54 protein-coding genes and 2 tRNA genes (1 of these 56 cut by a window edge) are annotated in these 56,089 nt (G+C 66.7%); 23 read left to right on the forward strand and 33 right to left on the reverse strand.

Annotated elements, in window-relative coordinates:
• Positions 1-198: 198 nt before the first annotated feature.
• The 8 genes from AC1DCJ_RS04960 to AC1DCJ_RS04995 form a co-directional block, all read right to left on the reverse strand.
• Positions 199-576 carry a Na+/H+ antiporter subunit G gene (locus tag AC1DCJ_RS04960; protein ID WP_038685775.1) on the reverse strand — a complete coding sequence of 126 codons (378 nt, stop codon included), beginning with the start codon at positions 574-576 and terminating at the stop codon, positions 199-201.
• Positions 573-857, reverse strand: a complete 285-nt coding sequence (locus tag AC1DCJ_RS04965; protein ID WP_038685776.1) for a K+/H+ antiporter subunit F — start codon at positions 855-857, stop codon at positions 573-575. Before AC1DCJ_RS04965 ends, AC1DCJ_RS04960 begins: the two co-directional genes overlap by 4 nt.
• On the reverse strand, positions 854-1,360 hold the full coding sequence (locus tag AC1DCJ_RS04970) for a Na+/H+ antiporter subunit E (protein ID WP_314403900.1): 507 nt from the start codon (positions 1,358-1,360) through the stop codon (positions 854-856). Before AC1DCJ_RS04970 ends, AC1DCJ_RS04965 begins: the two co-directional genes overlap by 4 nt.
• A complete protein-coding gene (locus tag AC1DCJ_RS04975) occupies positions 1,357-2,892 on the reverse strand; it encodes a monovalent cation/H+ antiporter subunit D (RefSeq protein ID WP_313245004.1) in 1,536 nt (511 codons plus the stop codon). The genes AC1DCJ_RS04970 and AC1DCJ_RS04975 overlap by 4 nt, the downstream gene beginning before the upstream one ends.
• Entirely contained in the window at positions 2,889-3,278 is a 390-nt protein-coding gene (locus AC1DCJ_RS04980) for a Na+/H+ antiporter subunit C (protein ID WP_141057816.1), read from the reverse strand. The genes AC1DCJ_RS04975 and AC1DCJ_RS04980 overlap by 4 nt, the downstream gene beginning before the upstream one ends.
• Positions 3,278-6,106, reverse strand: a complete 2,829-nt coding sequence (locus tag AC1DCJ_RS04985; protein ID WP_313245003.1) for a monovalent cation/H+ antiporter subunit A — start codon at positions 6,104-6,106, stop codon at positions 3,278-3,280. Before AC1DCJ_RS04985 ends, AC1DCJ_RS04980 begins: the two co-directional genes overlap by 1 nt.
• Before the next feature lie 426 nt (positions 6,107-6,532).
• Positions 6,533-7,015, reverse strand: coding sequence for an Mpo1 family 2-hydroxy fatty acid dioxygenase (locus AC1DCJ_RS04990; RefSeq protein WP_478070273.1), 483 nt, complete (start codon positions 7,013-7,015; stop codon positions 6,533-6,535).
• A 197-nt stretch (positions 7,016-7,212) separates the two neighbouring features.
• On the reverse strand, positions 7,213-8,139 hold the full coding sequence (locus tag AC1DCJ_RS04995) for a phosphoribosylaminoimidazolesuccinocarboxamide synthase (protein WP_038691715.1): 927 nt from the start codon (positions 8,137-8,139) through the stop codon (positions 7,213-7,215).
• A 142-nt stretch (positions 8,140-8,281) separates the two neighbouring features.
• Here AC1DCJ_RS04995 and AC1DCJ_RS05000 point away from each other — a divergent pair, with 142 nt between their 5' ends.
• The 6 genes from AC1DCJ_RS05000 to trpE all read left to right on the forward strand — a co-directional run bounded on the left by AC1DCJ_RS05000 (position 8,282) and on the right by trpE (position 13,560).
• Positions 8,282-8,611, forward strand: coding sequence for a J domain-containing protein (locus AC1DCJ_RS05000; RefSeq protein WP_313245000.1), 330 nt, complete (start codon positions 8,282-8,284; stop codon positions 8,609-8,611).
• A 43-nt stretch (positions 8,612-8,654) separates the two neighbouring features.
• Positions 8,655-9,332: a ribulose-phosphate 3-epimerase gene (gene rpe, locus AC1DCJ_RS05005; RefSeq protein ID WP_038685783.1), complete on the forward strand. Its 678-nt coding sequence runs from the start codon at positions 8,655-8,657 to the stop codon at positions 9,330-9,332.
• 3 nt (positions 9,333-9,335) lie between these two features.
• Positions 9,336-9,821, forward strand: a complete 486-nt coding sequence (locus AC1DCJ_RS05010; protein WP_478070274.1) for an N-acetyltransferase family protein — start codon at positions 9,336-9,338, stop codon at positions 9,819-9,821.
• 9 nt (positions 9,822-9,830) lie between these two features.
• Positions 9,831-10,424, forward strand: a complete 594-nt coding sequence (locus AC1DCJ_RS05015) for a hypothetical protein (RefSeq protein ID WP_478070275.1) — start codon at positions 9,831-9,833, stop codon at positions 10,422-10,424.
• A gap of 556 nt (positions 10,425-10,980) precedes the next feature.
• Positions 10,981-11,913 (forward strand): lipid kinase YegS, encoded by a 933-nt coding sequence (gene yegS, locus AC1DCJ_RS05020; protein ID WP_478070276.1) that lies wholly within the window; start codon positions 10,981-10,983, stop codon positions 11,911-11,913.
• Between the two features lie 171 nt (positions 11,914-12,084).
• Positions 12,085-13,560, forward strand: coding sequence for an anthranilate synthase component I (gene trpE / locus AC1DCJ_RS05025; RefSeq protein WP_478070277.1), 1,476 nt, complete (start codon positions 12,085-12,087; stop codon positions 13,558-13,560).
• Positions 13,561-13,669: 109 nt separating this feature from the next.
• On the opposite strand, the gene AC1DCJ_RS05030 is transcribed toward trpE, so the two are convergent.
• The 4 genes from AC1DCJ_RS05030 to AC1DCJ_RS05045 all read right to left on the reverse strand — a co-directional run bounded on the left by AC1DCJ_RS05030 (position 13,670) and on the right by AC1DCJ_RS05045 (position 15,772).
• Entirely contained in the window at positions 13,670-14,125 is a 456-nt protein-coding gene (locus tag AC1DCJ_RS05030; protein ID WP_478070278.1) for a hypothetical protein, read from the reverse strand.
• Positions 14,126-14,225: 100 nt separating this feature from the next.
• Positions 14,226-14,624 carry a hypothetical protein gene (locus tag AC1DCJ_RS05035; protein ID WP_141057807.1) on the reverse strand — a complete coding sequence of 133 codons (399 nt, stop codon included), beginning with the start codon at positions 14,622-14,624 and terminating at the stop codon, positions 14,226-14,228.
• A 254-nt stretch (positions 14,625-14,878) separates the two neighbouring features.
• Positions 14,879-15,484 carry a hypothetical protein gene (locus AC1DCJ_RS05040; RefSeq protein WP_478070279.1) on the reverse strand — a complete coding sequence of 202 codons (606 nt, stop codon included), beginning with the start codon at positions 15,482-15,484 and terminating at the stop codon, positions 14,879-14,881.
• Positions 15,485-15,517: 33 nt separating this feature from the next.
• On the reverse strand, positions 15,518-15,772 hold the full coding sequence (locus AC1DCJ_RS05045) for a PAAR domain-containing protein (protein WP_478070280.1): 255 nt from the start codon (positions 15,770-15,772) through the stop codon (positions 15,518-15,520).
• Between the two features lie 472 nt (positions 15,773-16,244).
• Here AC1DCJ_RS05045 and AC1DCJ_RS05050 point away from each other — a divergent pair, with 472 nt between their 5' ends.
• Positions 16,245-17,033: an SIMPL domain-containing protein gene (locus tag AC1DCJ_RS05050; protein ID WP_478070281.1), complete on the forward strand. Its 789-nt coding sequence runs from the start codon at positions 16,245-16,247 to the stop codon at positions 17,031-17,033.
• 103 nt (positions 17,034-17,136) lie between these two features.
• Here the strand turns inward: AC1DCJ_RS05050 and AC1DCJ_RS05055 are convergent, their stop codons facing one another.
• Genes AC1DCJ_RS05055 through AC1DCJ_RS05065 form a run of 3 tightly spaced genes read right to left on the reverse strand, consistent with a single transcriptional unit; the run spans position 17,137 to position 19,018 of the window.
• Positions 17,137-17,370 (reverse strand): hypothetical protein, encoded by a 234-nt coding sequence (locus AC1DCJ_RS05055; protein ID WP_478070282.1) that lies wholly within the window; start codon positions 17,368-17,370, stop codon positions 17,137-17,139.
• Between the two features lie 35 nt (positions 17,371-17,405).
• Positions 17,406-17,912 (reverse strand): hypothetical protein, encoded by a 507-nt coding sequence (locus AC1DCJ_RS05060; RefSeq protein WP_478070283.1) that lies wholly within the window; start codon positions 17,910-17,912, stop codon positions 17,406-17,408.
• Positions 17,897-19,018: a PAAR domain-containing protein gene (locus tag AC1DCJ_RS05065; RefSeq protein ID WP_478070284.1), complete on the reverse strand. Its 1,122-nt coding sequence runs from the start codon at positions 19,016-19,018 to the stop codon at positions 17,897-17,899. Before AC1DCJ_RS05065 ends, AC1DCJ_RS05060 begins: the two co-directional genes overlap by 16 nt.
• A 630-nt stretch (positions 19,019-19,648) precedes the next feature.
• Here AC1DCJ_RS05065 and AC1DCJ_RS05070 point away from each other — a divergent pair.
• The 5 genes from AC1DCJ_RS05070 (at position 19,649) to AC1DCJ_RS05090 (ending at position 23,670) form a co-directional block, all read left to right on the forward strand.
• Positions 19,649-20,437: an SIMPL domain-containing protein gene (locus tag AC1DCJ_RS05070; protein WP_141057804.1), complete on the forward strand. Its 789-nt coding sequence runs from the start codon at positions 19,649-19,651 to the stop codon at positions 20,435-20,437.
• Between the two features lie 2 nt (positions 20,438-20,439).
• A complete protein-coding gene (locus AC1DCJ_RS05075) occupies positions 20,440-21,018 on the forward strand; it encodes an anthranilate synthase component II (protein ID WP_137190606.1) in 579 nt (192 codons plus the stop codon).
• A 32-nt stretch (positions 21,019-21,050) separates the two neighbouring features.
• Positions 21,051-22,088, forward strand: a complete 1,038-nt coding sequence (trpD, locus tag AC1DCJ_RS05080; protein ID WP_478070285.1) for an anthranilate phosphoribosyltransferase — start codon at positions 21,051-21,053, stop codon at positions 22,086-22,088.
• A 65-nt stretch (positions 22,089-22,153) separates the two neighbouring features.
• Positions 22,154-22,957, forward strand: a complete 804-nt coding sequence (trpC, locus tag AC1DCJ_RS05085) for an indole-3-glycerol phosphate synthase TrpC (protein WP_141057802.1) — start codon at positions 22,154-22,156, stop codon at positions 22,955-22,957.
• The gene (locus AC1DCJ_RS05090; protein ID WP_137190605.1) at positions 22,954-23,670 is read left to right on the forward strand and encodes a haloacid dehalogenase-like hydrolase; all 717 of its coding nucleotides are present in this window, start codon (positions 22,954-22,956) and stop codon (positions 23,668-23,670) included. The genes trpC and AC1DCJ_RS05090 overlap by 4 nt, the downstream gene beginning before the upstream one ends.
• A 55-nt stretch (positions 23,671-23,725) precedes the next feature.
• Here AC1DCJ_RS05090 and AC1DCJ_RS05095 read toward each other — a convergent pair whose 3' ends face one another.
• Complete coding sequence (locus AC1DCJ_RS05095; protein WP_141057800.1) at positions 23,726-24,487, reverse strand: sulfite exporter TauE/SafE family protein; 762 nt, start codon at positions 24,485-24,487, stop codon at positions 23,726-23,728.
• A 204-nt stretch (positions 24,488-24,691) separates the two neighbouring features.
• A complete protein-coding gene (gene crp / locus AC1DCJ_RS05100) occupies positions 24,692-25,381 on the reverse strand; it encodes a cAMP-activated global transcriptional regulator CRP (RefSeq protein WP_038685793.1) in 690 nt (229 codons plus the stop codon).
• Positions 25,382-25,528: 147 nt separating this feature from the next.
• Here crp and speD point away from each other — a divergent pair, with 147 nt between their 5' ends.
• Positions 25,529-26,323 carry an adenosylmethionine decarboxylase gene (speD, locus tag AC1DCJ_RS05105; protein WP_025874620.1) on the forward strand — a complete coding sequence of 265 codons (795 nt, stop codon included), beginning with the start codon at positions 25,529-25,531 and terminating at the stop codon, positions 26,321-26,323.
• Positions 26,324-26,533: 210 nt separating this feature from the next.
• Here the strand turns inward: speD and coq7 are convergent, their stop codons facing one another.
• Positions 26,534-27,178 carry a 2-polyprenyl-3-methyl-6-methoxy-1,4-benzoquinone monooxygenase gene (gene coq7, locus AC1DCJ_RS05110; RefSeq protein WP_038685794.1) on the reverse strand — a complete coding sequence of 215 codons (645 nt, stop codon included), beginning with the start codon at positions 27,176-27,178 and terminating at the stop codon, positions 26,534-26,536.
• A gap of 183 nt (positions 27,179-27,361) precedes the next feature.
• On the opposite strand from coq7, the gene rplM reads away from it, so the two are divergent.
• Together rplM and rpsI are read left to right on the forward strand one after the other, a co-directional pair.
• Entirely contained in the window at positions 27,362-27,790 is a 429-nt protein-coding gene (rplM, locus tag AC1DCJ_RS05115) for a 50S ribosomal protein L13 (protein WP_038685795.1), read from the forward strand.
• Positions 27,791-27,792: 2 nt separating this feature from the next.
• Positions 27,793-28,185, forward strand: coding sequence for a 30S ribosomal protein S9 (gene rpsI / locus AC1DCJ_RS05120; protein WP_017354549.1), 393 nt, complete (start codon positions 27,793-27,795; stop codon positions 28,183-28,185).
• Positions 28,186-29,069: 884 nt separating this feature from the next.
• Here rpsI and AC1DCJ_RS05125 read toward each other — a convergent pair.
• Together AC1DCJ_RS05125 and AC1DCJ_RS05130 are read right to left on the reverse strand one after the other, a co-directional pair.
• Positions 29,070-29,144, reverse strand: a tRNA-Gln gene (locus AC1DCJ_RS05125).
• Between the two features lie 51 nt (positions 29,145-29,195).
• Positions 29,196-29,272: transfer RNA gene (locus tag AC1DCJ_RS05130), tRNA-Met, on the reverse strand.
• A 119-nt stretch (positions 29,273-29,391) separates the two neighbouring features.
• On the opposite strand from AC1DCJ_RS05130, the gene AC1DCJ_RS05135 reads away from it, so the two are divergent.
• The 3 genes from AC1DCJ_RS05135 to bfr all read left to right on the forward strand — a co-directional run bounded on the left by AC1DCJ_RS05135 (position 29,392) and on the right by bfr (position 31,018).
• On the forward strand, positions 29,392-30,015 hold the full coding sequence (locus AC1DCJ_RS05135) for an RNA pyrophosphohydrolase (RefSeq protein ID WP_038685796.1): 624 nt from the start codon (positions 29,392-29,394) through the stop codon (positions 30,013-30,015).
• 138 nt (positions 30,016-30,153) lie between these two features.
• Positions 30,154-30,363, forward strand: coding sequence for a (2Fe-2S)-binding protein (locus AC1DCJ_RS05140; protein WP_137190602.1), 210 nt, complete (start codon positions 30,154-30,156; stop codon positions 30,361-30,363).
• A 184-nt stretch (positions 30,364-30,547) separates the two neighbouring features.
• Positions 30,548-31,018 carry a bacterioferritin gene (gene bfr / locus AC1DCJ_RS05145; RefSeq protein WP_128096615.1) on the forward strand — a complete coding sequence of 157 codons (471 nt, stop codon included), beginning with the start codon at positions 30,548-30,550 and terminating at the stop codon, positions 31,016-31,018.
• Position 31,019: 1 nt separating this feature from the next.
• Here bfr and AC1DCJ_RS05150 read toward each other — a convergent pair whose 3' ends face one another.
• The 3 genes from AC1DCJ_RS05150 to AC1DCJ_RS05160 are packed head-to-tail and all read right to left on the reverse strand — an operon-like array spanning position 31,020 to position 35,878.
• The gene (locus AC1DCJ_RS05150; protein WP_448136654.1) at positions 31,020-33,341 is read right to left on the reverse strand and encodes a hybrid sensor histidine kinase/response regulator; all 2,322 of its coding nucleotides are present in this window, start codon (positions 33,339-33,341) and stop codon (positions 31,020-31,022) included.
• Positions 33,341-35,227 (reverse strand): EAL domain-containing protein, encoded by a 1,887-nt coding sequence (locus tag AC1DCJ_RS05155; protein ID WP_425533131.1) that lies wholly within the window; start codon positions 35,225-35,227, stop codon positions 33,341-33,343. Before AC1DCJ_RS05155 ends, AC1DCJ_RS05150 begins: the two co-directional genes overlap by 1 nt.
• Before the next feature lie 21 nt (positions 35,228-35,248).
• The gene (locus AC1DCJ_RS05160; protein WP_137190599.1) at positions 35,249-35,878 is read right to left on the reverse strand and encodes a DUF4126 domain-containing protein; all 630 of its coding nucleotides are present in this window, start codon (positions 35,876-35,878) and stop codon (positions 35,249-35,251) included.
• Between the two features lie 183 nt (positions 35,879-36,061).
• Here AC1DCJ_RS05160 and AC1DCJ_RS05165 point away from each other — a divergent pair, with 183 nt between their 5' ends.
• The 5 genes from AC1DCJ_RS05165 (at position 36,062) to ampE (ending at position 39,704) form a co-directional block, all read left to right on the forward strand.
• Positions 36,062-36,814 (forward strand): DUF6776 family protein, encoded by a 753-nt coding sequence (locus AC1DCJ_RS05165; protein WP_137190598.1) that lies wholly within the window; start codon positions 36,062-36,064, stop codon positions 36,812-36,814.
• A gap of 4 nt (positions 36,815-36,818) precedes the next feature.
• Positions 36,819-37,280 (forward strand): bactofilin family protein, encoded by a 462-nt coding sequence (locus tag AC1DCJ_RS05170; RefSeq protein ID WP_478070286.1) that lies wholly within the window; start codon positions 36,819-36,821, stop codon positions 37,278-37,280.
• A 47-nt stretch (positions 37,281-37,327) separates the two neighbouring features.
• Positions 37,328-37,717 carry an iron-sulfur cluster insertion protein ErpA gene (gene erpA, locus AC1DCJ_RS05175; RefSeq protein ID WP_038685803.1) on the forward strand — a complete coding sequence of 130 codons (390 nt, stop codon included), beginning with the start codon at positions 37,328-37,330 and terminating at the stop codon, positions 37,715-37,717.
• A gap of 73 nt (positions 37,718-37,790) precedes the next feature.
• Positions 37,791-38,696, forward strand: coding sequence for an NAD(+) diphosphatase (nudC, locus tag AC1DCJ_RS05180; RefSeq protein ID WP_137190596.1), 906 nt, complete (start codon positions 37,791-37,793; stop codon positions 38,694-38,696).
• A 114-nt stretch (positions 38,697-38,810) separates the two neighbouring features.
• A complete protein-coding gene (gene ampE / locus AC1DCJ_RS05185; protein ID WP_478070287.1) occupies positions 38,811-39,704 on the forward strand; it encodes a regulatory signaling modulator protein AmpE in 894 nt (297 codons plus the stop codon).
• Between the two features lie 69 nt (positions 39,705-39,773).
• Here ampE and AC1DCJ_RS05190 read toward each other — a convergent pair whose 3' ends face one another.
• The 10 genes from AC1DCJ_RS05190 to AC1DCJ_RS05235 all read right to left on the reverse strand — a co-directional run.
• Positions 39,774-40,193 (reverse strand): DUF2752 domain-containing protein, encoded by a 420-nt coding sequence (locus AC1DCJ_RS05190; RefSeq protein WP_478070288.1) that lies wholly within the window; start codon positions 40,191-40,193, stop codon positions 39,774-39,776.
• Positions 40,193-40,552, reverse strand: a complete 360-nt coding sequence (locus tag AC1DCJ_RS05195) for a CD225/dispanin family protein (RefSeq protein WP_137190593.1) — start codon at positions 40,550-40,552, stop codon at positions 40,193-40,195. The genes AC1DCJ_RS05190 and AC1DCJ_RS05195 overlap by 1 nt, the downstream gene beginning before the upstream one ends.
• Positions 40,553-40,622: 70 nt before the next feature.
• Positions 40,623-41,045 (reverse strand): DUF2752 domain-containing protein, encoded by a 423-nt coding sequence (locus AC1DCJ_RS05200; RefSeq protein ID WP_137190592.1) that lies wholly within the window; start codon positions 41,043-41,045, stop codon positions 40,623-40,625.
• Between the two features lie 64 nt (positions 41,046-41,109).
• Positions 41,110-41,388, reverse strand: coding sequence for a CD225/dispanin family protein (locus AC1DCJ_RS05205; protein ID WP_313244975.1), 279 nt, complete (start codon positions 41,386-41,388; stop codon positions 41,110-41,112).
• A gap of 214 nt (positions 41,389-41,602) precedes the next feature.
• Positions 41,603-43,492, reverse strand: coding sequence for an MFS transporter (locus AC1DCJ_RS05210; RefSeq protein WP_313244974.1), 1,890 nt, complete (start codon positions 43,490-43,492; stop codon positions 41,603-41,605).
• A gap of 164 nt (positions 43,493-43,656) precedes the next feature.
• Positions 43,657-45,834, reverse strand: a complete 2,178-nt coding sequence (gene yccS / locus AC1DCJ_RS05215; protein ID WP_141057790.1) for a YccS family putative transporter — start codon at positions 45,832-45,834, stop codon at positions 43,657-43,659.
• Positions 45,835-46,084: 250 nt separating this feature from the next.
• A complete protein-coding gene (locus AC1DCJ_RS05220) occupies positions 46,085-48,154 on the reverse strand; it encodes a TonB-dependent siderophore receptor (protein ID WP_478070289.1) in 2,070 nt (689 codons plus the stop codon).
• Between the two features lie 353 nt (positions 48,155-48,507).
• Complete coding sequence (locus tag AC1DCJ_RS05225) at positions 48,508-51,633, reverse strand: efflux RND transporter permease subunit (RefSeq protein ID WP_313244971.1); 3,126 nt, start codon at positions 51,631-51,633, stop codon at positions 48,508-48,510.
• Between the two features lie 34 nt (positions 51,634-51,667).
• Positions 51,668-54,898 (reverse strand): efflux RND transporter permease subunit, encoded by a 3,231-nt coding sequence (locus tag AC1DCJ_RS05230; RefSeq protein ID WP_478070290.1) that lies wholly within the window; start codon positions 54,896-54,898, stop codon positions 51,668-51,670.
• 88 nt (positions 54,899-54,986) lie between these two features.
• Positions 54,987-56,089, reverse strand: the 3' portion of a protein-coding gene (locus AC1DCJ_RS05235; RefSeq protein ID WP_038685813.1) for an efflux RND transporter periplasmic adaptor subunit. 142 nt of this gene lie beyond the right edge of the window; only the last 1,103 of its 1,245 coding nucleotides appear in the window; its start codon lies beyond the right edge, outside the window — the gene reads right to left on this strand; it ends in the stop codon at positions 54,987-54,989.

A 56,089-nucleotide genomic window follows, 5' to 3' on the forward strand; every position in this document is an offset into this window, starting at 1 on the left:
CGATGTGCGATGTGGGAGCAGCCGACCAACGGTCGGCTCTACCGGACGTGGATTGGGGCAGCCGACCAACGGTCGGCTCTACCGGACGTGGATTGGGGCAGCCGACCAACGGTCGGCTCTACCGGACGTGGATTGGGGCAGCCGACCAACGGTCGGCTCTACCGGACGTGGATTGGAGCAGCCGACCAACGGTCGGCTCTACCGGGTCTGTTCGCCTTCCGGGCGCGGGGGCGGCAGCTGTTCTTCCTTGGCGGTTTCATGGCCGGGCAGGCTGGGGCGCTTTTCCATCATCAGCGACAAGGCCGCCTTGGCCATCATGTGTGCGCTGATCGGGGCGGTGATGAACAGGAACACGGTGATCAGCAGCTCGCGCGGCTGCGGATCCTGGCCCAGGAAGATGTGGTAACACACCGATCCCACCAGTACGCAGCCCACGCCCAGCGTGCTGGCCTTGGTCGGGGCGTGCAGGCGCTTGAAGAAGGTCGACAGCTTCACCAGCCCCAACGCGCCCACCAGGATGAAGAAGCAGCCGAACAGCAGCAGGATCGACAGCACGATCTGGATGAAGGTGATCATTCCACGATGTCCCGGCGCAGCACGAACTTGCTCAGCACCACCGTGCTGCCGAAGCCGAGCATGGCGATGATCAGCGCCGCTTCGAAATACACCGCCGAGTTGAGGTACATGCCGAACAGCATCAGCTCGGCGATGGCCGTCACCGACAGCGTGTCCAGCGCCAGGATGCGGTCGGGCACGGTGGGGCCGCGCAGCAGGCGCCAGGTGGCCAGCAGCATGGCCAACCCGACCACATGCATGCACACCACCATGGTGGTCTGGATGAAGGTGTAACCGGTCATGGGAAAATCTCCATCAGCGGGGCTTCGTAGCGGTGCTTGATCTGCCGGATCAGCGCGTCCGGGTCGTCCAGGTGCAGCACGTGCACCAGCAGGTGGCGACGGTCGTCGGACAACGCGGCCGACACCGTGCCCGGGGTCAGCGTGATCATGCTGGTGAGCGCGGCGATGCCGTGGATGTTGGCGATGTCCAGCGGCAACCAGATGAAGCCGGGGTGGATGCGGCGTTCCGGGCCCAGTACCTGGATCGCCACGCGGATGTTGGACACCAGGATGTCCCACAGGGTCACACAGAGCAGCTTGGGAACCGGCTTGAGCGACCCGATGCGGGCGAACTCGCGGTCCAGGCGCGCGGCGAACAGCGGCACCACCAGGCCCAGCAGCATGCCCAGTACGAACTGGCCGAAGGTGAAGCTGTCGGACATCAGCAGCCAGAACGCCACCACCATCACGCTCAGCGACGGCGAGGGAATCAGGCGCTTGTACAGCGAGGGTCTGCGCGTCATGGCTGGCGGATCTCCGGCGTGGTGGCGCGCAGCTCGCCCACATACTCGGCGGGGTGCAGCAGCTGGGTGGCCATCGCATCGGTGTGCTGCATCAGCGGGCCGGCGAACAGGCTCATGGCAATGCCATACACCAGCAGCAGCGCGGCGGCGAACAGTTCCACCGTGCGGGTGGGGGCCTTGCGCGGCGGGGGCACGCCGTCTTCCTGTACCGGCACGCGCCAGAACAGGCGGATGCCGGCGCGGGTGATGCCCACGATCACCATCAGGCTGCTGCCCAGCACGGCGGTCCAGACCACGGCGGTGTACTGCGCGGGCATGCCAGCCAGCAAGGCGGCCTTGGCCAGGAAGCCGGACAGCGGCGGCAGACCGGCCACGGCCACCGCGCCGATCAGGAACAGCACGGCCGGGGTCTGCTTGCCGGGCATCGGCGCGATGATTTCCTTCTTGTCACTGGCCCCGCCACGACGGCGGCGGATCAGGTCGGCAATCAGGAAGAGCGCGGCGGCCACGAAGGTGCTGTGCGGCAGGTAGTACAGACCGGCGGAGAGCACCTCGGGCGTGCGCACCGCGAAGGCGATGAACAGCGTCGCGGCCGACACCACCACCAGGTAGGAGATCATCACCCGCAACCGCGCCGCCGCCAGCACGCCCAGCCCGCCCAGTACCAGCGTGGCCACGCCCGCCCACAGCAGCCAGTCGCTGCCGTACCCGGCCATCGGGCCGGCACCGTCGCCGAACCACAGCGAACTGACCCGCAGCACCGCGTACAGGCCCACCTTGGTCATGATCGCAAACAGCGCGGCCACCGCCGCCGGCGCACGCGCATAGGCTTCGGGCAGCCACAGGTACAGCGGCATCAGCGCGGCCTTGCTGCAGAACACCAGCAGCAACAAGCCCATGGTGGCCTTGACCAGCACCAGGTGCGTGGCCGGTACCTCGGCGATGCGCTGGGACAGCTCGGCCATGTTGAGCGAGCCCAGCGAGGCGTACAGCAGGCCAAGCGCGATCAGGAACAGGGTCGAGGCGGTGACGTTGAACACCACGTAGTGCAGGCCGATGCGCATGCGCAGGCCGCGGCCGCCGCTGAGCAGCAGGCCGTAGGAGGCAATCAGCATCACCTCGAAGAACACGAACAGGTTGAAGATGTCGCCGGTGAGGAAGGCGCCGTTGAGGCCCACCAGCTGGAACTGGAACAGCGCGTGGAAGTGCGGCGCGCGCCGGTCCCAGCCCGAGCACGCGTGCAGCAGGCACGGGATGGCCAGCAACAGCGTGGTCACCAGCATCCAGGCCGACAGCCGGTCGGCCACCAGCGCGATGCCCAGCCGCGACGGCCAGTCGCCCAGCAGGTACACCGCGATGCTGCCATCGGCGGTCTGCGCGAACAGCAGGGCCACCGCGGCGGCCAGCGCGGCCAGCGTGGTCCACGCCACCGTGCGCTGCACCTTGGGCCCATACCGGCGATGCTCGACGAACAGCGAGCAGGCGGCGCCGAACAACGGGATCAGGATGGGCAGGATCACCGCATGGTTCATGCGTCGCCCTCCCGGCCCGGCGCGGTATCGGCCGGCGCGGTGTCCTGCTCTTCCTCATGCGCGTCGACGTGGTCGCTGTGGTTGTCGCTGCGGCTGCGCATGGCCAGCACGATGCTCACCGCGGTCATCGCAAAGGCAATCACGATCGCGGTCAGTACCAGTGCCTGCGGCAACGGGTCGGTGTAGTTGCCCAGGTCGCTGTCGATGCCTTCGCGCAGCACCGGTGCCTTGCCCGACACCAGCCGGCCACCGGCGAAGATCAGCAGGTTGGTGGCATAGGACAGGAAGGTCATGCCCAGGATGACGTCGAAGGTACGCGCGCGCAGCAGCAGGTAGATGCCGATCGCGCTCAGCACGCCGATGGCGCTTGCCAGGGCCAGTTCCATCAGTGCATCTCCCCGGTTTTTGCCGAACGACGGTTGGGATCGATCTCGCCCTTGCGGGCATTGCGCGTACGCGACGGCTTGATGGTGCCCATCATCGACAGGATCAGCATCGCCCCGCCGAACACCACCAGGTACACGCCCGTATCGAAGCCGATGGCGCTGGCCAGCGGCACCTCGCCGATGAGCGGGATATGCAGGTCCAGGTGGCCGCTGGTCAGGAACGGCACCCCGAACAGCATCGACGCACTGCCGCTAACGATGGCGATCAGCAGGCCGGCACCGATGCAGCGGATGTAGTCGAAGCCGAACCGCGACTCCACCGAGGTGGTGCCCTGGATCACGTACTGGATCAGCAGCGGCACGGCCAGCACCAGGCCGGCGATGAAGCCGCCACCGGGGGCGTTGTGGCCGCGCAGGAACAGGAAGATCGACACGGTGAGCGTGAGCGGGAACATGATCTGCGCCAGATCGGCCGGCACCGGCAGCTTGATCGGCGGGCCCGGCATGATCTGCTCCGGTGCCATCCGCGAGCGCCGCAGCATGGCGTGCACCACCAGGGCGGCGATACCGAACACGGTGATCTCACCGAAGGTATCGAAGCCGCGGAAGTCCACCAGGATCACGTTGACCACGTTCTGCCCATACGCTTCGGGCAGGGCACGCGCGACCAGCTCGCCGGCCATGGTGTTGGGCGGCAGGGTCATGGCGGTATAGGCCGCGGCCGCCAGACCACCGCCGCCGATGATGGCGATCAGGGCATCGCGGCGTTTGCGCCAGCGCGAATGCTCCGGCGCCGATTGGGCGGGCAGGTAGTTCATGCCCAGCAGCATCAGCACCAGGGTGACCATCTCCACCAGCAGCTGGGTCAGCGCCAGGTCCGGGGCGGACAGGAACACGAAGGTGAGCGACACCATCAGGCCCACGCCACCCAGCACCAGCACCGCCAGCAGGCGTTGCCGGTACACGAACAGCGCACTGACCGCGCAGGCCATCATCACCAGCCACAGCGTCCAGCCGAGCAGCGGCAGCGGCTGCGGCGAGGGCCAGTTCGGCGAGCCGGGGTTGGCCACGAACGGGGCCAGTGCGACGATGATCGCCACCACCACCAGCGCCATCAGCATGCGCTGCAGGCTGCCGTTGGCCAGCGCCTGGGTGAGCCGGTGGGCGAAGCCGAACACCAGGTCCAGCTGCGTGTGGAAAATGTTGCGGCCGATCGCGCGGCTCACCACGGCATGCAGGTTGATCAACCGGCGCAGCCCGAAGTACAGCGCGATACCGCCAATGACACCGGCGATGCTCATCATCAGCGGCGTGTTGAAGCCATGCCACACCGACAGGCTGTAGGCCGGCATCGCCGGGCCCAGGATCGACGAGGCGGCCGCGTGCAGCACCGGGGCGATGGTGATGGCCGGGGCCACGCCGACGGCCACGCACACCACCACCAGGATCTCCACCGGCACCTTCATGAAGCGCGGCGGTTCGTGCGGCACCCGGTCCAGGTCGTGCGGGCCCTTGCCGAAGAACGTGTCGTGCACGAAGCGCAGGCTGTAGGCCACGCCGAACACGCCGGCCAGCAGCGCGGCGATGGACATCAGCACGCGCATCGTTTCCGGGCCGCCGGCGTCCAGTGCTTCGGCAAACAGCATTTCCTTGGACAGGAAGCCGTTGAGCAGTGGAATGCCGGCCATGGCCAGCGAGGCGATGATCGCCAGTGCGCTGGTGAAGGGCATCAACCGGCGCAGCCCGCCCAGCTTGCGCATGTCGCGGGTGCCGGTTTCGTGGTCGATGATGCCGGCGGCCATGAACAGCGAGGCCTTGAACGTGGCGTGGTTGAGGATGTGGAACACGCCGGCCACCACCGCCATCGGCTTGGACAGCCCGAACAGCATGGTGATCAGGCCCAGGTGCGAGATCGTCGAATAGGCCAGCAGGCCCTTCAAGTCATGCTGGAAGATCGCGTTCCAGGCGCCGATCAGCAGGGTGATCGCGCCGATGCCGCTGACTGTATAGAAGAACAGGTCGGTGCCGGCCAGCGCCGGATGCAGCCGCGCCAGCAGGAACACGCCGGCTTTGACCATCGTCGCCGAGTGCAGGTACGCCGACACCGGGGTGGGCGCGGCCATGGCGTGCGGCAGCCAGAAGTGGAACGGGAACTGCGCGCTCTTGGTGAAGATGCCGGCCAGTACCAGGAACAGCGCGTAGGGGTACAGCGCGCTGGCACGGATCAGATCGCCGCTGGCCAGTACCGTATCCAGCTCGAAACTGCCCACGATGCGGCCGATCAGCAGCACGCCGCCGAGCAGGGCCAGGCCGCCGCCGCCGGTGACCACCAGGGCCATCCGCGCGCCCTCGCGGGCATCCTGGCGGTGCGACCAGAAGCCGATCAGCAGGAACGAGCTGATGCTGGTCATTTCCCAGAACACCATCAGCAGCAACAGGTTGCCCGACAGCACCATGCCCAGCATGGCGCCCATGAACAGCAACAGGTAGCAGTAGAAGCGGTGGGCGCTGTCGCGCGCGCTGAGGTAGTAGTGGGCGTACATCACCACCAGCGCGCCGATGGCCAGGACCATGCCGGCGAACATCCAGGCCAGGCCGTCCAGGCGCAGCGAGAAGGCCAAGCCGATCTGGGGCAGCCAGGTGCCGAAACTGCGGACAATGCCGCCGTCCATGATCGTCGGGGTCATGGTGGCCAACAGCGCCAGTCCGCCCAACGGGGCGGCCGCGGCCAACCAGGCAGCCGTGGAGCGGGAGGTGCGGCGGAATGAGGCGACCGCCACGGCCATCAGGAACGGCAGGGCGAGCAGCAGGATCAGGCTGGGATTCATGCAGGGAATACGCGATTCACGAGCAGGTCGTTCAGTCTAACAGGCAGGCAATTGCTGCCGATACACCCGAATACGCCATCAATTGCATGTAACGTGCGTGATTCATTTTTTCCACCCTCGGATCGTGCCCATTCGAGACCGCTGACGGGCGTATGGAACGGCGCGCTCGACTTTGCCGGATCTGGCCCCTCGAACGGGTCCGAAGCCAGTAACCGCAGGGCCTGCGCCCTGCACGAAGATGAACGCCGGATGCATGCCTCGGCCCGTCCACGACGATGCTGGACGCCCACGCGTCGCGCGCCGGTGAGCATCCATCTCGTTCAGAAAAAACCAGGGTAGCTGCCGAAAACCGGATCGGTGCCGAAAAAGCCAGGCAGGCGCCGAAAAAGCCGGGTAGGTGCCGACCGTTGGTCGGCACGGGGCACCTCAGTAAGCCACACCCAACCGCCGGTACAGCTTGGCCATCACCCACGCCGGCCCGATCAACAGGTAGGTGAGGTCGGTCAGGAAGCTCGGCTTTCGCCCTTCAACCTTGTGGCCGATGAACTGCGCGATCCAGGCCACCACGAACACGCCGATGGCCACCCACAGCAGGTTGTGCAGGCCGATTTCGGCCTCCAGCAGGCGGCACAGGCAGCCGAACACGAACAAGAGCACCAGCATGCCGATGCCCAGCGCACGCGACAGCCGGTTGTAGAAGCACCACGCGGCGAACATCGCAAAGGCCGACCAGATCCCGTTCTGGAACCAGGTCACCAGCGGCGGCAGGCACCACAGCAGGGCCACCACCGACCAGAGGATCGCCGGCACCGCCACCACGTGGATGTGCTGGTTGAGCACATTCCGGTGGTCGTCGGAATAGCTGGCGAAGTAGCGGTCGATCGGGCGCGCGACGGTGGTGGTGGTCATGGTCCCTCCCAGGATCGGCACAGCATACCGCCCCGGCGGGTAGAGCCGACCGTTGGTCGGCTGCGCCTCGCCCAGACAACATTCCTGGCGGTGCACGCGGCAGGCGACCAACGTCCGAGGCAGTCGACCAACGGTCGACTCTACGGTCGACCCCGGCCCGGGCGCCCCCTGCCATCACGGCCGGGGGCGCGGGCGGATCAGTCGACGTTGATCCCCGCCAGGCGCTGCAGCGCCTCGGCGTACTTGGCGCGGGTGCGCTCGATGATGTCGGCCGGGATGGTCGGGCCCGGGGCGGTCTTGCCCCAGTCCAGCGTCTCCAGGTAGTCGCGCACGAACTGCTTGTCGTAGCTCGGCGGGCTGGTGCCCACCTCGTACTCGTCGGCCGGCCAGTAGCGCGAGGAGTCCGGGGTCAGCATCTCATCCATGATGTACAGGCGGCCGTCTTCATCGGTACCGAACTCGAACTTGGTGTCGGCCAGGATGATGCCGCGCTCGCGGGCGTAATCGGCGGCGAACTTGTAGATGCGCAGGGTGGCATCCCGCACGCGCTCGGCCAGATCCGCACCCACGGCCTTCACCATCGCATCGAAATCGATGTTCTCGTCATGGTCGCCCACGGCGGCCTTGGTCGAGGGGGTGAAGATCGGCTCCGGCAGCTGCTCGGCCTGGCGCAGGCCATCGGGCAGGTCGATGCCGCTGACCTTGCCGGTGCGCTGGTAATCCTTCCAGCCGCTGCCGATCAGGTAGCCGCGGGCGATCGCTTCCACCGGCACCGGCTTGAGCTTGCGGGTGACCACTGCGCGCTTGGCGTACAGGGCCGGGTCCACGCCGTCAGGCAGCACGCTGGCCACGTCGATGCCGGTCAGGTGGTTGGGCATCAGGTGGGCGGTCTTGGCGAACCAGAAGTTCGACACCTGGCAGAGCATTTCGCCCTTGCCCGGGATCGGATCAGGCAGCACCACATCGAAGGCCGACAGACGGTCGGTGGCGACCATCAGCAGGTACTCCCCCGGCGGCGTGCCGGCGGGGAGCCGGTCGCGCGGAATGTCAAAAACATCACGCACCTTGCCGCGATGGCGCAAGGGCAGGCCGGGGAGATCGGATTGCAACAACGTGGTCGGCACGGGCACTCCTGGGGCTTGTCATGACAGCCGTCCAAGGGACCCTGAGGGCCCGCACAGACAGCGGGCGGCCTAGTGTAAAGCGGGTTGGGCCCGCTGTGACGTAAAATGAGGCTCCTTTGTTGCCACGGCCGCCCAGACCCCCATGCGCTGGTACGGAAAACTGCTCGGATTCATCGCCGGGGCCCTGCTGTTCAGGCCCAATCCGCTGTTTGGTGCCGTGGTCGGGCTGCTGCTCGGGCATGCCTTCGACGCCGACTGGTTCCGCCTGAACAAGGAGAACCCCTACCGCGAGCTGGGGTTGACCTCCGAGGCCACCGACGCCGAGATCGACCTGGCCTACCGCCGGCTGATGTCCCAGTACCACCCCGACAAGGTGGTCGGCGCCGCCCCGGAGCTGCGCCAGCAGGCCGAGCGCAAGTCGCGCCAGCTCAACGCCGCCTACGACCGCATCAAGACCCTGCGCAAGCGCTGAGCGCGCGCAGGGCGCCCCTTTCCAAGTACTGAAGGCCCCGGCCATGTCCAACTGCATCATCGCCCCCTCCATCCTGTCCGCCAATTTCGCCCGCCTGGGTGAGGAAGTGGACAACGTGCTCGCCGCCGGTGCGGACTGGGTGCACTTCGATGTGATGGACAACCACTACGTGCCCAACCTGACCATCGGCCCGATGGTCTGCCAGGCCCTGCGCAAGCACGGGGTCACCGCGCCGATCGACGTGCACCTGATGGTGGAGCCGGTGGACCGCATCATCCCGGACTTCGCCGAGGCCGGTGCCACCTACATCAGCTTCCACCCGGAAGCCTCGCGCCACGTCCACCGCACCATCCAGCTGATCCGTTCGCTGGGCTGCAAGCCGGGCCTGGTGCTCAACCCCGGCACCCCGGTGGACATCCTGGACTGGGTGCTTGACGACCTGGACCTGGTGCTGCTGATGTCGGTCAACCCGGGCTTCGGCGGCCAGGCGTTCATTCCGTCGGCGCTGGACAAGCTGCGCGTGGTCCGCCAGAAGATCGATGCCAGCGGCCGCGACATCCGCCTGGAGATCGACGGTGGGGTGAAGGCCGACAACATCGGGGCGATCGCCGCCGCCGGTGCCGACGCCTTCGTGGCCGGCTCGGCGATCTTCAACGCCAAGACCAGCTACCAGGACGTGATCGCGCAGATGCGCCAGAACGTCGCCCAGGCGCGGGGCTGAGCCATGACGGCGGCCACTGTGACCCTCCGCGTGGCCACCGCCGACGATGCGGCGCTGATCCTGCGCTTCATCCGCGAACTGGCGATCTATGAAAAGGCCGAGTCGTCGGTGCAGACCGACGAGGCCGGCATCCGCGCCAGCCTGTTCGGGCCCGATGCCAAGGCGCACGCGCTGATCTGCGAAGCCGACGGCGCGGCCATCGGCTACGCCGTGTATTTCTACAACTACTCCACCTGGCTGGGCCGCAACGGCATCTACCTGGAAGACCTCTACGTCAGCCCGGACAACCGCGGCAGCGGTGCCGGCAAGGCGCTGCTGCAGCACATCGCACGCATCGCCGTGGCTGAAGGTTGCGGGCGGTTCGAATGGTCGGTGCTGGACTGGAACGAACCGGCGATCAAGTTCTATGAAGCGGCCGGCGCGAAGCCGCAGAGCGAGTGGACGGTGTACCGGATGGAAGGTGAGGCGTTGAAGGCGTTTGCCGGCTAGGCTGCCCAGATGGTTGAGGTCTCGAAGACAAGCGCGATCGCTTCACTCCGCCAGGTATTGCCGGCCTCCATCGCACTCTGCAGGCAGGCGCTGGAGGCCTCCGGCGGCCATCTGCATGACGCCCATACGTACGTGGTGCGTCAGCTCGGTGCCGATTACATGCGACGCACGGGTGTGGACGCAGCACAGGCTGCCGCCGCTCTGCGTGCAACCGGCCATGACGTTGAACGCGCCGTCGCCCTGTGGAGGCGTCAGCATCCCTTGCCGCCGTTCGCCTTGATCGCAAAGGGGCGTCCGATGGCTGCGGAGCTTGAAGCGGCGGAGCCCGGAATGCGCCTTTTTGCCCATGTTCTTCCGGGCGCGCAGGGTGTTCACGAACTGCGCTTGATCACCCATGCCGTACGCTTCACTGAAACCGCCTACGGTTTCGATTACGACGTCGCCTTGCGCGACCCGCAAACCCGGGTGGAACGCACGTTCGCGTCCGGCCTCCCGGCGCTCGCCGCCCTGCTGCAGGCGCACGCGATCGATGAAGGGATGCTGCGCGGTATCGACGCCTTCGACAGCTGCCTGTTGCATAGCGCCATCGAGGCCTATCTTTGAGCACGCAGCCGAGCTGGCACGCAAAAAAAAAGGACCGCACCATTGCTGGTACGGCCCTGGGAACTGCGGGAGGCTGATCCTGCCTCCATCCATCGTCCCTGCTATGGACTTCCATTCTCCGGGCCATTAGTGACAAAGACATGACACATGATGTCGTCATTGGCGCTGGGTGTGGTGGCGGCGACGTGCTACTGCTGGCAGGGCGTGCAGGTGCGGCAGATGCGCCAGGTGCGCCTGAATCTGGTGTGATCCGCGCACGGTTACCTGCCATTTGGCGGCTACCACGTCGAGACAACGGATATCCGCAGCGTTGTGCAGCCCATCCTGCTCGATGATTGGAACAACCCTCGATACATGTGCTTTGAGGAACGTGATGCGACTGACGAATTCGACACGGATGATGAGTTCGCCGTCGCCGCCTACGAGCCGATGTGCACGGAACTAGCGTCCCGTCAGAGTAGCGGTCATTGCGCTCGGCTGAACGGTTTCGCCGACTTCACCGGGTCCGCCGTCGGGCGCTGCTAGCCTTGGCCGTCCACCTCCCTGGTAGCTCTGCATGACCACCCCGCGCTGGCGTCTGATCCTCAACGGCAAGTCCACCGGCAACACGGATCTGCGCGAGGCCGTGCACGCCCTGCGCGAGCGCGGTGTGCAGCTGGAGGTGCGGGTGACCTGGGAGGACGGCGACGCCGAGCGCTACGTGGCCGAGGCGATCGATCACGGCGTGGATACCATCATCGCCGCCGGTGGTGACGGCACCCTGAGCGAAGTGGCCGAGACCCTCGCGCACCGGCCGGAGCCCGCCGACGTGCTGCCTTCGCTGGGGCTGGTTGCACTGGGTACCGCCAATGATTTCGCCAGCGCCGCCGGCATCCCCGATGCGCCGCTGGAAGCACTGACGTTGATCGCGCAGGAGGCCGCCCGCCCGGTTGACCTGCTAAACATCGATGCCGACGGCAAGCACTGGTGGTGTGCCAATGTCGCCAGCGGCGGGTTCGGAACCGAGGTCACGGTGGAAACCGACGAAGGCCTGAAGAAGGTGCTCGGCGGCCTGGCCTATCTGGTGACCGGCATCTCGCGGCTGGGCCGAATCGACCCGATCCGCGCACGCCTGCGCGCGCCGGGCTTCGACTGGGAGGGCGGCTTCATCGCGCTGGGCATCGGCAACGGGCGCCAGGCCGGCGGCGGGCAGGTGCTGTGCCCGGATGCCGTGATCGACGACGGCCTGCTCGATGTCACCGTGATTCCCGAACTCACCGGCGAAGTCGCCTCGACCATCGGCGCGCTGCTCAAGGGCGGCAAGCAGGGGGCGCTGGAGCAGGTGGCGCATCGCACCCGCGCGCCGTGGGTGGAGATCGAGGCGGACCAGTCGATCACCCTCAACCTGGACGGTGAGCCGGTGAAGGCCCGCCATTTCCGCATCGAATGCGTGGCCGCGCGGGTCCGCATGCACCTGCACCCGGGCAGCCACCTGCTGTCGCCGCCCTGACGCACCGGGCCTGCGCGCCAGGGTTTCCCTGGCACCCCCAGCTGCGATACAGTCACCGGGTGTCCATTCTGACGACCCCGCATACCCTTTCTTCCGCTCGCCGTTGGTGGCGATGGTGGCCTGTTGCCGTCGTCCGTCCCACCCCCGCCGCATCCCGGAAGGAAAGTCGTCTTGATCACGTTCGAGCAGTTCCAGCAGCAGGCCGCTGAAGGCCACACCCGCATCCCCGTCGTCCGCGAAGTGCTGTCCGACCTGGACACGCCGCTTTCGGTCTATCTGAAGCTCGCCGACGGCCCGCATACCTATCTGTTTGAATCGGTCGAGGGCGGCGAGCGCTTCGGGCGCTATTCCATCATCGGCCTGCCGGCGCGCCGGGTGTATGCCTTCCACGGCCACACCCTGACCATCAGCGAATCGGGCCAGGTGGTCGAAACCCGTGAGGTGGCCGACCCGTTCGCCGAGGTCGAGGCGCTGCGCAGCGCCCATTCGGTGCCCAAGCTGGCCGGCCTGCCAGGCTTCACCGGCGGCCTGGTGGGCTGGTTCGGGTTCGAGTGCATCGGCTACATCGAGCCGCGCCTGGCGCCGCCGCGTGGCCGCGACGAACTGGGCACGCCGGACATCCTGCTGCTGCACTCCGAAGAGCTGGCGGTGTTCGACAACCTCAAGGGCCGCCTGTACCTGATCGTGCACGCCGACCCGGGCCAGCCCGGAGCGTGGGACCAGGCACAGGCCAAGCTCGATGCGCTGGTGGCCAAGCTGCGTGCACCGGGCGCGGGCTACCCGGCACCGATCACCCGCGACGTGCTCGACGAGAACGACTTCGTGTCCGGCTTCACCCGCGAGGGCTTCATTGCCGCGGTCGACAAATCCAAGGAATACATCCGCGCCGGCGACATCTTCCAGGTGGTGCTCAGCCAGCGCCTGAGCGTGCCGTTCAAGGCACGCCCGGTGGATGTGTACCGTGCGCTGCGCGCGCTGAATCCGTCGCCGTACATGTACTTCCTGGATACCGGTGACGTGCAGGTGGTGGGCTCTTCGCCCGAGATCCTGGTGCGCCTGCAGGACGGCAACGTCACCGTGCGCCCGATCGCCGGCACCCGCCCGCGCGGGGCCACGGTGGACGAAGACAACGCCCTGGAAGCCGAACTGCTGGCCGATCCCAAGGAGCGCGCCGAGCACCTGATGCTGATCGACCTGGGTCGCAACGATGCCGGCCGCGTCTCGCAGGCGGGCACGGTGGAAGTGGGCGAGCAGTTCGTGATCGAGCGCTACAGCCACGTCATGCATATCGTCAGCGAGGTGACCGGCAAGCTGCAACCGGGCCTGAGCTACGCCGACGTGCTGCGTGCAACCTTCCCGGCCGGCACCGTCAGCGGTGCACCGAAGATCCGCGCGCTGGAAGTGATCCGCGAGCTGGAGCCGATCAAGCGCAACGTCTACGCCGGCAGCATCGGCTACATCGGCTGGCATGGCGATGCCGACACCGCCATCGCGATCCGCACCGCCGTCATCAAGGACGGTCGCCTGCACGTACAGGCCGGTGCCGGCATCGTGTACGACTCCGATCCCGGCAAAGAATGGGACGAGACGATGAACAAGGGCCGCGCGCTGTTCCGTGCGGTGGCGCAGGCGGCCAAGGGCCTGTAAGTCGGCGCGCTCCAGCGGCGCCCCTCAATCGTGCCGCCACAACGCTTGATGAGCGCACGTGGCGGCACGTATGAATGCACTGCGGCACCAGGCGCGTGTCTTGCTGTCACTAGCGCTTGTCTTGCCTGCTGGCTTTGCTCGCAGCGTCAGTGCCCAAAATTCGGAACTGAGTGGTGCCGATGAGTTGGAATTCGGTCGCCTGGCCCAGTGGAGCGCCGAGTGTGACAATGGCGGTTACATCCGCTGAGGCGCCACCCCAATTTCTCAGGTAGGACGCGTCGATAAGTCCCGCAACGGTGACAGACTGGCCGGGCGCCAGCACCGTCAGGTTTGACAGCAGGGCACCATCTCGCATGTGCGTCGGCTGGATCAGGGAGCGGGGGCTGCGGTTGTCACGCAGCTTGACCATCGGACCGGCATGGCGGATGAACTCCAACGGCAGCTGGATCGGGGCGTCCGACTTGTTCTTGATGAAAACGTCGAAATGGATGTTGCGCGACCTGAAAACGCAGGGCGTTTGGTTCCTGCAGGCGGCAGATACGTCGAAGTCTGGATTGCTGTCCATGGGGCGATCTTCCGCACTGAGTAGGCCACTGACGCTCATTGCGAAGCAGAAGAGTAGTTGACGCCTCACTCGATACTCCTTCCCGCCTGCCAACCTTATGTCACCGGCGCGCAGGATCCAGAGCCTGCGCCACATCGGCACCGATGATCCGTAGGGTCGCAGTGCCCATCGGCCGAAAATTACTGCTGCCGTCCGTTGGCGCATTGATTGACACCTCTGCGGTCACGTCCAGGTGCCGCCCGCCAAACGCTTCGAGCTCGTACCGGGTGATGAGGCCGGATATCGAAACAGACTGGTCGGGCGCCACTACCGTGACGTTCGACAGCAATGCGGCGTTTGGCATGTTCCGCGACAGCTTCCTGCTGTGCCGAGCACGGTTGTCATGCAGGACGATGCGGGGACCCACGCTGCGCATGAACTCAAGAGGGAGCTGGACAGGTTTCTTCTGAGTATTCCTGATCGTGATCTCGAAGCGAACGTTGTCTTTGTTGTTGAACATGCATGGGGAAGTTCCTCCGCAAAGGGCGCTCACCACGAAGCCGGTGCCTGCCTGCGTGGTTGATTTTCCGGGGGCGGCCTCGCAACAGAAAAGCATGCTTGCGAAAAGAATGAGGCAGCCGTGCAATCTACACTTCTTCCGGTTTTTCATGGTCGGCAATTGACCCATCCTGGCAATAGGCCATCCCCTTATGATCGCTCGGGTGATGGGGGTAGGGCGACGAAGAGTGGCGTAGATGGAGTCGCTGGGGCGGGCTAGAGCTCGTTGCCTGGCAGCTGATGTTTGGAAACGTCGGTGCCCGTAATGCGGAAATCCACGCGGCCAATAATGTGAAATTCGGTTGACTTTGCCAGCGGTGCGCCGATCTTGACCACGGCGGTTACATCGGCCGCCGTGCCGCCCATTCTCTCTAGGGTTGCAGCGCCTATGTAGCAGGGGATGGACACGGACTGGCCAGGTCCAACGATCGTCAGGTTTGACAGAAGCGCCGCATCGGGCATGCCGAGTGGGATGGTCTTGGAGCGCCTCGAGCGGTTGTCGTGGAGTGTCAGCATCGGTCCGACATTGCGCATGAACTCCAAGGGGAGCTGGATCGTCGCTTCTTTGTTGTTCTTGATGACAACGTCGAAGTGGAGATCCCTGTGTGTGAAAAAGCACTTCGGATTGTCTCTGCAGACTACATTTACCGAAAAGTCGGGGTCGTACTCCATTGCTCGCTCCTTGGCGGAAAGACAGGTGCTGAACATAACGGCGCATCCCAGGGCTAGGTAACGGTGCATTTGATTCTTCTCCCGATCGCTGTCGTCAAGAATTCCTGGGCCTCGATGGCGACAGGCCACGCGTGCTTCCTCAACGATCACGTCAGTCTCCGTGGGTGCGTCGGCGACGGCTTTTCAGCGGTCGGCACTACCGGGGTGCCCGAATGTCCACATCAGTTCGAGATGGCAAGGGAATCGAGATGCGGAATGCTCGATGCATTCGCGCCGGGCATCGCCGGAGCCGATCGAGCCTGGGCCGTGGGCCTTGCAGATGACCCGGTCGCCCACGCGGGCCATCGCCGATCCATCGATATCGGTAAACGGCGAGCCGCTTACCACGGTGCCGCCACCACTAAGACTGTCGCCCACAACGATGAACAGTCGCGCCATCCTGGCGTCTCCCAGATTCCTTGAAGTGCGGACACGGTAGGGGTACAGCATCGCGCTCGCAAGTGCAGCGCGCGCGATCTGCTGGCCGGATCACGGATGGGGGGCCCCTTGCCCGGCTTTCTCCAGACATACCGAAAGCCGAGTAATCGCATGACCTGCACCCGGTTTAACAACGTAGCCACGTGGGGGCGCTTCCAATAGCAGGCGGCAGGTCGTCTCGGTCCGGGACCGCACCCGGCCGCCATATCTGCGGTCAAGATCCAGTTCACTGTTCCCCGGCACGGCGGCTCTCCCAAGAGGAGCTGATTCAGTGCTGCACCATGGCGTACTCTCCCATAGTACTTGTTCACCGGTGCGGCCTTCGGCGGCGCGCGGCAGGGGCCCGCATGCGTTTTCGATGCGGGTCCGGCCCATCCGTTTTTCTGTCGTCGTGCACCGCCACCATTTCTCACCAAAGACAAGGATCAAACGCATGAAGCTGCTGCACGCACTGCTGCTGTCGTCGACGCTGGCCATGATGTCCCCGAACGTGTGGGCGCAGGCCAATACCATTCCTTCGCAGCCGCACCTGCTGGTCAAGGGCGAGGCTGCGCGCCAGGTCATGCCTGATCGCTTCGGTGTGTCGGTGCAGCTGGTGTCGGTGGACCTGAAGACCGAAGCTGCACGCCGCCGCGTGCAGGAGAACGGGCGCCAAGTCCTTGCGCTGTTCGAGCGCAACGGGGCGTTGGCTGACAGCGTGAAGGCCGAGAATTTGCAGGTGAGTCCACAGACCCGCTACAAGGACGGCACCAGCGTGTTCGTCGGCATCTCGGTGAGCCAGTCGTTGCAGGCCAGTTTCGCCGATGGCGCGAGCCTGCAGCGGTTCCTCGGTGGGCTGCAGGCCAGCCAGGAAGTGCAGGTGTCCACCCAGAGTCCCGTCTATTCCGCGGAAGCGATGCTGCGTGCCGAGCTCAAGGCCGAGGCCGCCGCGCAGACCCGCGAGTCGGCCAAGGGCCTGGCGGGCGCCTATGGCGCAAAGGTCATCGGCCTGTACAGCATTTCCGATGTCGCTCCGGACTTCGCCTATGGCGTGCAGGCGGGCGAATGGCCGCGCGGGCAAGCTGCGCCGCCGCCGGTCAGGAACCTGTCCCCACCCAAGCCAAGCCCGGCGGGCGCGCCGGCGCAGGATGGCTTCAGCGACAGTGGGGAAGTCATCAAATCCGGCCCCATCACGTACACCGAAAACGTGTACGCCATCTTCCTTATCCAAGATGGACGCTGACTCTCTTGATGCACGACAACTGCGACAGACACCTGCAGGCGCTGGTCGCGGTGCGCAACTACGCATCGGGCGTCCAAGCTGATGCGCGTCTACCGCCGTGATATCACCGGTGCACGGGATCCACACGCTGCGACACATCGGCACTGACGATCCGGAGGGTCGCAGTGCCCATCGGCCGAAAATTACGGCTGCCGTCCGTTGGCGCATTGATTGACACCTCTGCGGTCACGTCCAGGTGCCGCCCGCCAAACGCTTCGAGTTCGTGCCGGGTGATGAGGCCGGATATCGAAACGGACTGGTCGGGCGCCACTACCGTGACGTTCGACAGGAACGCCATACAAGGTGCTACTCGACAGATGCCACAGGCCTGATTCAGCGGCTTTCCTCGACGTCCTTGCCTATGATACGGAGCGTGGTTTCACCGATCAGGCGGAACTTGAAGGTTCCGTCCAGCGGAGCGGATATCTTTATGTTCGCCGTAAGATCCACAGATGATCCGCCCCACTCCTCAAGCTGGGCGGCGCTGATCGATCCCGGTACCGAAGCAGATTGACCTGGTTGGAGGAGGGTAACGTTGTTCAGCAACTTCTCATCCCGCATGCCCGATGGGACCGATTCTGAGTATTCGCGCCTGTTGTCATGCAGGACGATGTACGGGCCGCCGTGTTGAATGAACTCCAGAGGGAACTTGATCGCCGTGTTGCTGACATTTCTTACGGTGACAATGAAATCAACATCGTCATGATCAAAAATACAGCGGGAAGTTTCTGAGCAGGCGGCACTGACCTCAAAGTCCGGATTTGTATTCATGGGTTGGATCTCCGTGCTTGCGCTGCTGCTCAAGAGGATGGCGGCATGAAGGATCAACTGATGGTGCATGTTAATTCCCTTCCTATCGCGACGCTGAGCGCCTTCTGTGCTTCCAGGGCGATTGGCCAGGCATGTCTTGTTTCTGTGGTGGTGCTTCCTGAAGTCGACATGATGGTGGCTGTTGGATCAGATGCGGGTTTGACCGCAGGAAGTTGGATAACCACTTCGGCAAGTGTGCCGTCGCTTGCATAATAGCGTAGGGTCCAATCTTCATCGGCGTAGGCATACTCGTCAGCAATCCCAACGCAATGCGCGTACTCGTGGGCAAGTGTCCAGGCATCGGTGTCTTTCCAGACGTTCACCTGCAAGCTCACAACATTCTCGTGCACCGAAGTTGCAGCAACATTCATCGTGTAGTCGTGCCCACTGGTCACCCATTCGACCTTGTACCTTATGGGGAAGGTCCGCTCGCCACACAACGGGTCGGTCACTGCCAACGTGAATTTATCGTTCCATAGCTCCTCAATGCCTCTCTCCATCCGTGCTTTCAGTGCATTGATATGAGCTTCCGTGACACGGGGTTCCTGGGTGCTCTCCAAGCGTGCAATCTTGAGCTTCACAATGACGTCAACATCGCCAGTGCTGCGCAGCGGAATGGCGATCCGGTATCGACGCTCAAAGCTGAAGTTCCGGGCTGCTCCTCCAGGACCATAGACTTGATAGTAGCGGCCATGCGCATTCGCCGCGACCCTGATGCTGTGGTCAGCGGCCCAGCAAGCCGGCCCCGTTGGTCGGCGCCGGCCAAGCTCGGACCGCGTTGTTGAGGCCGGTGACGCAGATTGAATCGTGGCGTCTGGTTGGTGTGGTGTTTCTCGTCGTGGCGTGGCCGCTGTTCTTGCAGTAGATGCGCCCTCATCCACAAACACCAACGACTGGCGCCCCGCAATCAACTGGCACCCACAACTCACCCAGTCACCCTGCCTGGCCGCTGCGTTGCCATCCACAATCAGCGTGCCATCGCCGGTAATGATGGTGCCAGGGCCGTGCGCCGGGCAGAGGGTGCGGTCGCCCACGCGGGCCATGGGCTGCCCGTCGATATCGGTGAACGGCGAACCGGTGACCACACTGCCGCCACTGCTGAGTCCGTCGCCCACGACGATGAATACTCGCGCCATCCTGGCGCTCCTATGCTGCTGAAACTGCGGGGAAGGGTGGCGGTCAGGAATGGCGGCCTCAACTGCGCAGGTCGGTAATTGCAGGGCGGGTCACAGACCAGCGGGGGTCAATCCGCTGCTCTGGGACGCAGCCCCATCATTGCCGTGGCAATTGCGTCACCCGTGCCGCTGCCCCTGAATTCCATGCCCCGATCTGGACCTGCCCGCATCCTCCGCGCCCCGGCAGCCGGGATCTGATACGCTTAGCCGCGTACGCCGCAACGGCCCCTCAGGGCCTCTGCATCCGCTTGAAACCTCAGAGCTATCCCATGACCTGCACCGCGCTGAACAACGTAGCCAAGTGGTGGCGCTTCCAATAGGAAGCGGCAGGTCGTCGCGGTCCCGGACCGCACCTTGCCGCCGTATCGGCGGGCAAGATCCAGTTCAACGCTCCCCGGCACGGCGGCTCCCTCAAACAGGAGCTGATGCAGTGCTGCACCATGGCGTACCCCAGCAAAGTGCTTGTTCCCCGACGCGGCCTCCGGCTGCGTGCGGCAGGGGGCCGCATGCGCTGTCGCTGCGGATCCGGGCTGTCTGTTCATCGACCGTCGTACACGGCCACCCTTCCTCACCAAAGACAAGGAATACCGCATGAAGCTGCTGAGCGCATTGCTGTTGTCGTCGACGCTGGCCATGGTGGCCCCGAACGTGTGGGCGCAGGCCAATACCATTCCCTCGCAGCCCCATCTGCTGGTCAAGGGCAGTGCCACCCGCACGGTGATGCCGGACCGCTTCACGGTGAAGGTGGCGCTGGAATCGATCGACATGCAGACCGACACCGCCCGCGCCCGTGTACAGGCCAACGCGGAGCGGGTGCTGCAGCTGTTTGCCCAGCATGGCGCCATCGACGGCAGCGTGCGCGCCGCCAACCTGAGCATCGCGCCCTCTACGCGTTATCGCAACGATGAGGAGGTGTTCAACGGCACCGCCGCCCGGCGCGACCTGAAGGCCGAATTCCCGGACGCGCAGGCGCTGAAAGCCTTCTTGGGCGAGCTGAAGGCCAGCCGCGAGGTCCAGGTCAGTACCGCTGAACCCACGTATTCGGGTGAAAGCCGCCTGCGTGGCGAACTGAAGGCCGAGGCCGCCGCGCAGACGCGCGAATCGGCCAAGGGCCTGGCTGGCGCCTACGGCACGAAGATCACCGGTCTGTACAGCATTTCCGACGTCGCGCCGAACTTCGCTTATGGCGTGCAGGCCGGCACCTGGGGCACGCCCGGCCGGGATGGCTTCGGCTCCGGCGGAGAAAGCGCAACGCTGGACAAGGTGGCCGTGACCGGATCGCGCTATCGCGCGTCGTCGGGCGGCGAACTGCTCACCGCCGCGCCCATCACGTACACCGAAAACGTGTACGCCATTTTCCTCATTCAAGACGGACCCTGACCATGTTGTTGATGCTCGACAACTACGACAGCTTCACCTACAACCTCGTGCAGTACCTGCAGACGCTGGGCGCCGAGGTCAAGGTGGTGCGCAATGACGCCTTGAGCGTCGATGAGATCGCCGCGCTCGCCCCCGAGCGCATCGTGATCTCGCCCGGCCCGTGCACGCCCAACGAAGCGGGTGTGTCGCTGGAGCTGATCCGCCGGCTCGGCCCGACCACGCCGATCCTCGGCGTGTGCCTGGGCCACCAGAGCATCGGCCAGGTCTACGGCGGCGATGTGATCCGCGCCGGGAACATCATGCACGGCAAGACCTCCGCGATCCGGCATGAGGGCCGGGGCGTGTTCGCCGGTCTGCCGGACCGCTACCAGGCCACGCGCTACCACTCGCTGGTGGTGGACAAGACCACACTGCCGGATTGCCTGGAAGTGACCGCGTGGACCGAGAACGCGGACGGCAGCGTCGAAGAGATCATGGGCCTGCGCCACCGCGAGCACCCGGTCGAAGGCGTGCAGTTCCACCCCGAGTCGATCCTCACCGAGCATGGCCACGCCCTGCTGAAGAATTTCCTGCAGCGCTGAGCGCGCCGCACCCGCACCACAAAGGACCCCGCATGACCTTCTCCCCCCAGGAAGCCCTGCAGCGCACCATCGAGCACCGCGAAATCTTCTTCGACGAAATGGTCGACCTGATGCGCCAGGTGATGCGCGGTGACGTCTCGCCGGTGATGACCGCCGCGATCCTCACCGGCCTGCGGGTCAAGAAGGAAACGGTGGGCGAAATTGCCGGCGCGGCCACGGTGATGCGTGAGCTGGCGTTGGCCGTGCCGGTGGACGACAAGACCCATCTGGTGGACATTGTGGGGACCGGCGGCGACGGCTCGCACACCTTCAACATCTCCACCTGCGCGATGTTCGTGGTGGCGGCAGCCGGGGCCAAGGTGGCCAAGCACGGCAACCGCAGCGTGTCGTCCAAGTCCGGCAGCGCCGATGCGGTGGAAGCGCTGGGCGCGATCATCGACCTGCGCCCGGATGAGGTGGCCCGCGCCATCACCGAGACCGGCATCGGCTTCATGTTCGCGCCGATGCACCACCCGGCGATGAAAGTCGTGGCACCGGTGCGCCGTGAGATGGGCGTACGCACCATTTTCAACATCCTGGGCCCGCTGACCAACCCGGTGGGCGCCACCAACGTGCTGATGGGCGTGTTCCACCCCGATCTGGTCGGTATCCAGGCGCGCGTGCTGCGCGAGCTGGGCGCCGAACGCGCGCTGGTGGTGTGGGGCCGCGACAACATGGACGAGATCTCGCTCGGCGCCGGCACGCTGGTGGGCGAGCTGCGCGACGGCAAGGTGCGCGAGTACGAGATCCACCCGGAAGACTTCGGCATTGCGATGTCGGCCAGCCGCAACCTCAAGGTGGCCAATCCGGAGGAATCCATTGCCATGCTGCGCGCGGTGCTCGACAACCAGCCCGGCCCGGCGCTGGATATCGTGGCCCTCAACGCCGGCGCGGCCCTGTACGTGGCCGGCGTGGCCGACAGCATCGCCGACGGTCTGGCCCGCGCCCGGGCGGCCATTGCCGACGGCAGCGCCCGTTCGCGCATGGCGCAGTACGTGGCGGCCACCCAGCGCATCCGCGCGGACGGCTGAGCCGTCCGTTTCACGCTTTGCCCATGGCTGGCCGATAATGGCCGGCCTGAAGGACCCTGACTGACATGAGCGACAAGAGCGACATCCTCGACACCATCCTGGCCCGCAAGGCCGAAGAAGTGGCTGCGCGCCGCGCGCAGGTGCCGTTGGAGGCGCTGATCGCCCGGGTCGAGCAGGCGCCGCCGGTGCGGGGCTTCGCCGACGCGCTGCGCGCCTCGATCGCCGCCGGCAACCCGGCGGTGATCGCCGAGGTGAAGAAGGCCAGCCCGTCCAAGGGCGTGATCCGGGCCGACTTCCGCCCGGCCGACATCGCGGTCAGCTACGAGTTCGGCGGCGCCAGCTGCCTGTCGGTGCTGACCGACGTGGACTTCTTCCAGGGCAGCGATGCCTACCTGCAGCAGGCCCGCGACGCGTGCACGCTGCCGGTGCTGCGCAAGGACTTCGTGATCGACGCCTACCAGGTGTACGAGGCGCGCGTGCTCGGCGCCGACTGCATCCTGCTGATCGTGGCGGCGCTGGACGACCGCCAGCTGGCCGCACTGTCCGACCTGGCCATGCAGCTGGGCATGGACGTGCTGGTGGAAGTGCACGACATCGACGAGCTCGAGCGCGCCATCCAGGTGCCGGTGCCGCTGATCGGCATCAACAACCGCAACCTGCGCACCTTCGAGGTCTCGCTGCAGACCACCCTGGACATGCGCCAGGCGGTGCCGCGCGATCGCCTGCTGGTGACCGAAAGCGGCATCCTCGGCGCCGACGACGTCAGCCTGATGCGCAACGCCGGCGTGCATGCCTTCCTGGTCGGTGAGGCGTTCATGCGGGTGGAAGAGCCCGGCGAGGGCCTGCGTCAGCTATTCTTCAGCGCATGACTGCGATCTACCCAACGCCGCGCGACGACGCCCCGCTGGTGGTCTTCGATTTCGATCACACCCTGTATGACGGTGACTCGGGCAGCCATCTGTTTGCCTGGCTGATCAAGCGCAACCCGTTGCGGCTGCTGGCCGCGCTGCTTGCCACCCCGATCCTGGGCCCGCTGGTGGCGCTGCTGCCCACCCGCCGCCGCGGCATTTCCGGGTATGTGTGGATCGCTACCTTCGGCCTGCACCGTGCGCGTGACCTCAACAAGGCCATCGACCGCTACGTGCTCACCCATGAGGCCGACATCCGCCGCCGGCTGCTGCCGGTGGCGCTGGATGTGTTCGCCCAGCACCGTGAGCAGGGCGACCGGGTGGTGGTGGCCACCGGCGCGCCGCCGGAACTGGCGCGCGCCATCCTCACCTTCGTCGCCCACCAGGGCGTGCCGGTGATTGGTACCGAAGTTGGCCCGTGCCTGGGCGCGGTGATCGCCACCCGCCACTGCCACAACGAAGAGAAGATGCGCATGCTGCGCGAGCGCGGCTACGGCGAAATCGCCATCGCCTACTCCGACAGCAGTGCCGACCTGCCGCTGCTGCTGGCCGCCAAGGCGCCGGTGGTGGTGAACCCCAAGGCCTCGCGGGTGGCGCACTTCCGCCAGGTGCTGCCGCCGGGCACGCCGATCCTCAACTGGGGCTGCGTCGATCGAGCGGGCGATCCGGTCTAAGCGACGCGATTGAGGATGCGTCTGGTGTCATCCCCTGCGGGATGACGCAACCGGCTCAGGCGGCGCGCCACTGCAGCACGGCCTGGCCGATCTGGAACAGGCTGATGGCCAGGACCAGCACGCCCACGGCGACCAGCACCCAGCGCTCCTTGACCCGCTTCACCAGCAGCGCGGCGACCGGCGCGGCCATCATCCCGCCGATCAGCAGGCCAGCCACGATGTTCAGGTACTGCAGGCCCATGGTCAGCAGGAAGGTGATCGATACCGCCAGGGTGACCACGAATTCGGCGGCGTTGACCGTGCCGATGGTGGTCCGGGCCTGGCCACCCCGGGCCAGCAGGGTGGAGGTGGCGACCGGTCCCCAGCCGCCGCCGCCGCTGGCATCCAGCAGGCCGGCGAAGAAGCCCAGCACCGGCACCCGCTTCACTTCCTGGGCTGGCATCAGCCGCCCGGCCGCGCGCAGCAGGATGAAGATCGCCAGCACCAGCAGGTAGCAGTAGATGAACGGGCGGATGAACTCACCCGGCAGCTGGGTCAGTACATAAGCGCCTACGACCCCGCCCACCGCGCCGGGAATGGCCAGGCGCAGGAACAGGCGCCGGTCGACATTGCCGGCCACCAGGTGGGAGACCCCGGACGCGCCGGTGGTGAAGACTTCCGCGGTATGAATGCTGGCGCTGACCGCCGCTGGCGGCAGGCCCATGCTGAGCAGGATCGAGGACGAAATCAGCCCGAACGCCATCCCCAGGGCGCCGTCGACCAGCTGCGCGCCCAGGCCGATCAGGATGAACCAATAGAATTCGCTGCCAAGCTCCATGCCACCAGCCTACCGGGAAACAGCCGGGTAGTGCCGGCCGCTGGCCGGCAACTGTGGGCAGTCGGGGCCCGGCGGGATGCCGGGTGGGTGCTGCCGGGTAGTGCCGGCCGCTGGCCGGCAACCGTGGGCAGTCGGGCCCGGCGGGATGCCGGGTGGCGTGCCGGGTAGCCGACCAACGGTCGGCTCTACCCCGCGCGCGGGGCGTCAGCGGGTGCCGTACAGGACCACGGTCTTGCCGCGGGCGTGCAGCAGGCCGTCGGTCTGCAGCTTCTTGAGGACGCGGCCGGCCATTTCACGCGAGCAGCCGACCAGCCGGGCCAGTTCCTGGCGTGACACGCGCAGCTGGGTGCCCTGCGGGTGGCTCATGGCCTCCGGCTCGCGGGACAGGTCGTGAAGGGTGCGCACGATACGGTCGGTGACGTCCAGGAACGCCAGCCGGCTGGCCTTGCGGCTGGTGTCCAGCAGGCGCTTGGAGATCTGCTGGCCCAGCGCATACAGCAACCGCGGGGCATCGGCCGAGAGCGGGCCGAGGAACAGCTGGTGCAGGCGCTCGTAGCTGATTTCAGCCAGTTCGCAGGGGGTGCGGGTGCGCAGGATCACCTCGCGGCGGTCCGATTCGACGAACAGGCCCATCTCGCCGACGAACTCACCTGAACCGAAGTAGCCGAGGACCAGCTCGCGATCGTCCTCTTCCTCAGCAATTATAGAGACCGAGCCACTGATCACGTAATAAAGGGTGCCAGCCGGGTCTCCGGGGCGGAACACGTCGGTACGGGCGGGATAGCGGCGACGATGGCTGTGGGCCAGAAACCGGTCGATGGTGGCGATATCCAGGGCCAATGGACTTGCGGCAAGGCGCACAGTTGACACGGTTGAGGCGCTCCCTTTGCTCATGAACAATTCACGGCTATGTGCCGCGAGCTTAACGATCCGATTTGTTAAGGGCAAACAAAGCACAGCTACTCGTGTCAATGCAAGTTTCGCCCCCGATCACTTTGCCCCATAATTCCCCCTTTCCCACCACTCACAGGATCGACCGCCGTGGTCAAGCCGTTGCCTCGCCTCAGGTTGCAGGGTTTCAACAACCTCACCAAGGCGCTGAGCTTCAACATCTATGACGTGTGTTACGCGCGCACCGAAGAGGAGCGTCAGCGTTACATTGAATACATCGATGAAGAGTACAACGCCGACAGGCTTACTCAAATCTTGACCGATGTCGCCGAGATCATCGGCGCCAACATCCTTAACGTGGCGCGCCAGGATTACGATCCGCAGGGTGCCTCGGTGACGATCCTGATCTCGGAAGAGCCGGTGATCGACAAGAAGCAGGCCGGCAAGGAGTTGATCTCCGACGCCGTGGTCGCGCACATGGACAAGTCGCACATCACCGTGCACACCTATCCGGAAACGCACCCGCAGGAAGGTATCGCCACCTTCCGCGCCGACATCGACGTGGCCACCTGCGGCGTGATTTCGCCGTTGAAGGCGCTGAACTACCTGATCGAGAGTCTGGAATCGGACATCGTGATCATGGACTACCGCGTGCGTGGCTTCACCCGTGATGTGAAGGGCAAGAAGCACTACATCGATCACAAGATCAACTCGATCCAGAACTTCCTGGCCAAGAACATCAAGTCGCGTTACGAGATGTTCGACGTCAACGTCTACCAGGAGAACATCTTCCACACGAAGATGCACCTGAAGGACTTCGACCTGGACCAGTACCTGTTCGAAGAGAAGGCCAAGAACATCTCCTTCAAGGAACGCATGAAGATCGAGGCGCTGCTGCGTCGTGAGATCGAAGAGCTGTTCCACGGCCGCAACCTGGCCGAGTAATGCGACAGGTGACAGCCGCCCGGGGCAACCCGTGGCGGTGCTGCACAGGCGGGACGGCCCCGCGCCGGGGTGTCAGGGTCGCGTAGAACCTGGCGCCACGGAAGCCAACCGATGACGGTCCGGTGTGAAGACACCGGGCCGTTTTTTGTGTCTGGCCGCCCGGCGGGCCCGCTCAACCGGTGGATGCCGGCCGTGGGCCGGTACCGGAACTCATACGCGATAGGCGATGGTCTTCATGACCTTGGAGGCCAGCGCCATCACCCCGGGGATCGGGAAGGGCAGCTTGCGGGCGCCGGCATGTTCGGCGTGGTCGGCGTGCCGGGCCTCGTCGATCTTCATCACCTTGAGGATCTCGCGGCTGCGCAGGTCGGCCGGGGGCAGGGTGTCCAGGTGTTCGTCCAGGTGGGCCTCGACCTGGCGCTCGGTTTCGACCACGAAGCCCAGGTTCCAGCCGTCCCCGCGCAGGCCGGCCAGGGTGCCGATGGTGTAGCTGCCGGCATACCAGATGGGGTTGAACAGGCTGGGGCGGCTGTCCAGTTCGCGCAGGCGCTGGGCGCACCAGGCCAGGTGGTCGGTTTCTTCCTGGGCCGCTTCGAGCAGGTGGGCGCGGGTCTGCGCTTCCTGGGCGACGGCGGCCTGGCCGAAGTACAGGCCCTGGGCGCAGACCTCGCCGACGTGGTTGATGCGCATCAGGCCGGCCGCGTGGCGGCGCTCGGGGGTGTTCATCTGTACGTCGGGGGTGGTGTCGGCCGGGTAGGGGCGGCTGGCCGGCGGGTTGCCAAACACCGTGTCCAGGGCGCGCTGGGCTTCGGTCAGCAGGTGATCGAGCGGGGTGATCTGGCGGGTGGCGGTCATGGTGGGTGGCAGCGTGCAGCGGGGGACCGTCGATTCTCGCCCCGCAGGCGCGGTGTGCCAAGCCGGGGCAGGGGGTAACTTGCAAGTGGCGGGGTTGGCCAGTACAATCCCGCCTCTTCACAACGCGTGGCAGAGTTCCGGCCGTTCAGCGCCGTAATGAGCCCGACCTACTTGAGTTCTTTCATGAGCACTTTCACTGCAAAGTCCGAGACCGTCCAGCGCGACTGGTATCTCGTCGACGCTTCCGGCAAGACGCTGGGCCGTCTGTCCACCGAGCTGGCCCGCCGTCTGCGCGGCAAGCACAAGCCGGTTTACACCCCTCACGTTGATACCGGTGATTACCTGGTTGTCATCAATGCAGAAAAGATTGTCGTCACCGGCAACAAGCTGCAGGACAAGCTGTATCACCGTTTCACTGGCTACATCGGCAACCTGAAGACCGAAACTCTGGCCCAGGCGCTTGAGCGCCACCCGGAGCGTGTCATCGAGACCGCCGTCAAGGGCATGCTGCCGAAGGGCCCGCTGGGCCGCGCCATGTACCGCAAGCTCAAGGTGTACTCGGGTTCCGAGCACCCGCACGCCGCTCAGCAGCCTCAGGTTCTGGATATCTAATCATGGCTATCACTCAAAACTACGGCACCGGCCGCCGCAAGTCCTCCACCGCCCGCGTGTTCCTGCGCAAGGGCGCCGGCAACATCACCGTCAATGGCCGTCCGCTGGACGAGTTCTTTGGCCGTGAGACTGCACGCATGATCGTGCGTCAGCCGCTGGAACTGACCAAGAACACCGAAAGCTTCGACATCATGGTCACCGCCGCTGGCGGTGGTACCACCGGTCAGGCCGGTGCGATCCGTCTGGGCATCGCCCGTGCGCTGGTCGAGTACGACGAAACCCTGAAGTCCGAGCTGCGCAAGGCTGGCTTCATGACCCGTGACGCCCGTGAAGTCGAGCGTAAGAAGGTCGGCCTGCACAAGGCACGTCGCGCCACCCAGTTCTCCAAGCGCTGATCCATCGCGCCTGGCGTGGGATCCTTCGGGATCCCGCTGGGAGGTACGCAAAAGCCCGGCTTCGGCCGGGCTTTTGTCGTTTGTGGGGAGCGGTGCCGCTCAGGGTGGGGTCGAGGCCGGCTGGGGCGGGCGAGGTAGAGCCGAGCTTTGCTCGGCTGCCGTAGCACAGCACTGAACAGCCGGGGCCAAAGCCACAGCCACAGCCACAGCGCTTGCTCTGCGCATTGGCCTAGCTGGGTCGGCGCGGGTGGATTGTCGGGACACGCTGCAAGTCCCGCTCCGCGGCCCGGCCCAGCCGCTGGCGGCTGGGCGTTCGGGCGCTTGCGAGGCAGTGCCTCGCAAGCAAAGCGCCCTCACCCATGTAAGCTCCGTCGCCGCATCCATGCGGCTCAGGGTCCCGCCAACCCACCCGCGCCGGCCCTCGACAGTTGGCTGGTGCGCATGGGAAGGGCGAGGCAAAACGGGGCGGGCGCTTGGGGGCTTTGATCGGTAGTGCCGGCCGCTGGCCGGCAACCACGCAGGCCTTCCGCAAGCCGATGGCGTCGCTCGCGATGGCCGTGACCGCGATTCTGCTCTTCTATCCTCCGGCCGTTGGTCGCATTCGTGCCATCGCCTGGCTATCGCAGCGCATCCCCGCCGGCGATGGCTAACGCCATCCACCCACCCGCCGGCCCCAATGGCGCCCAGCGCCCCTCACACCCCATCAGGCGAAGCAGCCCCCTTGGAGTCCAAGGGGGCGCGCCGACAGGCGCGGGGATGTGGAGGTAAATGAGGCGGACCCCAACCTTGCTGCGCAAGGTTGGGGTGCTGGGCGCGTAGCGCCCAGCTAACCGCACCAAATAAAACAAAAGGCCTGATCTTTCGATCAGGCCTTTTGTTTTATTTGGCTGCCCCGGATGGATTCGAACCACCGAATGCCTGAGTCAGAGTCAGGTGCCTTACCGCTTGGCGACGGGGCAATATGTGCGTGCAAGTATTGCACTTTTTCCCTACAAAACCAAGGGTTAACTTGGTGGCTATGGGTGGACTCGAACCACCGACCCCAGCATTATGAGTGCTGTGCTCTAACCGGCTGAGCTACATAGCCTAGGGAGCCGGTAATTCTGGAGATGTATCGGGGATCTGTCAACACTTTTTCATCACGCTTGTGAGTGGGCAGCGGGCGTGTCAAAGTCGGATCAGTAGATTTTTCTAGGAGTCCGCATCGTGATCGATCCGGACGGCTATCGACCGAACGTCGGTATTGTGCTGATGCGGGAAGACGGGCAGGTGTTCTGGGCACGACGTGTGCGCCGGGATGGCTGGCAGTTTCCGCAGGGCGGCATGAATACCGACGAGACGCCCGTCGAAGCCATGTATCGCGAGTTGCACGAAGAAACGGGGCTGTTGCCCGAGCACGTCGAAGTCCTCGGTGCGACACCGGGCTGGCTGCGCTATCGGCTGCCCGCACGCGCCATCCGGCGCAACGAGAAGCAGGTGTGCATCGGCCAGAAGCAGGTGTGGTTCCTGCTGCGCCTGTCCGGCGACGAATCCCATGTGACGCTGGACCATACCGACAGCCCCGAGTTCGACCAGTGGCGGTGGGTGGATTTCTGGTACCCGGTCGAGCACGTGGTGATGTTCAAGCGCGGGGTCTATGCACGCGCGCTGCGCCACCTGGCGCCCTTGGCGCGTGGCGTGGCCGGCACCGGGGTGGAGTCGATGCCCAAGTCGGCCCAGGAAGCCTGGATGCCGGGCAACACCGCCGGGCACGATCGGCCGCGCAAGCGCACGCCGCCCAAGCGGGGCTACTGGCCGCGCAAGGCCAAGGGCGACCCGGGCGCGCCGTGATGGGGTGCGCCACGGCGTTCAGCCGTGGCTGGCCTGTCTGAACCGTATCGAGAATGATTCAGATACGAAATTGACAACCATTCGCATTTCTATTGGAATAGCGGCAGGCCCTTCCTGGCCTGCCTGCCGAGTCCGCACGTGTACGTTTGTATCTGCAACGGGGTTACCGACCACCAGATCCGTGAAGCCGCCCAGAGCGGTGTCGCGAGCGTGTCCGAACTGACGATGCGCACCGGCTGCGGCGCCACCTGCGGTTCCTGCTTGGACATGGCAGCCGACCTGCTGGCCAAGTTCAGCGCTACCCACGCTCTGCCGCTGCCTGTGTTGGGCCTGGCGCAGGTCGCCTGAGGCGGGGCCACCCGACCAACGGTCGGGTGCTACCCGTGCGGGCGCGGCAAGGTTCCGGCGCGGCCACGGTAGCCGCCGACCGTTGGTCGACGGAACCTCACCGTAGCGAGCATGATTCGCGTTTCTTCATGCCCCGGCGCGAAGCGCTACAGTGCGCGCGTTCACACGCAGCAGGAGCAGGCTCATGAAGGGCGACGCAAAAGTCATCGAATTCCTCAACAAGGTCCTCTACAACGAGCTGACCGCGATCAACCAGTATTTTCTGCACGCCAAGATGCTGAAGAACTGGGGCCTGAAAGAACTGGCCGATCATGAGTACAAGGAATCGATCGAAGAGATGAAGCATGCCGACATGCTGTCCGATCGCATCCTGTTCCTCGAAGGGCTGCCCAACTTCCAGGCGCTGGGCAAGCTGCGCATCGGCGAGAACCCCACCGAGATCCTGCAGTGCGATCTGGCGCTGGAGCGCGATGGCGTGGTCACGCTGCGCGATGCGGTGGCCTACGCCGATTCGGTGGGCGACTACGTGAGCCGCCAGCTGTTCGTGAAGATCCTCGATTCAGAGGAAGAGCACATCGATTGGCTGGAAACCCAGCTCGACCTGATCGAACGCATCAGCGAGCCGAACTACCTGCTGACCAAGCTGGACGACTGAGTCAGCCCTGCAGCGGTACGCGCAGGCCGTTCTGATACCCGGCCAGCGCGATCCGTGCGCGCGCGAACTCGGCGATGAGCAGCGCCACCGCCACGGCGGGGCGTTCCAGGGTGCCGGCGCGCGCGTCGTGTTCGATCCGGCGCGAGGCGGCCGACAGTGCCAGCGCGCCCACATTGGCGCTGGCCGACTTGAGGCTGTGCGCCAGCGCGCGCAGCTGATCCAGGTCGGCGGCCACCGAGGCATCCTGCAGCTGGGTGATCAGCGCCGGGGTGTCGTCCAGGAACACGCCGATGATCTGCGCGGTCTGCGCGCCGATCACCTCCACCAGTTCATCGAGCACGCTGCTGTCCAGCACGGGCAGCGGGCTGTCGTCGCTGTCGGGCATCACTGACGGCGGCAGTGCGGCGAACGACATGTCCGGCGCGCGCGCCTCGGCAGGCGGCGCGGGCCACTGCGACGGGGCCGCGTTGGCTTGCCAACGTTGCAGGCACGCCAGCAGCGAGGCGCGGTTGACCGGCTTGGACAGGTAGTCGTCCATGCCGGCTTGCAGGCAGCGCTCGCGGTCACCGGCCATGGCATTGGCGGTCATCGCCACGATCGGCTGGCGTGCCGCGCCGGTGTCGGCTTCGTGCGCGCGCCAGCGGCGGGTGGCCTGGTAGCCATCCAGCACCGGCATCTGGCAATCCATCAGCACCAGGTCCACGCGCTGGCTGTGCAGGTGCTGCAGCGCCTGTTGCCCATCGGTGGCGGTGACCACGCTGCAGCCCAGTACCTGCAGCAGGCGCTGCGCAACGGCCAGGTTGACGCTGTTGTCTTCCACCAGCAGCACGCGCATCCCCAGTTGCGGAGCAGGCGCGCTGCCGGTATCGGCCACCACCTCGGCCAGTAGCGGCGCCGGGCGGGCGGGGGCCATGGCGGGGCGCAGCAGGGCGTGCAGGTCGCTGTCGGCGGCATCGCGCGGCAACGGCAACGCGTCTTCCAGCAGTACCGATGCGAGGGGCTCGGCACCCTGCAGCCACACCAGCCTGGGCACAGGATCGCGACCGTCGCGCAGCACGGCCCGGTGCAGGGCGGTGGCGCCGTGGCGCAGGGCCTCGGTATCGGCAAGGACCCAGCTCAGCACCGGTTCGATGCCGGGGCGCTGCGGTGCACGCAGGATGTCCAGCGCGGCCGAGGCGCTTTCCACCACGTGCAGGCGCATGTCGTAGTGCTGCAACACGCGGTCCAGGCGCTGGGCCAGCAGCGCGTCGGTACTGACCAGGAGCGCGCGGGTGGTGGTGGTGCCGAGGGCGGGCAGGTCGCCGATGACCTTCAGCAGCGGAATCTCGAACCAGAACGTGGCGCCATGGCCCGGCGTGGAGCTGACCCCGATGCGACCGTGCATCAGGTCGATGATGCGCTTGCAGATGGCCAGCCCCAGCCCGGTGCCGCCGTAAATGCGGGTGGTGGAGGCATCGGCCTGGCTGAAGGACTGGAACAGCCGCGACTGCAGGGCCGCGTCGATGCCGATGCCGGTGTCGATCACTTCGAAGCGCAACTGGTGCTGGGCGCTGGTTTCGCCCAGGCGCTGCACGCGCACCCGGACCTGGCCGCGTTCGGTGAACTTGATGGCATTGACCAGCAGGTTGCCCAGCACCTGGCGCAGGCGCACCGGGTCGCCGCGTACCGACAGGCGCACCGCCGGGTCCAGTTCCAGTGACAGCTTCAACGCCTTGGGATCGGCGCTGCGCTGCATCAGCTGGACCTGCCCTTCGAGCAGTTCGCGCAGGTTGAAGGTGGTGATCTCCAGGTCCAGGCCCTTGGCCTCCAGACGGGAGTAATCGAGGATGTCATCGACGATGCGCAGCAGCTGCTGCGAGCTGACGGTGGCGGTCTGTAGCATCTGCCGCTGGTCGGCGCCCAGCTGGCCGCCCGCGATCAGGTCCAGCATCGGCAGGATGCCATTGAGCGGCGTGCGGATCTCGTGGCTCATGGTGGCCAGGAACTCGCCCTTGGCCAGCGCGGCGGCTTCGGCGGCCTGCTTGGCCTGCAGCAGTTCCTGTTCCAGCACATCCTGCTGCTGCACCGCGTGGTGCAGCTGATCGCGCTCGGCGGCCAGCGCGTCGCCGCGGCGTTGCAGCTGCTGCAACCGTTGCTGGGTGTCGCGCCAGTGCTGCACGCAGCTCAGGCTGGCAATCACCGTCACCACGGCCGCCGCGGCGGCAATCAGCGACCACGGGCCACGGCTGCCGATGGCGGCCATCAGTGCGGCGGTGCCTGCAACCGCGGCGGCCATGGCGGTCAGCCAGAGTGCGCGGGGTACCCGTCCTTGGGTGGTCGTCATCACAACACCGCGTTGTGGAAGTCGAAGTTCAGTTCACTGCCCGCCGACTGCACCATGTTGCCCTGGATGAAGTCGACCCCGCCCATCCACATCGCGGCGGCCGCCTGTGGATCTTCGATCTGTTGACCGATGATCTGCAGGCCGGCGCGGTGCGCGTTGTCGATGGCCGCACGCAGTTCGTCGCGGGTGCGCTGGTTGGCGTGGCTGCTGGAGAAGCGCGCGGCCATTCGCACGTACGTCAGCGGCAGCTGGGTGAGCAGGGCGTTGGCTTCCCCGCCCGGTTCGAACTGGCTCAGGCAGAACCGCACACCGGCCGCGGCCATGCGCGAGCAGAACTGCTGCAGGGTGACGGTATGGATCAGCGCGTCCGGCAGGCGGACGTCGATGACCAGCGCCTCGCCGGCGATCTGGCGGCGCGCCAGCGATTCCAGCAGCCAGTCGGCGAAGGCATCACGGGCCAGCGTGCGCAGCGACTGCGACACGAACAGGCTCAACGGCTGGGTAGCATGGCGGTACAGGTCGAGCAGGCCCAGCGCGTGGTCAAGCACCTGCTGGTCCAGGTCGGCGATGCGCCCGGCGGCTTCGGCGGCCGGAATCACCTGGCCGGCGGCGAGCACGGTGCCATCGGCCTGGCGCAGGCGCAGCAGCACCTGGTACTGGGCGGTATTGCCGCCGGCCACGGCCACGATCGGCTGGTAGGCCAGTTCCAGCTGGCCTTCGAGCAGGGCCAGGTGTTCCTGCGCGGCGACATCTTCGCGGCGCACGTGCGCGGCGACCCCGGCGCTGAGCAGGCGCGCCTGCAGAGTGGTGCGTTCCACCGCTTCCAGCGCGGTACCGGCATCGCTGAAGCCCAGCGAGAGCTGCGCATGCCCGACCACGCCGCGCAGGTGCACCGACTCGTCGTCGCGGATCACGAAGGCGCGCCCCGACAACTGTTCACGCAGGTGCTGGGCCACGCCGTCCAGGCTTTCCTCGTCGATGCCGCGCGCCAGCACCAGGAAGCTGTTGTCGTTCAGGCGTGCCAGCAGGTGCGGCTGCGCGCTGTCGGCCAGGCGCTGCGCGGCCTGCACCATCAGGCGCTCGAACGCGGCGTAGCCATAGCGTTCGCGCAGGCCCAGGGCACTGGCCACTTCGATGAAGAACAGGCCGCCATGGTCGCGGTGGGCCAGCGAGGCCGCCAGCTGCTGCATCACATGGTGGCGGGTGGGCAGGCCGGTCTCGGGGTTGTTCATGGCCGGCGCGCCATTGGCGCCGGGCTGGGTGGCGGCCTGCGCACGCGCACGGCGGATCCGGTTGGACACCGCGGCAATGAGGTGGCGCGGACGGATCGGCTTGCTCAGGAAATCGTCGGCGCCACTGTCGAGCACTTCGAACTGGCGCTCCGGGTCCGGATCGCCACTGAGGAATACGATGGGCAGCAGCTGTTGGCCGGGTTGCTGGCGGATCAGCGCCGTCAGGCGCATGCCGTCCAGGCCGGGCAGGTGCAGGTCCATCAGGATCAGGTCGGGGCGGTTGTCCGCGATGGCCTGCTGCACGCCTTCGGCGTCGCTGTGCACGATGGCCTCCATCCCGGCGCCGTGCAGCACGCTCTGCGCGAACAGGGCCTGGGAGCGGTCGTCTTCGACAATCAGCACCCGGTAGGGCGCATCCAGGCCGAGCGGCGCGGGGTCGTCTTCGCGCACCTGCGGTGCCTGCGGCAGCGGCGGTGGGGCTGCTGCGATAGCCGCGGTAAGCGGCACCACGTTGCTCGGCGCGGCAGCAACCGGCGCGGCGCTGCCGACCCACCGTTGCCAATGGTCGGCGGGCGGGGTCTCAGCGCGGGTGGCGCGGGCGGATGCAACAACGTTGTCGGTGACGGCCATCAATACTCCAAGTCTGCGACGCAATTATGCCGTGCCTGACTGTGCCTACGGTGGCAGCACGTCGCGATTCGGCAGCGCCCCGGGGCGCTCGGCGGCCTGCCCGAGCAACCAGCGCATGCCCTTCCACAACGTGCGCCACACCCACCACACCACCAGCGCGCCGATCAGGCTGCAGCCGACCACCACGATCAGCGCCAGCCACGGGTGGGCCAGCGCCAATGCCAGCCCGCCGACCACCACGGTGTCTTCGGCAGCGGAGGCCACCCAGTTGCTGGCCGGTTCCGGCGAGGTGTTGAGCAGGGCGCGGGTGCCGGACTTGAGCCCGTGGCTGGCCAGCGCCACCCCGGCCCCGGCGACCAGCGCGGTGCCGCTGAGTTCGCCGCCGGGTGACAGGGTGGCGGCGGCCAGGAAGGCGCCGGCCGGCACCCGGGCCAGGGTCTGGACCAGGTCCCAGACCGAATCCACCCCGGGAATCTTGTCGGCGAAGAACTCGGCCACCGCCAGCACCGCCGAGGTGCCCAGCACCCAGTACGATTCGGTGGCCTGCAGGGCCGGCGGCAGGTCCACCCAGCCCAGCAGCCCGGCCAGGCCCACGCCGAACACGGTCAGGTAGACGCGGATGCCCGCCAGCCAGGCCAGCAGGATGCCGACGACGAACAGATGGGCTTCGGTCATGACGCGCGCTCCGCCTGCAAAGTGTGCACAGGCCCACACTATCGGGGATGACGTCAATGAACGCCACCGCCGGCCACGCCCGCTGGCGCGTGAAATCGCCCGACCCTGATTTACACTAGCCAGTCGCTCGTTCCGACAGGGGCCGTGCCGGTATCGCCAAGCGCGCTGCCGCGGACAACCGCCATGAACTCTCCGACTCCATCGCGTATCCAGATCCGCCGGCCTGGCACGCCGCCCGTGCAGGATCGCCGCCGTCTGGCCATTCTGGCCGGGGTGTGGCTGGTCAGCGTCATCCTGGCCGTCCTGATCGGGCGCTGGACCGCCGGCCCCGGCGGGGATGCCGGCAAACAGCTGGACGCGGCGCAGGCGCGCGCGGAAAGCCTGAACAAGCAGGTGGTCGAGCTGCAGCAGCGCCAGGCCACGCTGCAGGCGTCGGACCGCATCAGCCGGGCCGCCAACAATGAGGTGCAGACCTCGCTGGGTGAGCGCGACGAGGAAATCGCCGGCCTGCGCGCCGACGTGGCCTTCTACGAGCGTCTGGTGGGGGCGACCAGCCAGCGCAAGGGCCTGAACACCCATTCGGTCGAATTCAGCCCGGAAACCGGCGGCACCTGGCAGTACGCGGTGGTGCTGACCCAGAACCTCAATCGCGGTGCCATCAGCCAGGGCCAGATGCGGTTTACCGTGGAAGGCGTCAAAGGCGGCAAGCTGACCTCGGTCAGCTGGGACGAGCTGCACCAGCGCACCAAGGTGCCGGGCCAGGAGTATTCCTTCCGGTACTTCCAGCAGCTCACCGGCAGCATCATCCTGCCGAAAGACTTCACCCCGCAACGTGTGCGGGTCACGCTGGGATCGGGCGCGGGGGGCGCCACCCAGGTTTTTGATTGGAAGCAGGCCGGCGCACCGGCGGCACCATCGGCGAAAGAAGGGGAGTAAGCCCATGTTTGGCAGCAACAAATCCAACCGCGACGGACATCTGGTCGTGGACGCGCTGATCGGCGCACAGGTGGTGATCCGCGGCGACGTGGAGTTCAGTGGGGGCCTGTATGTGGAAGGCACCATCCTGGGCAAGGTCATCGCCGCCGAGGGGGCAGCCAATGCCACCATCACCCTGGCCGAGCAGGGCAGCATCGAGGGCGAGATCCGCGCCCAGGTGGTGGTGATCAGTGGCCGTCTGGACGGCGACGTGCACGCCACCGAAAAGGTGGAACTGACCCCGACCGCGCGGGTCTCCGGCAACATCCACTACCAGGTGGTGGAGATGAACGCCGGCGCGCAGCTGACCGGTCGCCTGATCCACGGCAGCGCGCAGATGGCCGCATTGCCGCCGCCGACCGACGACACCGCCGGCAAGGGCAAGGACGGCGCAGCCCGCAAGAAGCTGGCCGAGGCCATGGCCTGAACGGCTGACTGCTTGAAAGCGTGCCCATGCGCCCCCATGCTGGGGACATGAGCACGCTTGTTTCCCTGCCCGGCGCACCTGTCGCCGCGCCGAACTACCAATCGCTGGACCGTCCCCTCAACTTCACCGAAGCCGCTGCGGCCAAAGTGAAGGAACTGATCCAGGACGAGGCCAGTACCAGCCTTGCCTTGCGCGTGTACATCCAGGGCGGTGGCTGCTCCGGCTTCCAGTACGGCTTCGAGTTCGATGAGAACCGTGCCGAGGATGATCTGGCGGTGGACACCAACGGTGTCACCCTGCTGGTGGATCCGCTGAGCCTGCAGTACCTGATGGGCGCCGAGGTGGACTACACCGAAAGCCTGACCGGCGCGCAGTTCGTGATCCGCAATCCGAACGCCAAAACCACCTGCGGCTGCGGCAGCAGTTTCAGCATGTGATCTGTCTGGCGCTGCCGACCACACCGGTCGGCTGGCGCTTGCCACTGTGATCGAATGTGGGCAGGCTTGCCGCATGTCGACATTTTCTACGCCGCTGTCCGGCTTTGCTTTCACCACCGATCCCCTTGAACGTGCCGATCCGCTGCGCCAGGACGCCGATGCGCTGGCGCGGCTGTGGCCCGATGCGCACGTGCTGGTGCTCGACACCGACGGCCGCGCGCTGGCCGGCGACGATGGCCAGCCGCTTGCGCTGACCGGCGCGCAGGTCGGGGGCGGGCCGGGAACGGCGATCTTCCTCGGGCTGCGCGGTGAGCGCGCCTGGTTCTCGCTGGAAGCAGCGGCCGTGGATGTCACCGCCCCGCAGCGGGTGGACCTGCGCGAGTCGGCCACCACGTGGTCGGCCGCCGATGCCAGCGCGTTCTGCTATGCGCGCGGGATGTCGTACTGGCAGTCGCGCACGCGCTTCTGCGGGGTGTGCGGCGGCGGCATCACCTTCGCGCGCGGCGGCTTTGTCGGGCGCTGCGCGCAATGCGGTACCGAGCACTACCCGCGGGTGGACCCGGCGGTGATCGTGGCGGTGGAAAACAACGGGCGGCTGCTGCTCGGGCGGCAGGCCAACTGGGCACCGCGCCGCTATTCGGTGCTGGCCGGGTTCGTCGAGCCGGGCGAGTCGCTGGAACAGACCGTGGTGCGTGAAGTGTTCGAAGAGAGCAAGGTGCGCGTTCGCCACTGCCAGTACCTGGGCACCCAGCCCTGGCCGTTCCCGGGCGCATTGATGCTGGGCTTTGCGGCCACGGCCGAAGACGACGTGCCCACGGTGGACGGCGAACTGGAAGATGCACGCTGGTTCACGGCCGAGGAAGTGGGCGCGGCGCTGGCCCGGGATGTCGAAGACGACGGCGAGGGCATCCGCCTGTCGCCGCCGATTTCGATTTCGCGCAGCCTGATCGAGCACTGGTACCGCCAGCAGGTGGGCTGAGCCACGGCCTGCGTTGCCGCTGGCTGAACACGCAGCGGCGTACATTACCCTCGGCCCGGGGAATTGCCGGGTCGCAAGGCATAGTAGCGGCCACGATCCGCGCCGGAGGCATACATGTTCACCACCCTGGTTGCCGTGCTGGTCGCCCTGGCCCTGGGCCATGTCGCGCCGGCTGCGGCCGTGGCCCTTCGCGGTTTCGGGTTCTACCGGCGCTGGCTGCAATGGCTGGATGCGCATGCGGCCGAAAACGGGTTCTGGCGCAGCCGCCAGGGCTGGGTGCTGGCGGTGCTGACGTGGGTGCTGGTGGTGGTGCTGCTGCAGTGGGCGTTGCACGGCCGCGTGTTCGGCCTGCCGTCGCTGCTGCTGGGCGTGGCCATCCTGGTGATCTGCTGGGGCCCGCGCGACCTGGACCGTGACGTGGAAGCGGTGATCGACGCCGATGACGCAAACACCCGGCACGCGGCGATTGCCCAGCTGCAATCGGCCGGGGGCAGCCTGCACGAGGACGTATCGTCGCTGGTCGAGGCCACGGTGCTCAACGGCCTGCGGCGCTGGTTCGCGGTGCTGTTCTGGTTCCTGCTGCTGGGCCCGGTGGGCGCCGTGGCATACCGGCTGCTGGCCTTGCTGGCGGTTGGTCCGATGCGGTCGCTGGCCCCGCTCGACGCTGTGGTCGGCGCACGGGTGGTGCTGGGCTGGCTGGAATGGCCGGTGGCCCAGCTGATGTCGCTGTCGATGGCTCTGGTGGGCAACTTCGACACGGCCTACAAGGCCTGGCGGCAGGCGCACGGCAACCAGTGGGCGACCTCGACGGTGTTCCTGGGCGCGGTGGCGCGCGCCAGCGTGAGCGCCGAACTGCGCGAAGAAGCCCACGACTACAGCGATGCCGGAATGGTGCCGGTGTGGCGGCGCCTGCCAGAGCTGCGCGATGCGATGAGCCTGGTGTGGCGGATGCTGTTGCTGTGGATGGCCGCGCTGGCCCTGCTGGTCATTGCCGGCTGGGTAACCTGACCCCGTAGCGCCGGGTTCTACCCGGCATCCGTATCCCGTAGTGCCGGGTTCTACCCGGCGCCTGCCACGCTAACCCGGCGCAAGCCAGTTGAACGGCGGCCACGGCAGGTTGCGTGCCACCCAGTACAGCGGCAGCAGCGTCAGCCAGAACGCGGGCGTCATCAACAGCGTGATCAGCGGCTGCAGCCCGCGCGGGCGCCACCCCAGCGCCCACCCCAGGACCAGCGGCGCCACGGCCAGCATCGCCATCGCCAGCGGGTTCATCGACAGCGCGGTGAGCACATCGCCGTGGACCAGCGCGTGCAGCGCCCGGGTCAGCCCGCAGCCAATGCAGTAGTAACCGGTGACGGCGAAGAAACTGCACGGCGGAAACGGGCTGTTGGCCGCGTTGGGATCGAAATGGCGCAGGGCCCAGATGCCCGCCCCGGCGGCGATGGCGGCCGGCGGCAGTGCGGCCAGCAGCCAGCGCCTGTGGCGCAGCCGGGCCATCAACGGCTGTTTTCGAGCTGGCGCTGCAGTTCCTCGATCTGCTCCATGTAACCGTCGGTGCCGGCCAGTACCAGCCACAGCAGCGAGAACAGGGTGGCGGCGATAAGGATGCCGGTGGTGATCCAGGCCCAGATCTTCGCGTTCTTCGAGGCCTGGCGTGCGGCGACCAGGTCGCCCTGGTTGAGCAGCGTGTTGACCTTGCTGGCGAACACGATGGCAACCACGCCGGTGACGATCGCCGGGAAACTCAGGCACGACACGCAGCACAGGAAGAACGACACGATGGTGACCACGATCGACCAGATCAGGTGGTTGGGCACGGTGCCCGAAGCGGGCGGCAGCGGCGTGGTGGCATTCAAGGGGCAAGCTCCAGAGGGGTGAAAAGGGGCGTGTGCCGTGCAGGGCGCGTGGGCTCGCTTGAGCGCGCGCTCACCCCGGCGCAAGCCAGGCGAACGGCATCCATGGCAGGTTGCGAAGCACCGCATACCCCACCAGCAACACCAGCCAGAACATCGGGCTGGCCAGCACGCGCATCAGCGGTTCAAGTACGCGCGGGCGCACCCCTGCACCGTGCAGCAGCATCAGGAGCAGGAAGGGCAGCGAAATCACCAGCAGCGGATTCATCGCGATGGCGCCCTGCCAATCGAAATGGACCAGCGAATACAGGCAGCGCGTGCTGCCGCAGCCGGGGCAGTACAGGCCGGTCAGTGCGTACAGCGGGCAACCAGGCAGCGGGCTGTTGGCGCCATAGGGGCTGACGTTGCGCAACACGAGGATTGCGCCTGCGCCCAAGCCGGCAACCAGTGCCGTGGGCGCCCAGCGGGCAAGCGTGGTTCGGGAGGGCAGGGCCATGACGCGCGAACGGCCCGGCCGGTGAACCCATGCGGGTTCCCCGGCCAGGCCGTCCCGGTGCTGATCAGTAGCCGCCGTTGCTCAGCGCGCCCAGGCCGCCCATCGCCATCACCAGCACGACGTACAGCACGGCGACGATGACGCCGGCAATGGCCGACCACATGGCCCACTTCTTCGCCTTGTCCGACGAGTCGCGCGCGCCGGCAAGGTCACCCGCGGCAATCTTGCCGTTGACCTGGGCAGCGTAGACGATCGACACGATACCGCCCGGCAGGCAGCAGAACAGGGTGGCCAGAATGGCCCAGACCAGGTGGTTCGGGATTTGTGCGGCAGTGGTGTTCATCTGAAAAGCTCCATTTTCTTGGGTGGATTGGACGGGCGTGAAACGGGGTACAACGCACGCACACACAGTGGCATCGTCATCGAGCGGTGCAACAAACGGTACGCATGATTTTTGGCCGCCGCCGCGCTGGCCTGCGCGGATCGGACGTCCCCCGGCGCTAATTTACCCGATGGACGCCCGGATGTATGCGTTTACATCCAGACGGCACTAGGCCTCAGCCATTTTCCCCGCGAAGCTGCCGTACCTGCTGCTCAAGGACCTCGGCGGTGACAGCCTGACCGGCCAGTGCCGGTGCGGCGGCCACCTCGACATGTGCGCGGAAGCGACGCGGCACGCGCATGCGGCCCAGCCGGGTGTCGCGCCGGCTCCACATGCTGGCCCACATGCCGCGCAGCGCCATCGGCACCACCGGCACCGGGCGGCGTTCGAGGATCTTCTCCACGCCGGACTTGAACGCGCCCATTTCGCCATCGCGGGTGAGCGCGCCTTCGGGGAAGATGCAGACCAGCTCGCCGTCGGCCAGCGCCTTGTCCACTTCATCGAAGGCGGCCTGCATCAGGGCGGGGTCTTCGCGCGCGCCGGCAATGGGGATTGCCTTGGCGGTGCGGAAGATCCAGCGCATCACTGGGATGTTGAAGATCTTGTAGTACATGACAAAGCGCACCGGACGCGGGATCGTCGCCGACAGGATCAACGCGTCCATGTAGCTGACGTGGTTGCACACGATCAGCGCAGCGCCTTCGTCGGGCACATTGGCTTCGATGCCGTGCAGGCGCAGCCGGTACAGGCCGCGCACCATCACCCAGCTGAGGAAGCGCATCAGGAATTCGGGGACGATGGTGAAGATGTAGATCGACACCACGGCATTGGCGATGGCCAGCGCCAGGAACAGCTGCGGGATGGTCCAGTGCAGGAACTTCTGCGTAGCCAGCGCGATCATCGCCGCGCCCACGATGAAGCCCGAGTTCTGGATGTTGAGCGCGGCGAACACGCGCGACATCTCCGACTTCGGCGTGCGGCTCTGGATCAGCGCGAACAGGGGCACCACGAAGAAGCCGGTGAACAGGCCGATGCCGATCAGGTCGATGATGATGCGGATGCTGCCGGGCTGGGCAACGAAGGCACCCACGCCCAGGCCAGCCGCGGTGGCGGTGCCGGCACGGGCGAAGTACAGGTCCAGCATGAAGGCGGTCATGCCGAAGGCGCCCAGCGGTACCAGGCCGATTTCCACCGTGCGTCCGGACAGCTTTTCGCAGAGCAGCGAGCCCACGCCGGTGCCAACCGAGAACAGCGCCAGCGCGAAGATGTACAGGGTGGGTTCGCCACCCAGGTTGACCACCGCGTAGGTGGGCAGTTGCGAGGTGAGCATGGTGCCCACGAACCAGAACCAGGACACGCCCAGGATGGCGTTGCGCACCGCTTTCTGCTTCTTGGCCAACCGCAGCACGGCCAGCGATTCGGGGATCGGGTTCCAGTTGATCTTCAGGTCCGGCGCGCCCGCATCCACTTTCGGGATCATGCGCGCGGTGATGTTGCCGAAGATGGCCAGCGCGATCACCGCGGTGGCCGCCACCACCGGGCCGAAGCTGCCGGCCAGGGTGAAGATGATGCCGCCGCTGATCATGCCGGTCAGGATCGACATCGAGGTGCCCATCTCGACCAGCCCGTTGCCGCCGGTGAGTTCTTCCGGGCGCAGCACCGAAGGCAGCACCGAATACTTCACCGGGCCGAACAGGGTGGACTGCAGGCCGGTGCAGAACAGGGCCACCAGCAGCACCGGCATGCTCTGGGTGAGGAAGCCGACGGCGGCCAGCGACATGATCGCGATCTCCATGGTGGTGGTGATCACGATCAGCCGCGATTTTTCCAGTTTTTCGGCGATCTGCCCGGCCAGTGCCGAGAACAGGAAGTAGGGCAGGATGAAGATGGCCGGCGCCAGCGTGGTGTACAGCGACTGCTCTTCCTGGCTGACGCCGAGGTAGAACAGCAGGCCGATGATGGCCTGCCTGTACACGTTGTCGTTGAACGCACCCAGCGACTGGACGATGAAGAACGGCAGGAAGCGACGCTGTTTGAGCAGGGCGAACTGGCTGTGGCCGGACATGGAAACTCCTTGCGAACCGGCGCAGCCTAGCATGCAGCCGGGCGGCCCCCGGCGTTGCGCCGATCTACGGCAGCCGGGCAGAGCCCGGCGCTACAGGAGCCGCCGTACGGCGTTGCAGGAACGGTCGTAGAGCGGGGCTCTGCCCCGCTGCCCCGCAGACCGCCTCACCGCAGGGTGCGCGCGGCCTCGTTGGCGGCGCCGCGCAGTTTGGGCAGCAGGCGCAGCATCAGGCCCATCTGGGTGCGGATCAGCTGCAGCTTGGGCGGCATGTCGTCGGTGATCTGTTCCAGCTGCTCGGCCAGGGCGCGGTCGCCGTCGTTATCGGCCTCCTCCACCGGTTGGCGTTGCTCCAGCGCCGCGGCGATCTGCTGCATGGCCTGTTCCACCCGCTCGCCGCCGGCCAGTGCCTGGGCGTCCTGCGCGTAGCTGTCCAGCTGCGCGCGATGCGCACCGAGCGCCGACAGATGCCCCAGCAGGGTGTTGGAGAGCGCCAGGAAGCGGAACCCGGCATCCAGGTTGCGGCGCACGTGGCCCGGCTCGCGCAGCATGTTCGACAGCGCGGTGGACAGCGCAGCATCGGCGTTGTGCATGTCGCGGCGGGCGATGCGGTACGCCAGGTCGTCCTGCATGCCGCTGCCGTACTGGCCCAGCACCGCATCCAGGTAGCGTGCGCAGTTGGCCAGCACGCGGGCCATGACCAGGTTCAAGCGGCGGCCCTGCCAGTCGGGCAGGATCAGGAAGGCCGCGGCCGCGGCGATCGCGCAGCCCAGCAGGGTGTCGACCAGGCGGGGCCAGATCAGCAGGAAGCCGTCGCCGATCAGGTTGAAGCAGGTCAGCGCCATCACCGTGATCGCCGCCGACGCCACCAGGTAGCGGTCGCTGCGGGTGAAGAAGAACAGCAGCGCCGAGAGCAGGGCGATCAGCAGTTCGATGCGCAGGTCCTGGAACAGCTGCATCAGCGCCCAGGTCAGCACCAGCCCGATCAGGGTGCCGGCGATACGCTGGGCCAGCCGTTGCCGGGTGGCGCCGAAATGCGGGCGGCACACGAACACGATGGTGAGCAGCACCCACGAGCCGTTCTGGGCGTTGACCAGGCGGATCACCGCAAAGCCGACGATCAGGGCCAGCGCCATGCGCAGGCCGTGGCGGAACAGCACCGAGCCGGGGGTGAGCTGCTGGCGGATGCGCACGAACATTTCGCGCAGGGTGTGCGGGTTGGTGTCGCGCAGACGGGTGTCGACGTTGTCCAAGGTGGCGTCGGACTTTTCGGCCTCGGACAGGCGCCGCTCGATGCTCTGCAGGTTGTGGCCGAGCAGCTCCAGCGAGGACAGCAGGCGCTGCCACTGCGGGTTGTGCTGGGCACGCAGCCAGGTGAGCGAATCGGTGAGGTCGGCGGTGGCCTGCTTGGTGCGCTCGCCGTACTGGAACGGGCGGCGCAGGCGGATGGCCAGGCCCAGGTTGGCACAGGCCTCCCCTTGCAGCGCGAGCAGGCGCTGGCAGCGGTACAGCACGTCGCTGTGGAAGAAGGCCTCGGTGAGCGCGCCATAGGGATAGTGCGAGGAGCTGGCGCGTTCGTGGAAGTCCTGGGCCATGTAGTACAGGCGCAGGTACAGGCCGGACTGCACGCCGGGCCGGCCGGAGCGACCGAAGCGGGCGAGGATGGCAACCTTGGCGATGTTCAGCGCCTCCACCACGCGGCGGTTCTGTTCGGCCAGGGCGAGCTGGCGCTTCTGTACGTCGGCGTCGCGGATGGGTTCGAACAGGTCGGCCTTGAGCTGCAGGTAGCGGCCCAGTTCCAGGTACAGGCGGGCGATGCGCTCGCGCACGGGCCGGTTGGCAAACAGGGCGGTCCACAGGATCGAGAGCAGGCCGTACCAGAGCGCGCCGGCGAGCAGGTGGCTGACCGCGCTGATGGCCTGGGCGCGGTCGCTGGCGCCGTGCTGTTCCAGGCCGATCATGGTGTAGATGGCCAGGGTGACGGTGGCCTGGGCGATGGACGCATAGCGTTCGCCGAGCGCGCCGAGCAGGGTGAGGCCGAAGGTGGACACGGCCAGTGCGGCGATGAACAGCCAGGGCCAGGCGAACAGCTCGACCACCGCGGCGGCGGCGATGACGAAGCAGAGCAGGGAGAGGGCGACCGATTTGGTCCGGCCCCACCAGTTGTCGTCGGTTTCGGCGATGGCGCTGGCAATGATGCCGAGGAACACGCCGGGCAGCGCGGGCAGCTGGTCCAGGTGCCAGCACAGGCCCATGGCCACCGACAGCGCGATGAGTACCCGCAGGCCGTAGCTGGCCTTTTCATGCGCCCACAGGCGGCTCAGGCGGGATTCTCGGGCGGACATGCGGGCTCGGGGTGCGGGGCAGCCCATTATTGCGGGTGTGGGGTGAAGGGGACAGCCTGAAGGCGATCCAACATCAACGTGCTGCACAGGGCAGGGACGATGCGCCCGGTAGTGCCGGCCGCTGGCCGGCTCCCCGTGCGCCCGGACGGAGGTGCGAGGAGCCGGCCAGCGGCCGGCACTACCGGGTGCGAGTGCGAGGAGCCGGCCAAGGGCCGGCTTTCCCGGGTGTGGGAGCTGCCGGCCGATCGAGTTACATGTCGAAGCGCACGCTCACCGCGAAGGTGCGCGGCAGGCCGACGCCGGCGTTGGACCAGTACTTCTTGTTGGCCAGGTTCTCCACGCCGGCGCGCCAGGTGACCGGGTGGCCGTCGAGCTGCATGCGGTAGCCCAGGCCGGCGTTGACCAGGGTGTAGTCGGGCAGTTTGAGGGTGTTGTCGGCGTCGTAATACACATCGCCGTAGTAGCGGGCCAGCGCATACACGCTCAGGCCGTCCACCCGCGGGATGCTGTAGTCGGCGTGCAGCACGCCCTGCCAGCGGGCGGCGCCGGCGGTGCGGTTGCCCTGCTGGGCCACGCTGTCGGGGGACAGCTTGTCGTAGGTGGGGTCGAGCCAGGTGACGCCACCGCCGACGGTGAGCGCATCGGTCAGGCGGACGTTGCCGCTGATCTCGACGCCTTCGTACAGGGTGATGCCGTCCTGTACCAGCAGCTTGCCGACCGGGGTGAGCAGGTCGATGTTGGCACCGCGCTCCAGGCGGAAGGCGGCGGCGTTGGCGTTCCAGCGCGGGTACTCGATCTTGGCGCCGATCTCGTATTGCGTGCTGATGGTCGGGTCGAGCACGGTGCCGGCGTTGATGTAGTCGCTGCCGACGCGGCTGCCTGCTTCCAGCGATTCCACGTAGCTGGCGTACAGGGTGACGGCATCGGCCGGCTTGTACATCAGGGCGTAGGTGGGGGTGACCGGGTAGGTGTGGTAGGCGCCCTTGTTCTCGAAATCGTTGTAGCGCGCGCCGGCCAGCAGCGACCAGCCATCGGCGAAGCTGACGGTGTCGCTGACGAACACGGCCTGCTGCACGGTTTCACTGCCGCGGCTGAGCACGCGCGAACCCACGGCATCGTGGCGCAGCACCGGGCGCTGGTAGATGTTGCCGCGGCCGATGGTGGTCCATTCGTACGGGCGGTCCCAGCCCAGGCCGGTCTGGTGCGAAACGCCGGCCACCACCTGGTGCGACAGCGGGCCGGTGTCGAAGCGCCCCTGCACGAGGGCCTGGGCCAGCTTCCACTCGCTTTTGCCGCCCAGCTCGTAGGTGTTGACGTTGTAATCGCCGTTGACGTTGTCGATGTAGGCGAACACCTTGTTGACGTCGTTCCACGAGGTGGTCACGCCATAGCTGAGGCTGGCCTTCCAGTCGCTGTTGATCTGCCAGTTCAACGCGGTGGAGAGCAGGCTCGAACGGGTGTCGTAGTAGCTGCCGTCGATGCTGTTGTCGATGTCGCCGGCCAGCGGGCGCGGCAGCTCGGTCAGACCGATGAAGTAGTACTGCGGCGATTCGTTGCTGAGTTCGCGCGACTGGAACACGCCATCGAAGGTCCAGGTGAGGGTGTCGCTCAGCCGCGCATCCAGTGACAGGGCGCCGACCTTGCGGTCGACCTCGCCCCCGTTGAAGGTTTCGCCCTTCTCCTGGTACGCGTTGAAGCGGTAGCCGAACATGTCGTCATTGCCGAAGCGCCCGCCCACGTCGACCTGGCCGCTCACGATGCCCGCCTCGCGCCAGCCCAGCTGGGCAGCGAAGGTGGGGGTGTCGGTGGGCTTCTTGGTGACGTAGTTGACGATGCCGCCGGGCTGGCCGAAACCGTACATGAAGCCACCGGGACCCTTGAGCAGTTCCACCTGTTCCATCACTTCCAGCGGCCATTCGGTGCCCCACGAGGACACCTGGAGGCCGTTGACGCGGTAGCTGTCGTAGCTGAGGTCGATGCCGCGGTTGCGGATCGGCGAACTCCAGCCGCTGGCATACGCGCTGACCTGGGTGACCACCGAGGGGTCGGTCAGGAAGGCGTCGCCGAGCGAGACCACCTGGCGCTTCTCGATCTCGTCGCGGCCGACCACGGCGATCGCGAACGGGGTATCCCGCACGGGGCGGTCGCCGAGCGCGCCGGTGTCGGTGTGGGTGCGTTCGGCGGTGACCTTGATCGCATCCAGATCGGTGGCCGAGCGTGCGCGCACGGCACCGTCCGGGGTGGACTGAGCATGGGCGGCGCAGGCCAGCGACAGCGCCACGGCCAACGTGGCCAGGCGGGGCAGGGGGGACGACAGCATCGATGGGTTCCTTGGCGGACAGCACAACGCCGTCCGCGATCTACAGAGGGCGGGGGAGGGTCGATGGCTGGATCGCGCAGGCTGGCCGGGAACCGGCAGCGGGGGCACCGCAGAGGGCGATGCAGGACCGTGGCTGGATGAGAATTGTTGTCGTTTTGTTACGTGGCGTCAAACCGAGGCGTACCGACCGGGCGTACCACGGGGCGTACCGACGGGGCGTACCGACCAACGGTCGGTACCTACCGGGATGCGACACGACATCGGTAGGTGACGACCGTTGGTCGTCACGCCGTAACGCGGCCGGGCCCCAACGCGCGTACCGACCTGCGCGGGTACCGACCAACGGTCGGTATCTACCGGGCGATGGCGCTGCGCTTCATTGCACGCCGCTCGCGGCGGCGGGCGCGGCGGTTGACCCAGCGTTCGCGCAGGCACGAGAAGATCACGTACAGCGCCGGCGTGCTCAACAGGGTCAGGCTCTGCGAGAACAGCAGGCCGCCGATCATCGCGATGCCCAGCGGGCGGCGCAGTTCGGAGCCTTCGCCCAGGCCGATGGCCAGTGGCACCGCGGCCAGGATCGCCACCATGGTGGTCATCATGATCGGACGGAAGCGCACGATGCTGGCCTCGCGCACCGCATCGCGCGGGCTCTTGCCGTGCTCGCGCTGGGCCACCACCGCGAAGTCGATCATCATGATCGCGTTCTTCTTGACGATGCCGATCAACAGCACCAGCGCGATCATCGAGATCACCGACAGCTCGGTGTTGGTCACGAACAACGCCAGCAGCGCGCCTACGCCCGCGGCCGGCAGCGTGGACAGGATCGTCACCGGGTGCACCAGGCTTTCGTACAGCATGCCCAGCACCAGGTACACGGTGATGATCGCGGCCAGCACCAGGATCAGCATCGAGTTCGGGTTGAGCTGCACGTTGAAGCCGCCGCCATCGCTGATGCGGATGTCGCCGGGCAGGCGCAGGCCGTCCACGGTGGACTTGATGATCGCTTCGCCCTCGCCGGTGCTCACGCCCGGCGCCAGGTTGTAGCTCAGGTCCATGGTGGTGTACTGGTTTTCGTGGGTGATCTGCGGCGGTGCCAGCCCGGGCACCTGCTGCGCCACCGCGGTCAGCGGCACCATCTCGCCGTTGCCGGCGCGCACGTAGATCTCGTCCAGCGCACGCGGGGTGGCGGTCTGTTCGGGCAATGCGTTGACCACCACGCTGTACTGGTTGATGTCCGAGTAGATGGTGGAGATCTGGCGCTGGCCGAACGCGCCGTACAGCGCGCCGTCGATCGCACCCACCGACACGCCCAAGCGTGCGGCCTTGGCGCGGTCGATCACCACGTTCTGGCGCAGCCCGGCGGTGTCCACGTCGGTGCCCACGTCACGCAGTTTCGGGTTCTTCTTCAGCGCGGCCTGCACCTTGGGCAGCCATTCCTGCAGCTGGGCCAGGTCGTTGCCCTGCAGCGACACCCGGTACTGCGCGCCCTGGCTGTTGCCGCCGCCGCCGTCGCTGGGCAGATCCTGGATCGCGCGCAGGCGCAGCTGCAGGTCGGGGTAGCGGTCGGCCTTGGCGCTCAGCCGCGCCAGGGCCAGCGCGGTGGTTTCCTTGCGGCCTTCCTTGCGGGTCTTCAGCTGCACGTTGAACTGCGCGCTGGAGCCCTGGCGACCGCTGCCCAGGCGCACGCCCACGGTCTTCACCGCCGGGTCGGCCATCAGCATGTCGGTGATGCGGCGCTGGCGGTTGACCATGTCCTCGAAGGACACCGTGGCGCTGGAGTTGGCGCGGCCCCAGATCAGGCCGGTGTCCTGGGCCGGGAACGAACCCTTCTTGACCGCCCCGCCCAGCATCACCGTGGCCACGATCAGCAGGATCGGGGTGAGCGACAGCAGCAGGGCGTGGCGCAGCGAGAAGTCCAGGCAGACCGTGTACACGCGCAGCATGCGGTCGTGCGCGGCATCCAGGAAGCGGCCGATCCGCGAGGGCTTTTCCGGTTCGGCGTGCGCGCTCAGGAAGCGGCTGCACAGCGCCGGGGTGAGCGTGAGCGAGACGATCATCGACACCACGATCGCCGCCACCAGGGTGATGGTGAACTCGCGGAAGAACGCACCGACCATGCCGCTGGCGAACAGCAGCGGGATGAACACGGCCACCAGCGAGGCGGTGATCGAGACGATGGTGAAGCCGATCTCGCGCGCGCCGGTCAGCGCGGCCTGCATGCGGGGCATGCCTTCGTCGAGATGGCGCATGACGTTCTCGATCACCACGATCGCATCGTCGACCACGAACCCGATCGCGATCACCAGCGCCAGCAGGCTCAGGTTGTTCAGGGTGAAGCCGAACACGTACATCACCAGCGCCGCACCGGCCAGCGACAACGGCACGGTGACCGCCGCGATCAGGGTCGGTGCCAGCCGGCGCAGGAACAGCGCCATGGTCAGGATCACCATGGCCAGGCTGATCAGCAGGGTGATCTGCACTTCGTGCAGCGACGAGCGGATGGTCGGGGTGCGGTCGAAGTACGGGGTCATCACCGTGCCCGGCTGCAGGTAGTCGCGCAGCATCGGGATCTGCGCCTTGACCCGGTCCACGGTCTCCACGATGTTGGCGCCGGCGCGGGTGAACACATACATCACCACCGCCGGTTTGTGGTCGAACCACGCGGCCTGGTAGGCGTCCTGCTGGCCGTCGTAGACGTTGGCCACGTCCTTGAGGCGGATCACCCGGCCGTCGTCCTGGGTCTTGATGACCAGGTTGGCGAAGTCGGCCGCGCGTGCCACCGAGTCGTTGGCGATGATCGCGGTGGTGGTGTTGCCGTCGGTGAGGAAGCCGGTGGGCGAGGTCACGTTGGCCGCGCGTACCGCGTTGCGCAGGTCATCGGGGGTGAGGTTGAGTGCGTTGAGCAGGCGCAGGTTCACATCCACCCGCACTGCCGGCGTGGACGCACCGGCGATATCCACCGAGGACACGCCGCTGATCTGGCGGATGCGCTGGGCCAGCAGCGAGTCGGCCACGTTGTACAGCTCGTCGGCCGACTGCGTCTGCGAGGTGAGCGCGATGGCGATCACCGGGTCGTCGTTCGGGTTGGCCTTCTGGAACATCGGCGAACCGAGCCCGGACGGCAGATCGGCCTGGGCCGAATTGATCGCGGTCTGCACGTCCAGCGCGGCCGAATCGATGTCGACCCCGCTCTGGAAGATCATGAAGACCAGCGAGCTGCCTTCGGAGCTGGACGAACGCATCTGGTCCACGCCGGGCAGCTGGCCCAGGTGGCGTTCCAGCGGCGCGGTGACCGTGGAGGCCATGGTGGTGGCGTCCGCGCCGGACTGGCTGGCGTGCACGAAGATCACCGGAATCTGGATGTTCGGCAGCGCCGACACGCCCAGTTTCAGGTAGCAGAACAGGCCGACCACGAACAGGCCGATGGCCAGCAGCGCGGTGCCGATCGGGCGGCGGATGAAGGGCCCGGAGATATTCATGCCGGTGCCCCCGGGGCGCGCAGGTACGGCGTGTTCATGCGCGGTCCTGGGCGCTGGCGTGGCGCAGCGCGCGCTGCTCGCGGCGTTCGCGCATCCACTCGGAGAAGCGTTCCATGTACAGGTAGATCACCGGCGTGGTGTACAGGGTGACCAGCTGCGACAGCAGCAGGCCGCCGACGATGGCAATGCCCAGCGGGCGGCGCAGTTCCGAGCCGATGCCGGTGCCCAGCGCCAGCGGCAACGCGCCGAGCATGGCCGCGGCGGTGGTCATCATGATCGGGCGGAAGCGCAGCAGGCAGGCGCGGCGGATCGCATCGTGCGCGTTGGCACCGGCGCGACGCGCTTCGATGGCGAAGTCCACCATCATGATGCCGTTTTTCTTGACGATGCCGATCAGCAGCACGATGCCGACGATGCCGTCCACCGACAGCGGCAGCCCGCACACCATCAGCGCCAGCAGCGCACCCACGCCGGCCGGGGGCAGCGTCGAGATGATGGTGAAGGGGTGGATGTAGCTTTCATACAGCACGCCCAGCACGATGTAGATCAGCACCAGCGAGGCCAGCAGCAGCCACACCACGTCGGTTTGGCTGCCGGTGAATTCGGCGGCCTTGCCGATGAACTGCGCATGCACCTGCGAGGGCATGTCCAGGCCGTCCTTGGTCTCTTCGATGGCCTTGACCGCATCGGACAGCGAATAGCCCGGAGCGATGTTGAACGACACCGTCACTGCCGGCAGCTGCTGCTGGTGGCTCACCACCAGCGGAGTGCTGGTGATCTTGCCCTCGGCCAGCGCCGCCAGCGGGATGATGTTGCCCGCGCCCACCGGAATGCCGGTGTTCTGCGCGCCGATGCCGGTGGCGGTGGACGAGTTGGACGAGGTGACCTGGCCGAAGTTGGTGGCGTTGCTGCCGGTGAGCGCGCCGGCGCCGTTGGAGGCCACCGCCAGCTGGTTCATCAGCGCGGTGCTGGTGCGGAACTCCGGGGCCACTTCCAGCACCACGCGGTACTGGTTGAGCTCGGTGAAGATGGTCGAGATCTGGCGCTGGCCGAACGCGTCGTACAGGGTGTCGTCGATGGTCTGCATCGGCACGCCCAGCACGCTGGCCTTGTCGCGGTCGATGGTCAGTTCCAGCGCGCGGCCCTGGTTGGACAGGTTGTTGTCGACGTCGGCCAGTTCCGGGCGCTGGCGCAGCGCTTCGGTCAGGCGGGTGGCCTGCAGCGCGACCTGCGCGCTGTCCACGTCCGACAGCGAGTACTGGTACTCGGTGGCGGCCACGCGGGTGTCCAGGGTGACGTCCTGCACCGGCTTGAGGTACAGCGCCACGCCGGGAATGCCGGCCACGGCCTGCTGCAGGCGCGGCAGGATCTCATCCAGCCCGTCGCGGTCGCCGCGCTCCTTGAGCACGATCGACAGCTGGCCCTGGTTGAGGGTGGGATTCATGCTGCCGGCGCCGATGAAGGCCGACACGCCGGTGACGGCCGGGTCCTTGCGCAGCGCCTCGGCGACCGCCTTGGTGCGCAGTTCCATCTGCGGGAAGGCGATGTTCTGGTCGGCCTGGACCACGCCGGTGATCAGGCCGGTGTCCTGCTCGGGCAGCAGGCCCTTGGGGATCACCACGTACAGCACCACGGTGAGCACCAACGCACCAGCGGCCACCGCCAGGGTCATGCGCTGGTGGTCCAGCACCCAGTCCAGGCTGCGCTCGTAGGCGCCCACGGTGCGCGTCCACAGGTTTTCCTTGCCGGCCGCCGCGGCACGCTCGTGGGCGTCTTCGCCTTCGGGCAGCGCGTCGGGCTTGAGCAGGTAGGMGCACATCATCGGGGTGAGCGTCAGCGAGATCAGCATCGACAACGTCACCGCGATGCTCAGCACCCAGGCGAACTCGTGGAACAGGCGGCCGGTCACGCCGGGCATCAGCAGCAGCGGCAGGAACACCGCCACCAGCGAGATGGTCAGCGACAGCACGGTGAAGCCGATCTGGCGCGCACCGATCTCGGCCGCTTCCGGGCCGCTCTTGCCCTGCTCGATGTAGCGCACGATGTTCTCGATCATCACGATCGCATCGTCGACCACGAAGCCGGTGGCCACCACCAGCGCCATCAGCGACAGGTTGTCCAGCGACATGCCGGCAAAGGCCATCACCCCGAAGGTGCCGGCCAGCGACAGCGGCACCGCCACCGAGGGAATGATGGTGGCCCACAGCCGACGCAGGAACACGAAGATCACCGCCACCACCAGGCAGATGGTGAGGATCAGGGTGAACTGCACTTCATGCACCGAAGCGCGGATGGTCTCGGTACGGTCGGAGAAGATCTCCAGGTGCACGTCGGCCGGCAGCACGTTCTGCAGCTGCGGGATCAGCGCGCGGATGCGCTCGACGGTCTGCACGATGTTGGCGCCGGGCTGCCGGCGCACTTCCAGCAGCACCGCCGGCTTGCCATCGGCCCAAGCCGCCAGCTGGTCGTTCTCCACGCCATCGACCACGTTGGCCACGTCCGACAGCCGCACCGGGCGGCCGTTCTTGTAGCTGATGATGGTGTCGCGGTACTCGGCGGCGCTGGTGAGCTGGTCGTTGGTGCCGATCGAATAGGACTGGGTCTTGCCGTTGAGCGAGCCCTTGGGCGCGTTGACGTTGGCCTGGGTCAGCGCGCTGCGCAGTTCTTCCAGGGTCAGGCCCATGTTGGACAGCTGCGCCGGGTTGACCTGGATGCGCACGGCCGGGCGCACATTGCCGGCGATGGACACCAGGCCCACGCCCTGCACCTGCGACAGGCGCTGGGCCAGGATCGAGTCGGCGTAGTTGTTGACCTCGCGCAGCGGGCGCGTGTCGGAGGTGAGCTTGAGGGTGACGATGGCCGCGTCGGCCGGGTTCACCCGGTTGTAGACCGGCTGGTAGGGCAGCGAGGAGGGCAGCGTGGCCTGGCGGATCGCGGCCTGCACGTCCTGGGCGGCGATATCGATATCGCGGTCCATCGAGAACTGCAGGATGATCGTGGACAGGCCGGCCGACGAATCGGAGGTCATGATCTCCAGCCCGGAGATCTGCCCGAACTGGCGTTCCAGCGGGGTGGTCACCAGCGAGGCCATGGTGGTGGCGTTGGCACCCGGGTACTGGGTGGTCACCACCAGGCTGGGCGCGTCGATCTCCGGCAGCGCCGATACCGGCAGCTGGCGGTAGCCGAGGATGCCGAGCAGCAGCAGGCCCGCCATCAACAGCGAGGTGGCGATCGGGCGGCGGATGAAGATCGTCGAAAAGCCCACGGGCGGATCCTTGCTGTTACGTCATGCGGCGTTGAAGCGGGCAGACGCCGGCCAGCCGGCCGGCGTCGGGAACGTCAGGCAGGCGCGCTCAGCGCGGACCGCCACCGCGGCGGCCACCACCGCCCTTGTCCTGCTGGGCGGCGGCCTTGAGCTCGGCGTCGGTCGGCGGCGCCGGGGTTTCACCCGGCTTGAGCGCGGTGACCTTGCTGCCCGGCTTGAGCCGGAACTGGCCCTCGCTGACCACGCGCTCGCCACCCTTGAGGCCTTCGGTGATCTGCACGTTGCTGTCGCCCACTTCCACGCCGCTCTTGACCGTCTGCATGGCCACGGTGCTGTCGGGCTTGACGATGTAGACGTACTCGCCGTCCGGGCCGCGCATCACTGCCTGGGTCGGAATGACCACGCCGCCGCCGATCGTGCGCAGCTGCATGCGCACGTTCACGAACTGGCCCGGCCAGAGGCTGTTGTCGCTGTTGTTGAACAGCGCACGGGCGCGGAAGGTGCCGCTGTCGCTGCTGATCTGGTTGTCCACCACGTCCAGCGTGCCGCCGTCGGTGAGCACGTGGGAATCGTTGCGGTCGAGCGCGGCGATGGTGACCGGGCCGGCCTTCTGGGCCTGGCGCACGTCGGGCAGCTGGCGCTCGGGCAGGTTGAACACGACATGGATCGGATGAATCTGGGTCAGCGTCACCAACGCCGTGCCGGCGCTGACGATGTTGCCGGCGTCCACCGCGCGGATGCCGGCAATGCCGGAGATCGGGGCGGTGACCTTGGTGTACTGCAGCTGCACCTGGGCGGCGCGCATGCTGGCGTCGTTGGCGGCGACCGCGCTTTCAAACTGGGCCACCTGGTTGCGCTGGGTGTCCAGGTCGGTCTTGGCCACGTACTGGCGGTACTCCGGCGAATTGGAGCGCTGGTAGTTGGAGCGTGCGGTGGCCAGCTGGGCCTGGTTCTGGCGCTTGGCCGCGGCGGCTTCATCGAAGCTGGCCTGCAGGGTGCGCGGGTCGATCTGCGCCAGCAGGTCGCCCTTCTGCACTTCCTGGCCTTCCTTGAAGTTGATGCTGATGAGCTGGCCGCCCACCTGCGGACTGACGGTGACGGTGTTCATCGCCGCCACGGTGCCCAGCGCGCTGGCATACACCGGCACGTCCTGGCGGGCCGCTTCAACCACGGTGACCGGCACGGGCCCGG

Source organism: Stenotrophomonas sp. 10N36 (assembly GCF_056395005.1).

Bases quoted from the DNA above. Each gene is read 5' to 3' on its own strand.
- AC1DCJ_RS04960 (WP_038685775.1), bottom strand. From the start codon at position 576: ATGATCACCTTCATCCAGATCGTGCTGTCGATCCTGCTGCTGTTCGGC.
- AC1DCJ_RS04965 (WP_038685776.1), bottom strand. From the start codon at position 857: ATGACCGGTTACACCTTCATCCAGACCACCATGGTGGTGTGCATGCAT.
- AC1DCJ_RS04970 (WP_314403900.1), bottom strand. From the start codon at position 1,360: ATGACGCGCAGACCCTCGCTGTACAAGCGCCTGATTCCCTCGCCGTCG.
- AC1DCJ_RS04975 (WP_313245004.1), bottom strand. From the start codon at position 2,892: ATGAACCATGCGGTGATCCTGCCCATCCTGATCCCGTTGTTCGGCGCC.
- AC1DCJ_RS04980 (WP_141057816.1), bottom strand. From the start codon at position 3,278: ATGGAACTGGCCCTGGCAAGCGCCATCGGCGTGCTGAGCGCGATCGGC.
- AC1DCJ_RS04985 (WP_313245003.1), bottom strand. From the start codon at position 6,106: ATGAATCCCAGCCTGATCCTGCTGCTCGCCCTGCCGTTCCTGATGGCC.
- AC1DCJ_RS04990 (WP_478070273.1), bottom strand. From the start codon at position 7,015: ATGACCACCACCACCGTCGCGCGCCCGATCGACCGCTACTTCGCCAGC.
- AC1DCJ_RS05000 (WP_313245000.1), top strand. From the start codon at position 8,282: ATGCGCTGGTACGGAAAACTGCTCGGATTCATCGCCGGGGCCCTGCTG.
- rpe (WP_038685783.1), top strand. From the start codon at position 8,655: ATGTCCAACTGCATCATCGCCCCCTCCATCCTGTCCGCCAATTTCGCC.
- AC1DCJ_RS05010 (WP_478070274.1), top strand. From the start codon at position 9,336: ATGACGGCGGCCACTGTGACCCTCCGCGTGGCCACCGCCGACGATGCG.
- AC1DCJ_RS05015 (WP_478070275.1), top strand. From the start codon at position 9,831: ATGGTTGAGGTCTCGAAGACAAGCGCGATCGCTTCACTCCGCCAGGTA.
- yegS (WP_478070276.1), top strand. From the start codon at position 10,981: ATGACCACCCCGCGCTGGCGTCTGATCCTCAACGGCAAGTCCACCGGC.
- AC1DCJ_RS05030 (WP_478070278.1), bottom strand. From the start codon at position 14,125: ATGGACAGCAATCCAGACTTCGACGTATCTGCCGCCTGCAGGAACCAA.
- AC1DCJ_RS05035 (WP_141057807.1), bottom strand. From the start codon at position 14,624: ATGTTCAACAACAAAGACAACGTTCGCTTCGAGATCACGATCAGGAAT.
- AC1DCJ_RS05045 (WP_478070280.1), bottom strand. From the start codon at position 15,772: ATGGCGCGACTGTTCATCGTTGTGGGCGACAGTCTTAGTGGTGGCGGC.
- AC1DCJ_RS05050 (WP_478070281.1), top strand. From the start codon at position 16,245: ATGAAGCTGCTGCACGCACTGCTGCTGTCGTCGACGCTGGCCATGATG.
- AC1DCJ_RS05055 (WP_478070282.1), bottom strand. From the start codon at position 17,370: ATGGCGTTCCTGTCGAACGTCACGGTAGTGGCGCCCGACCAGTCCGTT.
- AC1DCJ_RS05060 (WP_478070283.1), bottom strand. From the start codon at position 17,912: ATGCACCATCAGTTGATCCTTCATGCCGCCATCCTCTTGAGCAGCAGC.
- AC1DCJ_RS05065 (WP_478070284.1), bottom strand. From the start codon at position 19,018: ATGGCGCGAGTATTCATCGTCGTGGGCGACGGACTCAGCAGTGGCGGC.
- AC1DCJ_RS05070 (WP_141057804.1), top strand. From the start codon at position 19,649: ATGAAGCTGCTGAGCGCATTGCTGTTGTCGTCGACGCTGGCCATGGTG.
- AC1DCJ_RS05075 (WP_137190606.1), top strand. From the start codon at position 20,440: ATGTTGTTGATGCTCGACAACTACGACAGCTTCACCTACAACCTCGTG.
- trpD (WP_478070285.1), top strand. From the start codon at position 21,051: ATGACCTTCTCCCCCCAGGAAGCCCTGCAGCGCACCATCGAGCACCGC.
- trpC (WP_141057802.1), top strand. From the start codon at position 22,154: ATGAGCGACAAGAGCGACATCCTCGACACCATCCTGGCCCGCAAGGCC.
- AC1DCJ_RS05090 (WP_137190605.1), top strand. From the start codon at position 22,954: ATGACTGCGATCTACCCAACGCCGCGCGACGACGCCCCGCTGGTGGTC.
- AC1DCJ_RS05095 (WP_141057800.1), bottom strand. From the start codon at position 24,487: ATGGAGCTTGGCAGCGAATTCTATTGGTTCATCCTGATCGGCCTGGGC.
- crp (WP_038685793.1), bottom strand. From the start codon at position 25,381: ATGAGCAAAGGGAGCGCCTCAACCGTGTCAACTGTGCGCCTTGCCGCA.
- coq7 (WP_038685794.1), bottom strand. From the start codon at position 27,178: ATGACCGCCACCCGCCAGATCACCCCGCTCGATCACCTGCTGACCGAA.
- rplM (WP_038685795.1), top strand. From the start codon at position 27,362: ATGAGCACTTTCACTGCAAAGTCCGAGACCGTCCAGCGCGACTGGTAT.
- rpsI (WP_017354549.1), top strand. From the start codon at position 27,793: ATGGCTATCACTCAAAACTACGGCACCGGCCGCCGCAAGTCCTCCACC.
- bfr (WP_128096615.1), top strand. From the start codon at position 30,548: ATGAAGGGCGACGCAAAAGTCATCGAATTCCTCAACAAGGTCCTCTAC.
- AC1DCJ_RS05150 (WP_448136654.1), bottom strand. From the start codon at position 33,341: ATGACGACCACCCAAGGACGGGTACCCCGCGCACTCTGGCTGACCGCC.
- AC1DCJ_RS05160 (WP_137190599.1), bottom strand. From the start codon at position 35,878: ATGACCGAAGCCCATCTGTTCGTCGTCGGCATCCTGCTGGCCTGGCTG.
- AC1DCJ_RS05165 (WP_137190598.1), top strand. From the start codon at position 36,062: ATGAACTCTCCGACTCCATCGCGTATCCAGATCCGCCGGCCTGGCACG.
- AC1DCJ_RS05170 (WP_478070286.1), top strand. From the start codon at position 36,819: ATGTTTGGCAGCAACAAATCCAACCGCGACGGACATCTGGTCGTGGAC.
- erpA (WP_038685803.1), top strand. From the start codon at position 37,328: ATGAGCACGCTTGTTTCCCTGCCCGGCGCACCTGTCGCCGCGCCGAAC.
- nudC (WP_137190596.1), top strand. From the start codon at position 37,791: ATGTCGACATTTTCTACGCCGCTGTCCGGCTTTGCTTTCACCACCGAT.
- ampE (WP_478070287.1), top strand. From the start codon at position 38,811: ATGTTCACCACCCTGGTTGCCGTGCTGGTCGCCCTGGCCCTGGGCCAT.
- AC1DCJ_RS05190 (WP_478070288.1), bottom strand. From the start codon at position 40,193: ATGGCCCGGCTGCGCCACAGGCGCTGGCTGCTGGCCGCACTGCCGCCG.
- AC1DCJ_RS05200 (WP_137190592.1), bottom strand. From the start codon at position 41,045: ATGGCCCTGCCCTCCCGAACCACGCTTGCCCGCTGGGCGCCCACGGCA.
- AC1DCJ_RS05205 (WP_313244975.1), bottom strand. From the start codon at position 41,388: ATGAACACCACTGCCGCACAAATCCCGAACCACCTGGTCTGGGCCATT.
- AC1DCJ_RS05210 (WP_313244974.1), bottom strand. From the start codon at position 43,492: ATGTCCGGCCACAGCCAGTTCGCCCTGCTCAAACAGCGTCGCTTCCTG.
- yccS (WP_141057790.1), bottom strand. From the start codon at position 45,834: ATGTCCGCCCGAGAATCCCGCCTGAGCCGCCTGTGGGCGCATGAAAAG.
- AC1DCJ_RS05220 (WP_478070289.1), bottom strand. From the start codon at position 48,154: ATGCTGTCGTCCCCCCTGCCCCGCCTGGCCACGTTGGCCGTGGCGCTG.
- AC1DCJ_RS05225 (WP_313244971.1), bottom strand. From the start codon at position 51,633: ATGAATATCTCCGGGCCCTTCATCCGCCGCCCGATCGGCACCGCGCTG.